Below are 57,671 nucleotides of genomic sequence, written 5' to 3' on the forward strand. Positions count from 1 at the left end.
GCCAGGTGTTTCAGATGGAACGACCTTCAGCGCAGTTTACACGATTAAACAGTCGGATGTAGATGCAGGTAAGGTGACCAACCAGGCAACGGCAACTGGAAAAACACCAAACAACACGCCAGTAACGGTGAGTTCAGATGATCCATTGACACCAGCTCCTGGTGATGGAACTACGACTACATTGAGTGCTGCAGGAAAAATGGTGTTGCAAAAACGTGCGGTATTTAACGATGTGAATGGAAATGGTACTGCCGAGGCGGGTGAGACGATCACTTACAGCTTTACAGTACGTAATACAGGAAGTGTGACCTTAACAGGAATCACGATCAATGATCCATTGGTACCGGTTACAGGCAGCATTGCAAGTCTGGCTCCAGGCGTTTCAGATGGAACGACCTTCAGCGCAGTTTACACGATTAAACAGTCGGATGTAGATGCAGGTAAGGTGACCAACCAGGCAACGGCAACTGGAAAAACGCCAAACAACACGCCAGTAACGGTGAGTTCAGATGATCCATTAACACCAGCTCCTGGTGATGGGACTACGACTACATTGAGTGCTGCAGGAAAAATGGTGTTGCAAAAAAATGCAGTTTTCAATGATGTGAATGGAAATGGTACTGCAGAGGCGGGTGAGACGATCACTTATAGCTTTACAGTACAAAATACAGGAAGTGTGACCTTAACAGGAATCACAATCAATGATCCATTGGTACCGGTTACAGGCAGCATTGCAAGTCTGGCTCCAGGCGTTTCAGATGCAACGACCTTTAGCGCAGTTTACACGATTAAACAGTCGGATGTAGATGCAGGTCAGGTGACCAACCAGGCAACAGGAAGAGGTCAAACTCCATCTGGTACCCCTGTTATTTCGATTTCTGATGATCCTTCTACTTCGGTTCCAAATGATCCTACGAAGACTACACTTCCTAAAGTCGATCCATCTCAGTTGAAGATTTCAATTGATCTCCTAAAAACTTATGTGCTAAATGATGAGAATGGAAATGGAAGAGTGGATGTTGGTGAAACCATCGATTATAAGTTTACAGTTACAAATACCGGGCAGGTGAATTTAATGGATGTGGTGTTAACTGATGACTTCCTGCCGGGAGTTGTAGTTTCAGGAGGTCCAATAAAATTATTGGTGCCCGGACAAAGGGATGTCAATACCTTCAGTGCAAGATATAGAGTTACTCAGGAAGATTTAAATAAGGGTCAAATCCTTAACCAGGCATCTGTTAAAGCACGTGATGGAATAGGAAGGATTGCTCAGGACATGTCTGACGATCCAGGAAATCCAACAAACAAGGATGTAAACGGAGACAACAATCCTGATGATGTAACTGCCATAAATATAAACAATTGTGAAATCAAGGTTTATGACATCATTAGTGCAAATAATGATGGTATAAATGACGAATTAAAGATAGAGGGACTGAATTGTTATCTAAAAAATAGAGTAGACATCTTTAATCGTTGGGGTATCAAAGTATTTGGAACAGAAAACTATGGAAAAAATAACAATACTTTTTCTGGATACTCAGATGGTAGGGTAACCATACAACGTGGTCAAAAGCTGCCAACCGGGACTTATTATTATGTGATTGAATATATTGATTCGACAGGCAAGACAATGAAAAAAGCAGGACCGCTTTATGTGATTACCAAATAAATTGAAAAACTATTAAAAAATAGCTATGAAAAAGTTACTGCTTCTATTTATATATATCGGCTTATCCAGTGGAATGGTTAAAGCCCAGCAAGATGCCCAGTACACGGATTACATGTACAATACGATTAGCTTTAATCCTGGGTATACAGGTACTCGTGAAGCCCTAAGTATTTTAGGGCTATACAGGAATCAATGGGCTGGGCTTAATGGTGCCCCGGAAACCGTTGGACTTTCTGCTCATGCTCCTGTGGGGAAAAAGGTTGGACTTGGAATTAATATTTCTAATGATAAGATTTTTGTGGTGAACGAAATTGCAGTTGATTTCTTTTTTAGTTACCAACTGGATTTGAGCGAGAAGGCTAAGCTATCTCTTGGTTTAAAGGGGGGAATAAACCAGTATAGTGTGGATTTTACTAAGGCAAATACAGGTGGTTATGATCCGGGAGATTACAATTTGAATAATTCAGGTAGTACGCTTTCTCCTCAGACCGGCTTTGGTGCATTTTATTATACTGATAATTTCTATGCGGGTATTAGTATTCCTAATTTATTAAACACCAGTCATTTTAGTGATGTGAATAAGGGGTTGAAAAATGACAGGCTACATCTTTATTATATCATTGGTAAGGTGTTTAATTTTGGACCTGACATCAAATTTAAGCCTTCAGGATTGGTGAAAATGGTTAGTGGTTCGCCACTTCAGGTTGATGTTTCTTCTAATGTTATGTTTGCCGATAAGTTTACCCTGGGTCTGGCTTATAGATGGGATGCTGCATTGAGTTGTCAGACCGGCTTTCAGATTTCAGACAAATACATGATCGGGTACGCATATGATTGGGAAACTACAAAGCTCGCTCAATATAACCACGGTTCTCATGAGATCTTCCTAAGATATGAACTGTTTTCAAAAAGAGGTAAAATCTTATCGCCACGTTTTTTTTAATCACTCAGAACTTATCAGATGAAAACAAGATTAATACTATTTTTTATATGGAGTGCCTTATTCAACAGTGGATGGTTGTTCGCGCAAAGCAACCTTGAAAGAAAAGGAAATAGTGAATATGATAAATATGCATTTATTAATTCCAGGGAATATTACATTCAGGTCGCTAAAAAGGGCAAGGCCTCAGATGAGTTGCTCATTAAATTGGGGAATTCCTATTATTTCAATGCCGATTATGCACAAGGTGCCGAGTGGTATGGTAAGTTGTTACTACAGAATCCTGAACCTTCCCCGGAAATATGGTATCGCTATGCACTTTGTTTGAAAAGTACCGGAGATTATCAACGATCGGATGCCATGATGGAGCAATTCTATAAAAGAAAAGGAGAAGACTATAGGGCAAGGTTGTTCAGTGTCAATAGAGACTATTTAAAGGAAATTGAAATGCAGTCCGGCAGTTTCGAGATTGAAAAGGCCCCCTTCAACTCAACTTCTTCAGATTTTGCCCCAATGTTTTATAAAGACGGTCTCGTTATTTCCAGCAATCGGGAAAAGCCTGGATTGGAGAAGAACATACATGTATGGAACAACAATTACTTTAATGATCTTTATTTGGTAGATCCTGCAGACAAAGGTAAACATCCCAAAGTTCGGGCATTTGACAAGAGAATAAATACAAAATTTCATGAGTCAACGGTAGCCTTTACCAAAGATTTTAACACGATTTATTTTACCAGAAATAATTATTTTAATCAGGTTTATAAAAATGATACTGAAGGTGTCAATCGTTTAAAATTATTCCGCGCAGATCAGGTCTCTGGAAAATGGGTGATTAAAGAATTGCCATTTAACAGTGATGCCTATTCAGTGGCACATCCAAGCTTAAGCCTGGATGAGAAAACTTTATATTTTTCTTCTGATATGCCAGGAGGCTATGGGCAGGCTGATATTTATAAGGTTGCGATTACAGCTGAGGGGTATGGCAAACCAACTAATCTTGGCCCTATGATAAATACGGAAGGTCGGGAAACTTTTCCTTTTATTTCCAAATCAGGTAAACTGTTCTTCTCCTCCGATGGACATGTAGGATTGGGTGGATTGGATGTATTCGTTTCGGAATTCGATAAAGACCTGAATTTTGCTGAGGCCTATAATTTGGGTAAACCTGTAAACAGTAAAGATGATGACCTTAGTTTCATTATAGATGATGAAGAGAAAACAGGCTATTTCGCTTCAAATAGAGACAATGAAGTCTCAGATGATGACATCTATACGGTCAAAAAGATTAAACCGTTTATATCCAAATGTGTCCAGTTTTTAGAGGGGACAGTGAAAGATTCTATTACGAACGAACTCTTAATTGGTGCCAAAATCTCACTTTTTGACGAATCAAATCGGCTTATTGCGACTACCTATACTGATGAAAAGGGTTTTTTTAAAGTAGATGTTGAATTGCCTTGTAAAAAACAATACTCGCTACGTGCTGAAAAAGAAACCTATAATTCGGATGAAAAAACAGTACTTACAAATCAGTTTCCATATCAAAATGTTCGTTCCCAAATTTTGTTGGAAAGGGTAAACCTGATTAAAGGAACAGATTTGGGTAAGCTTCTGGCACTTCATCCTATTCGCTTTAATCTTGGGAAATATGATATTCTTCCGGAAAGTGAGATTGAACTTCAAAAGGTGATTAATGCGATGAAATTGTATCCCAAATTAATTATTGAGGTGAGATCCCATACGGATAGCCGGGCATCCAAGGCTTATAATAAAACTTTATCTGAAAACAGAGCAAAATCAACAGTGGCATATATAATTACAAAGGGAGGGATTGATCCGGCTAGAATTTCCGGTAAAGGATATGGGGAAGAAGAATTGTTAAACCGTTGTGCTGATGGTGTTTCCTGCCCTGAAGGAGATCATGCGATCAATAGGAGAAGTGAGTTTATCATTATGAAATCTAATTAATATAATAACTCAAAGTGGTCAAGTACCATTGTTCATGATTGGTGGAAATGATTTAAAAAAATAATCAAACTATGCTGAAACCTAAAAATAGCCTGTTGTTCGATGTCACCAAAATAATTGTTAGTGAAGGAGCATTAAGATCAATAAGAACATGCACTAATGATAAAGATAATCAATGTAATATGGAGTATAAACTGCTGAACGAAGAGGAGAGCTTTGCTTATTTAAGCTTTAATACTGATGGTCTAACAAATGAGATTGGAACAGAAACAATGGTTGCTGAAACTGAGAATCATTGGTCAAAGTTATTGGAATCAGTTGTTGTAAATACCACTGATGGGATATTAATTACAGATACTAATTTCTCAAATCCTAAAATTATTTACGTGAATAATGCACTTTCAAAAATGTCTGGTTATTCTAAACAGGAATTACTAGGCCAAAGTCCAGGTATCCTTCATGGAAAGAACTTTCAACAAGCAGGGATAAAGATTCTGGAAAAGGCAATTCAGCTGAAGAATTACTGTACGGTGGATTTGATTAATTATAGAAAATCTGGACAAGAATACGATGTAAATGTAAGTGTTTCACCAGTTTTTGATCGCCAGGGTGCTTTAACCCATTGGATTTCTATTCAAAGAGATGTAACCAGTCACAAAAGATATGTTCAAGCAGTAGAAAGTCAGAATGAGAGGTTAAAACAAATTGCCTGGATGCACTCTCATTCATTAAGAAATCCATTGTCGAAAATTATCGCATTGGCCAAATTGATCAAGGTGGAGAATTGTAATGAGGACCAGCAAAGATTGTTAAATTACTTTACTCAATCAGTTTACGATTTAGAAGATGTAATCTGTGAAATTGAAGGCATGGCTTATATTCATGAGCCAAGAGAAGATTAAAGGAGGAATCATTGTGGTATTCACCGAAACGGATGATGTGTCTACGCTGGTAATTTGATTTAGTGATCACGTAATTTATTTAATTAATAGCATGAGGAGTGAATCAGGGGTGTTGAAATTAAGAGCCAGTTTATTGGTTGTAGAGGCTTTAGTACTCATTAGAGAACGGAAAAAAGAACGCTTTCCTGTAATAGAAAATGATCAAATCATCGGGATGATAAATTATGATGACTTAATAAGTTTCTTAAGCAAAAAAAAGGATCTTTTTTATTACCATCAGATGAATTTTGAACTTAAAATTGCCTTATTCAAAATCAGAGAAAAGGAAAATTCAGGTTAAAAGCATAGTATGGTCTAATTTACGAATTGGTAAGGGAAGCTAATTGGCTGATGACCACTTAGCTTCCCTTTACGGTTCATTGTATGGAGAGATTTTATTTCCACCAATTGTAGTAGTTGTGATCCTGGTCTAGTTCAAATCCGCATTTTGGATAAAGCTGGTTTCCGATGTCATTGGTTTTTTCCGTTTCGAGTAAGAGTCCACAGGCATCTGTTTCCTCACAATACTTTTTGCAACGGTCAATTAAGGCAATGGAAAGACCGCGGCCCCGGAACTCTGGATCCACAAACAAATCACTTAGTAACCATTGGCGTTGGAGTGCTTTGTAATGGTACAATGGATAGAGTTGTGCGAATCCCGCAAATTTTTCCTCTACTTTAATCAGGAATGTAACGGTTTCATTATTGCTGATCCTTTCCTTAAGAAAGCTTTTTCCCTTTTCCACATCAGATGCCTGTCGATAAAAGACGCGGTATTGGTCGAATAATTCTGCAAATTCATTTAGATGTTCTAGTGTGGCAATTTCAATTTTAACCATGTTTGATAGATTAGTGTTGTTTAACATGTGGTCAAAATTGGTTGATTTTAGGTTCAGTATAGGCGGCCAGTTTTTATAAATTCATAGGGTCCAGATGGTGTTGATCAGGTCGCTTTTCGGTTTTTTCATGGAACCTTGTTTTTCCAGCAGAAGTTAGTCGCCCATTATCAGCGGGCTTATCTGGTTGCTTTCCTAATAGATTTTGGATAGTTTTGGCATGGTTTTCTTGTTGACCATTTAACCTGGAATCTTTTGAAGCTACTGAAACACTTTTTTTTACTCCTATCCTTTATGAGCTTCATGGTTTTTAGCCCTGCTGCCGCTCAGGATGCAAAACTGGACAGCCTGTTGAGCATATTGGATGATGCCATTCAGCAGCGGCAGATCTATGCGGACAGGAGAGAGGCAGAAATTTACAGACTTAAACAACAACTTAAAACCTCAGACTTATCAAAAGAGAAATCAGGTCTGTTAAAACCTGATCGTTATGCCATTCACACTAAACTTTACCAGGAATACAAACCTTATCAGAGCGATTCTGCGATAAAATACGTCAGTTATAACCTGGAAATTGCGAGGAAGCTAAAAGATCCATTGAAAATTGCGGAATCTAAATTACAACTCGCAGCGCTCTACTCAATTGCTGGAATGTCTATGGATGCCGCCAATTTGTTGAGGAGTTTACGCTCAAATCAATTGACTCTGGAACTGAAAATAGGTTATTATCAGGCTTATAAAGACCTCTATAGCAATTTGGCCGCCTACCATAATGTCAACACTGATGTATATCGTAAATCTAATGCCGCATATAGAGATTCTTTATTGCAGTTATTACCCTCATCTTCCAGAAACTTTAAGGGTGTTTATGCTGAAAAGTTAAGCGCTTCCGGACAATACAAAGCCGCTGAAAAGATTTTACTGGAACTTTTATCAGGTGTGAAAACCAAAAATCATGAGTATGCGATTTGGAGTTCTGCATTGGGAAATGTCTATAAAAATGAAGGCAATACCTTGCTTCAGCAGCAGTATTTTGCTTTATCGGCCATTTCAGATCTACAGAATGCCATCAAGGAGAATACCTCTTTACAAGCATTGGCCATCTCACTTTATGAAAGTGGGGATTTAGAACGTGCTTACCAATACATCAAATGCTCTATGGAAGATGCAATTTTCTGTAATGCGCCTTTAAGAACGATCGTTATTTCAAAGATTTTTCCAATTATTGATCTGGCACATCAGGCCAAAGAAAAAGAGCAGCGATTGCAATTGTTAATATTGCTCGGCTTGATCAGTCTACTTTCAATTGGTTTAATCCTGGCGGTATTTTATGTGATCAAGCAGCTGAGCAGACTGAAAAGGGGTAGGTTGGAACTACAGGAAGTCAATCATCTTTTAAAGACATTAAACCAGGACTTACAACACGTAAACCTGCAATTGAACGAAAGTAATGTCCAGCTGAAAGAAGCAAATCTCATTAAAGAAGAGTACATCGGGAATTTTCTGGACCTTTGTTCCAATTACATTAATAAACTGGAAGATTATAGAAAAGCGCTAAATAAGAAAGCGACAACAGGTAATATAGATGGTTTATTGAAAATGCTCAAATCGACCGAACTGATGAGCAAAGAGCTGAAAGTACTCTACAGGAATTTTGACGATACCTTCCTACATCTGTATCCGGATTTCGTAACTGCATTTAATCAATTACTAGTAGAAGAGGAGCGGTTTGAACTGAAAGCAGGAGAGCTAAATACAGAGTTACGGATTTTCGCATTATTGAGATTAGGCATTGAGGACAGCGCAAAAATTGCCGCCTTTCTCCGCTGTTCTATGAGTACGATATACAATTACCGTACGAAAGTGAGGAATAAGGCGATGGTTCCGAGGGAAGATTTCGAAGATTATGTGAGGAAAATCGGTACCATATCTACATTTTAGGTATCTTGTCATGGTGATATCTGTTTGTTTTTGAGTTGAATAGCTTGATTTTGATTCTACATTTTTGTAAAGCTTCGTTTTTTCAATGGAATTCGCGGTTACTTTTGAAAAGTTAGGAAGGGCCCATGTGGCTTTGCCCGGCAAATTTAAAATAACCAATATTTACAGGTATGAGCCAGTATCAATTTCGCAATGCTATCCGTATAACCAGGATCTATAAGTTCATGATGATGATTTGTTTTTGTTATGCAACAACTTCCAGCGCACATGCACAGGAGTTAAAATCTCCTGACAAGAACCTGACTTTAAAATTCAGTCTTGGCGACGCAGGTACGCCAATATACCAACTTACTTATAAAGGTAAGGAAGTCATCAAGCCTAGTACAATTGGACTACAGCTAAAAAATGCGCCGGATCTTTTAAACGGTTTTGAAATTTCGGATACTAGACAAAGTAATTTTGATGAGACCTGGACCCCGGTTTGGGGAGAGGTAAAAACCATCCGCAATAATTACAATGAGCTTGCAGTAACCCTTAAACAGCCTGCCAGTGATCGGTTCATCCTGCTGCGTTTCCGTCTGTTTAATGATGGTTTGGGTTTCCGTTACGAATTCCCTGAACAAAAAAACCTGAACTACTTCACGATTAAAGAAGAAAAAACTCAATTTGCTTTAGCTGGCGATCACAAGGCCTTTTGGCTTCCCGGCGACTATGATACACAGGAATACAGCACCGTAACTTCCGATCTTTCTGAAGTTCGTGGGAAAATGAAAGCTGCAGTAACACCTAATGTGTCTCAAAAGACTTTTTCAGAAACAGGATTACAAACACCTTTAATGATGAAAAGTAAGGATGGTTTGTACATCAATATCCATGAGGCCGCATTGATCAATTATTCTACCATGTCTTTGGAACTGAATGATAAAGACATGGTTTTGGAATCGGTATTGACTCCGGATGCGATAGGTGATAAAGGCTATATGCAGGCCCCTACACAATCGCCATGGCGTACCATCATTGTGAGTGATAAAGCCGCTGATATTCTGATGTCTAAAACTATTTTAAACCTGAATGAACCTACTAAGTTCAAAGATACTGACTGGATCAAACCAATAAAGTATGTAGGTGTATGGTGGGAAATGATTACCGGAAAAAGTACCTGGGCCTATAATGACCTGGATAATGTGCAGCTTGGAGTTACCGATTACAGCAAAACCAAGCCGAATGGTAAGCATGCAGCCAATACCAAACGCGTAAAAGAGTACATTGATTTTGCAGCAGAAAATGGACTGGACGCCGTACTGGTAGAGGGCTGGAACGAAGGTTGGGAAGATTGGTTTGGAAAAACGAAAGACTATGTGTTTGACTTCGTTACTCCATATCCTGATTTCGACGTAAAAGAACTGCATCGCTATGCGGCAGCTAAAAATGTAAAAATTATTATGCACCATGAAACATCCTCTTCAGTGCGTAATTATGAACGTCATCTGGATACAGCATATAAGTTTATGGTGGATAATGGCTATAATGCTGTTAAAAGCGGTTACGTTGGGAATATTATTCCAAGAGGAGAGCATCATTACGGGCAATGGCTGGTCAATCATTACCAGTATGCCCTGGAGAAAGCGGCAGCGTATAAAATTATGGTGAATGCGCATGAAGCGGTAAGACCTACAGGCTTGAGCCGTACCTTCCCAAATTTATTGGCGAATGAATCTGCAAGAGGAACGGAATATGAAGCTTTTGGTGGGAATAATGCTGATCATACCACAATTTTGCCTTTCACCAGGTTGATGGGAGGTCCGATGGACTATACTCCCGGGATTTTCGAAACTAAAATCAGTGCTTATAATCCGGAGAACAATTCATTTGTGCACAGTACCCTTGCCCGACAGCTGGCCTTGTATGTAACAATGTACAGTCCGCTGCAAATGGCAGCAGATTTACCGGAAACGTATCGTAAGTTTATGGATGCTTTTCAATTTATCAAGGATGTGGCCATTGACTGGGACGATACAAAAGTACTGGAAGCAGAGCCAGGCGATTACATCACTTTTGCCAGAAAGGCCAAAGGTACAAACAACTGGTTTGTTGGCAGTACCTGCGATGAAAATGGTAGAAATTCTAAGGTAAACCTGGATTTTCTGGATGCCAATAAAAAATATATAGCAACGATATATGCAGATGCAAAAGATGCGCATTATGAGAAAAATCCACAGGCTTATGTGATTAAAAAAGTTAAGGTTTCGAAAGGCACCAAATGGACACAGTATTGTGCGCCAGGTGGTGGATATGCGATCAGCATTATTGAACTTAAATAGTTCAGTAGAGGAGCTGTTAACAGGCGCTTTCCTAAAGGGAAGCGCCTGTTTTATTTTTCTGAGCCTTTAGTCCACTTCTGGATTATTTGTTCCTGCAGCTTTGCTTTAAATTCTTTATCCATATAGTGTGGTTCATCCTGTCTGATGTGGAAGCCATGCTGAATCATTTTATTGATCATTACACTTTGCTTTTGGAATATTCTGCAGACAGAGCAAGCCGCCAGATGTAACTTTAATTTAATACTTTCTTTTTGTGTTAATGGACACAGTTCGCCTTTTTCAATCAAGAAGGTGGCCTGGCGACAATCGTAGAGAACTTTTTTAAGTCTATTCATAGCAGTAGATTTAAATCCAGTATTTTTGCAGACATGCTCTTAAACTGAGTTTTGCTCTGTGGATGATGACCCAGAAATTTGATGGCGATACTTTTAGTTGGGTACAAATCACAGTAGTTTCTTCTTCATCAATGTGTTTCATGGAAAAGACAGCAAACCACAAATCGGGCAATTTTTTCATACAGGAATTCAGTACTTTATGAAATTCCTGATGCTGCAGGGGTTCTGGTTGCTGTGCAGGAAATTCTTTAGGCTCATGAGGAGGTTTCCAATGCCCATCATCCTGATTAAAAAAATCTGTTTGTATATTTTCTTCTTCCAGAACCAGATTTTTTGAGATTAATCCAGAGGATTTTTTTCGATAGTGGTCAATGATTTTATATTTTAAAATAGCCGTCAACCAGGTCTTCTCCGTACTCTTTCCCTCAAAATTTTTGGTTTTTTCCAGTGCAGCCAGAAAGGTTTCCTGTACAAGGTCTTGCGCTTCCTCTTTATCATTTACCCTCATGAAGGCATAATTGTACAGATAATCTGCGTAATTGGCAGTCCAGTGTATGGGCTTTATGTTCTGTTGCTCATTAGATATTGTGGTTCGCTTTTCATTTTGCATACATACGGTCTATAAAAATTGAATATTCTGATGTATTGATTTAGTCGAACGAAGCATCTGAACCTTACAGCATTTTCTAAAAAAATAAAATCTTTTGTAAGGTTCCTTCTTTTCCTCCGACAAAGTAGCTAAAAGAACCTCAATTTTATGAAGAAACTACTTGTTTATTTAGGCCTGTTTTTAGGTGTCGTTTCCAGTGTATCAGGACAAAGTTCTGAAGGGACTAAGTCCTTTAACCTGGATAAGTCTGGTCTGGCGCTGGAAGGATTTGATCCTGTGGCGTATTTCAATGTTGGTCGGGCAAAAGAAGGAAAAAAGGAAATCTACACTTCTCTGTTGGGTGCTACCTACCGTTTCAGTTCAATCGCTAACAGAGAACAGTTTAAGGCTAACCCCTCTAAATACTTACCGCAGTATGGAGGCTGGTGTGCCTATGCCATGGGTAAAAATGCCGAAAAGGTTTCTGTTGATCCTGAAACCTTTAAAGTGTTAAACGGAAAACTATACCTTTTTTACAATCGGTTTTTTAACAATACACTTAAAGAATGGAATAAGAATGAAAATGTCCTGAAATCCAAAGCAGATCAGAACTGGTCAAAAATTAATCCTTAGTCAGGAATTAACAATTTAAAAAAAAAATCAAATGAGAATCTTATTGCTTGCAGCATGGTTATGCTGGTTTAATACAACAGAATCAAAGGCACAGCGCTCGGAAATTTTTGCGCCATCGGGAAAGGCCATTAAAGGCTTTGATGCAGTCGCATTTTTTACAGAACATATGCCGGTTAAAGGAAAGGACAGTCTTTCTTTTCAATGGAAAGGTGCACAATGGCTGTTTTCTACACGAAAAAATATGGAACAATTTAAGTCGGATCCAGAACATTTTGTTCCCCAGTATGGAGGCTATTGTGCTTACGGCACTGCAGGTGGATATAAAGCACCAACAAAAACAGAGACCTGGACCATAGTGAACGATAAATTGTACTTCAATTACAACAATGGTGTAAAAGAAAACTGGATCAAGAATCAGGATAAGCTGATAGAGAAAGCAGATGCGTTATGGCCAACAATCAAAGAAAAACCCTGATTCATATGACAGTTCAACAGAAAAATATCGGGTGTTGGGTTTTTCGGCTGATCGCCTCAGTGATTATGTTGCAAACCTTGTTTTTTAAGTTTACTGCGGCGCCGGAATCCGTTTATATTTTCTCAACATTAGGTATGGAGCCATGGGGAAGGATAGGAATAGGGCTGTTGGAGTTGATTGCTGCGGTTTTAATATTGATTCCCAGAACTACAGGGAAAGGTGCCCTTTTAGGACTGGGCTTAATGACTGCTGCAATTTTCTTTCATCTGACCAGGCTGGGGCTGGTCGTTCAGAACGATCATGGAATGTTATTTCTTATGGCGCTGGTAGTTTTCTGTTCCTGTCTGATTTTAATATATGCGTCATATGATCAATTGACTAAATTTTTCAGGACTTAATGTTTATCGTATGCATTTAAAAGAACCAATAAGCAGACTTTTCTATCAGTTGAGGGTACTTCTGGCAGAATTATCCGATAGCCAGTATAGAGAAAAAATTCCTGGAATGTCTGATGCAACAATTGGTCAGCACATCAGACACATCATAGAGCTTTTTGTGGAGCTTGAAAAAGGATATCTCAAAGGGACAGTTAATTATGATTTGCGGAAACGGGATGTCCAACTGGAATCAGACCCTGCATTTGCAGTGTTGACGATGGATGAAATGGAATTAAGATTGGATCTGCCGGATAAACTCATCCTCCATATCGGTAATTATAGTTTAAGAAGTAAAGAAGGGATAGTGGTACAGAGCAGTTACTGGAGAGAACTGATTTACACCATGGAGCATACAGTTCATCATATGGCTTTAATCAGGATTGCAGTAAATCAAATTTCTTCAATTCCTTTACCTGAAGATTTTGGTCTGGCAATTTCTACCTTAAAATATCGGCAATCATGTGTACGGTAACCTATGTACCCACATCGAATGGATTTCATCTTACTTCCAATAGGGATGAGCAGGATAGTCGGGGACTGGCGATATCACCGCAAAAGTATCAAGTGAAAGGTTGTGAGCTGATCTTTCCAAAAGATCCTGATAAAGGAGGGACCTGGTTTGCACAGAAGGTAAATGGAGATGTTGCTGTGCTTTTAAATGGAGCCTTTATAAGCCATTTAAAAGGAGCAGCTTATTTAAAAAGCCGCGGGCTCTTATTGGTAGAAATCCTAAGTCATGATGAACCTGATGTTTGTCTGGCCCAGACGGATTTAAAGGGGATGGAGCCTTTTACATTGATTTTATTTACCAAAGGAATTCTTTTTGAATTTCGTTGGGATGGTTCTGAAAAACATTATACACTTCCGGATCCAGGTATACCACACCTTTGGGCTTCGGTGACCTTGTACACTGAAACCCTCAGGCAGCAACGGGAAGCTAGATTTTTGAAATGGTACGGGACTGTTGATGACTTAACAACTGATAACATTCTGGATTTTCACAGCTGCAGAGGTACAGGTGATTCGGGCCATGATCTGCGAATGAGATGCGAAGATCGGTTGATCGCAACAGTGAGTATGACAAGTGTGTATTGGACAGCCGAACGATCCAGAATGGTTTATGTGGATTTAAAAGATGAAATGGAAAATTCTAAGCAGCCGGCCTCCAGTATCATGCTCCAACATCAATTCGTCCAGGAAGGCTTTCCGACTTTGAAGCTCGCGCAGGAGGAAAAAAACAAGGTTAAGTTCAAACCTGGATTTTTTGGGAAAAGTGCTTTAAAACTGAAATATTCTTTAATTAAAATCCTTAACTGGGAATACTGGCCACTGGAAGTTGTGTATATGCCAGTATTGTTTTATTGGTTCTGGCTCAGCCTGAAAGCCAGATCTTTGTTTTTCTTTAGCGCGGCAAATCCACTAATGAATAATGCTGGTTTTGCCATGTGCAGGAAAAGTAGTATTTACGGGTTGATGCCGGAAGCCTATTATCCAAAAACGATGTTATTTAATGCAACTGTTGGTGTGGAGGAATTGTATGCTGAACTTGAGGCTAAAGGATTTAAATTTCCTCTGATCGCTAAACCAGATATTGGGGAGCGGGGCATAAAAGTTCAGCTATTAAAGAACCTTTTTGAGGTCAAAGTTTATGCAGAAGAAACGAAGGTGGATTTTTTAATCCAGGAGTATATTGATTTTCAACAGGAAGCAGGTATTTTTTACTGTCGGATGCCGGGCGAAGCCAAGGGGCGTATTACAGGGATAGTAGGAAAGGAATTTTTAGGGCTGATCGGAGATGGAATTTCAAGTATGGAGCAGCTTTTGATCCGGGAAGACCGTTATTTCTTGCAATTAAAGCAGTTAAAAGAGATCTATGGGAAGCTGCTCGATCTTGTGCTGCCTGCAGGAACTTATTATCGCCTGCTGCCTTATGGGAATCACAGTAGAGGTGCGAAATTTACTGACCATAGCTGGAAGCTCAATGATGATTTATTGCATACAATTGACAGGCTCTGTCTGGCCATTCCAGAGTTTTATTATGGGAGACTGGATCTAAAATTTAATGATTGGGAAGAACTGTGTCAAGGCAGGAATTTCTCCATTATCGAAGTTAACGGTGCAGCAAGCGAACCAACTCATATTTATGATCCTAAACATTCCATTTTCTTTGCCTGGAAGGAAATTATCCGCCACTGGCGTTTGCTTTATCAGATTAGTCTATTGAATTCGCAAAGCCAGGGCTTAAGTTTGATGGGAACCAGGCAGGGAATGCAAATGATTTCTGCGCATAGGCGTTATTCAAAGCTGTTAACCTGAGCTCATGAGAAATTTAGCCATTGTGCTTGTGGCTATTTCTTATTATATTTAGATAGAGGCTTGTAAATAAATTATCAGCCATTTTATTCCATTCGCCCTTGAATTCGATCCTGAACAATCTCAGCCATATTTATGGCGATGAACTGATTAAAATATTTGTCTCTGTACTCTGCGGTAGCATTCTCGGTTTTGAAAGGGAGATTCGCGGTAAATCTGCCGGATTCCGCACCCTTGCCCTCATTTGTTTTGGTTCTACCATTTTCACCATTTGTTCTTACCTGTTAGGCGTAGATGCTAACCGTGATCGGGTAGCGGCAAATGTGATTACTGGTGTAGGATTTTTAGGTGCTGGTGTAATTTTTAGAAATAACATAGCGGTTTCTGGTATTACTACTGCGGCATCCATATGGATTTCTGCGGCAATTGGTATGCTGGTGGGGATCGGCGCTTATGAATTGGCGGGGGTTTCGATGATCTTATCCTTATTTATCCTGTATGCGATGGATTATATCCAATTCTGGATAGATTTTCGTTTCCAGCATCGGGATTACAAGATCATTTTGGATCTGAGCGCTGAGCAGCTGGAAATTACCGCTCATTTGCAGGACCTGAAACTGCGCTGCATCAATATCAAAGTGCTGCGCTCTGGAAATCAGCTGATCTGGCAGGCCCAGGTTTCGGGGAGAGGGGATCGGCTCGAAACCTTTAACAATTGGCTGCTCAATCAGCGGGCAATCAGCTCTTTTGAATGGTAATGAAAACGGGAAATTTAAGCCTTTAATGAATATGGTAATAGATCGCATCATTAAGTTTAATCATGATTTACTTCCTGATATGGTTCAGTTGAAGTATCAGGCCATGGCGGAAAGCCCTTTTAGGTTTTTCAGGGGAACCTGTCATTTGTTTTATGAAGACCTGGCTAAGGTTAAAAATTTTCCTGAATCTCCATTGGCCTGGATTTGCGGGGACCTTCATCTGGAGAATTTTGGCAGTTTTAAAGGAACGAATCGTCAGGTCTATTTTGATTTAAATGATTTCGACGAGGCGATGCTTGCTCCATTAAACTGGGAACTGGTCAGAATACTGACCAGTATATATGTTGCTTTTGATACTTTAAAATTAAAAAAGAAATGGGCAGAAGCCATGGCTGTTCTTTTTCTGGAGTCGTATACGGAGCGGTTAAGGACAGGAAAGGCCTATTACCTGGATCCCAGGACAGCCGATGGGGTAGTCCGTACTTTTCTCGACAATGCGGCTTTACGGAAGGCAAAAGACCTGGTAAAGAAGAATGCGCATGGAAAAGATCATCATTTGATGATTAAAGTGAATAACCTGACTCATTTTAAACTGGAAAAGAAATTAAGACAGGAGTTGATGCAACATATTGGTAAATGGCTTAAAGAAACCACACTGTTAGCGAATTCCTATGTGGTAAAGGATGCGGTTTTTCGGGTCGCAGGAACCGGAAGTATTGGCTTGAAACGATATATGTTATTGTTGCAAAATAAGAAGGACAGAAGTAAGTTATTATTTTTGGACCTTAAACAGGCAGTGAAATCATCATTGGCACCTTTTAATCCGATACCTCAACCAAAATGGACTTCTGAAGCCGATCGAATCAGTAAGGCGAAATACCACATGCAAAATGTGTCGCCTGCCTTATTGAGTACCAGCCTTTTTAAAGGAGACATATTTGTACTTCAGGAGATGCAACCTGCTGCCGACCGGATAAATCTGGCAGCGCTTTCTGCGCAGATTAAAGAGATTAAAACAGTGATCAAAGATATGGCAGTCCTGACTGCTTCTGCACAATTGAGAAGTTCCGGGATACAGGGTGCTGCAATTAATGATGAATTAACTGATTTTGCTAGTCGGGGGATTAAAAAAGAAGCATTGCTGGATTATGCCAGAAATTACGCCATACAGGTTAAAAAGGATTATAAAGTCTTTATTGCAGGTATGAAGGAGGGATTTGTTATTAAAAATTCAATATAATCTTCCCATTTAAGCCACCTGCAGTAAGCAGGTCCTGCGCCGCCGCGGCCTCTTCAATTTTCATGACTTTGGCAATCTGAACCTTGATTTTATTCGAATCAACCAGTCTTTTTCCAAAATCCAATTTTTTATGATCGCCTGTAGCACTAATAAACTGAGCGCTAATGCCATATTTTTCTGCGAGCTCATCGGAGGTTGGCATCACAATACTTAACAGCTTCCCATTTTTTTTAACCAGTGGGTAAGATTTGATCTGGGTTTCGCCACCAACCAGATCAACCACCATATCGAGGTCTTTTACCATGCTGCTGAAATCCTGAGATTTGTAATCAATGACCTCGTTGGCACCCAAAGACTGAATGAGCTCGAGTCCGCTGCCAGAAGCTGTGGCAATAACATCAGCGCCCAACGCTTTGGCCATCTGTAAAACAATGCTTCCTACACCGCCGGCGGCACCATGAATCAATACCCGCTGATCTGGGTGTAAATTTCCCGCTTCCACTAAGATACTATAGGCGGTATTGAGCGGGACTGCCAATGCAGCAGCTTCATTCATACTCACATGATCAGGAATTAAGGAAACCCTTGATTCTTTAATACTGACATATTCAGCATAGGTTCCATGTGTAGCCGTGGCAAAAACAAGATCACCAACTTTAAGCCTATGGACTTCCGAACCTACCGCCTCTACCATTCCTGAAGCATCAGTTCCGGGAATAAAGGGAAATGTGATCGGCACAAAAGCTTTCATGGCTCCTGAACGGTTCTTGATGTCGAATGGATTAATGGTGGTGGCTACGACTTTGATCAGCACTTCATCCGCTTTTGGAAGCGGTGCTTCTATTTCTTTTAGTTGTAATACGGAAGAGTCTCCATAGGAATTGAACTGAATGGCTTTCATAGCAGTATGATTAAAGAGCCTTCAAAATACGAATTTATTGGCAGATGTGGTCAAATCTTTTGCCTGGATCTTTTGGCAAAAAGCGAATAAATCCTATCTTACCCGCCAGAACCTTTTATGAACCAATCTAAACCTAATTTCGTTACTATGAATAAGAAACTTTTTGTAATGGCGGTAACTGGCTTACTCAGCTTTGGAACAGCTGATGCGCTATTTGCAGCTTCTAAACTCACAAAGATAAGTGCAGTACAGGATATCCCAGGAAAAGACCTGATTGGCCGATGGGACATTACCGTTGATGAAAACGGCAAGTCCTTACCCTCATGGCTAGAAGTTAAATTATCTGGTAACCGTATATTGGTGGGCTATTTTGTAGGATCTTCCGGTAGCGCACGTCCGATTTCAAGAGTGCATTTTGACAATGGTAAGTTCAGCTTTAAAATTCCACCTCAATGGGAAGGTGGAGATGAGGATTTCGTGATAGAAGGGGAGTTAACCAGTTCCGGAATTCAGGGAACCATCCAGACCAGTGAAGGTAAAAAATACAATTGGAAAGGTGTCAAAGCACCTTATCTAAAGAGAACCAGTCCGGTTGTATGGGCTAAACCCATTCAATTATTCAATGGAAAAGACCTGACCGGATGGAAAGCTTTAGGTAAAAACCAATGGGTAGTGAAGGATGGCGTTCTCAGCAGTCCGCATTCAGGTGCCAATTTGATCTCTGATGAGAAGTTCGAAGATTTCAAATTACACGTGGAGTTCAAATACCAGAAAGGCAGCAATAGCGGCGTATATCTACGTGGACGCTATGAGGTGCAAATTGAGGATAGTCCAAAAGAAGCACATCCTTCCAGCGTATATTATAGTGGTGTGTATGGATTTTTACCACCGAGTGAAATCAATGCATTAGGACCAGATCAATGGCAGACCTATGATATTACTTTAGTGGGAAGAATGGTTACTGTAGTTGCAAATGGCAAGACCGTGATCAGTAATCAGGAGATTCCAGGGATCACAGGTGGCGCATTAGACAGTAATGAAGGCGACGCGGGGCCGATCTATTTCCAGGGAGACCATGGGCCTATTGAGTTTAGAAAAATTGTAATTACTCCTGCAAAGAAGTAAGTCCTGCTCAAATATTGGTGCTCAGCATTTAGTTATCAAGGCTTCATTCTGAGCACCGTTTTTCATTTTCCAGGAAGAATTAGCATATTGTATTCATGTACAGATTTACACTTGAACTGCTGTTTCAAATTATAGGGATTGGTTCTGCATCGGGTTTATTGTTGAAAAATAACCAGCTGAACATCATCAGTGATAATGGCACTTATCTGTATGCTTATGAAATGAAATCTGCTCATTTAAATCGTTATCCTTTAAGTGTCCGGCCGGAAGAAAATATCGCAAAGAAGTTAAAACCTGATTTCGAGGCCATCACCAGTTATGGGGAAATAATCTATATTTTTAGTTCAGGTTCAACAGCAGCCAGAAACCAACTGCTGAAGGTCAACGCAGAGAATAAAAAGATCATTTCCAGGATGAACCTTTCCGCTTTGTATCATAAGATGCAAAGCATTGCAGGGATCAATCCCGAAAATTTCAATATTGAAGGTGTGGTTTTTACTGGTGAAGACTGGTATTTCTTTAACCGCGGAAATGGGGACGCTGGTAAGAATGGCCTGTTTAAAATTGAAGGTAAAAGTCTGGATGCAGCTGGGAAAATGAGCTTTAAAGAATTTTTGTTGCCAAAAATAAAATCGGTGCCAACTGGCTTTACAGATGCGATAAAGGTAGGCGGCAAGCTTTATTTTTTAGCTGCTGCGGAAGACAGCAATTCTACTTATCAGGATGGCGCTGTTTTTGGAACATTGATCGGTAGCATCGATCTGGAAAAAATGGAATTGGACTTTAGCCAGCAGATCAGCGATCAGCATAAGTTTGAGGGCCTGACTTTAAAAACCCAAACCGCAGTATCTCTTACCTTCCTTTTGTGCGAAGACAATGATTCTGATAAATTAAAGGCAGATATTTATCAATTGACGCTGAAACGATAAATCATAAACATGGAAAGTATTAAATGGGGAATGATTGGTTGCGGAGATGTAACCGAAGTTAAAAGCGGACCAGCTTTTAATAAAGTACCAAACTCATCATTAGTTGCCGTAATGCGTAGAGACGGAGTCAAAGCCCGGGATTATGCAGCGCGGCATGGTGTGCCAAAATGGTATACCGATGCACAAGCGCTCATCGATGATCCTGAAGTAAATGCAATATATATCGCCACACCTCCAGCCCAGCATGAGGCTTATACGCTCATGGCTTTTGAAGCAGGGAAACCTGTTTACGTGGAAAAACCAATGACATTAAATGCAGCATCAGCCATCAGAATGAATGAGGCAGCTTTAGATAAGGACATGAAACTGAGTATCGCTCATTACAGACGTGCCCAGCCTATGTTTTTAAAGATTAAGGCCCTATTGGAGGATCAGGAGATAGGGGCAATACGATTGGTACAACTTAAAATGTTTCAAACCGCACATGTAAACCCTCTGGCAGATGCATCGGAAAACTGGCGTCTGAATCCATCGATTTCAGGAGGAGGTTTATTTCATGACCTTGCACCGCATCAGCTGGATTTGATGATTTTCTTTTTTGGGGAATGGAAGACTGCTTCCGGTTTATCCAGGAATCAATCGGGGATAGGGATGGCAGATGATCTGGTAACGGGGCAGATTGCTTTCAAAAATGGAATTGTATTTAATGGAAGCTGGTGTTTCAGTGTTGCAGAGCAGGATTGCTCTGATCAGTGTGAAATTTTTGGAAGCCTGGGGAAAATCAGCTTTCAAGTGTTTGGGCACCAAATTAGGGTGACAAAAGGTGGCATCGCTAAAGTCTACGACTTTAGCCCGCTACCGCACGTACAACAGCCAATGATTGAACAGGTGACTGCTTATTTTTTAGGGAAAAGCCCAAATCCATGTTCAGCGGCAGAAGCGATATTATCGATGCAGCTGATGGATCGGTTTACAGAGCAGGATTAACGCTTCTCTGCTTCTGATTGGTCTAAGCCATCTTTCCCATCTTTAAATTCACGGATCCCTTTTCCTAATCCACCCAATAATTCAGGGATTTTTTTACCTCCAAATAGAAGGAGAACTACAACCAGGATAATCAGGATTTCTTGTGTGCCTAAAGCAGCTAATAAAGGTGTGTGTAACATCATTTCTTTGTTTTAGAATTGGATTGACTAATATACTTCTTTAACCTCCTGCTGAGGTGTGTTAACTTTTTCTGCTGCTGATGGATTGTTAATTTCCTCTTCCAGGCCAGCCAGATTGATGTTTTTGTGGATTTCCCTTTTCACACCCTCCGAGGCATCTTTGAATTCACGGATTCCCTTACCAAGGCCTTTGGCCAGCTCAGGAAGCTTTTTGCCTCCAAATAATAAAAGAACAACCACGAGGATGAGCATGATTTCTCCACTACCCATGTTTAAGAATTCCAATAATACCATGTTTAATAATTTAAAGGTTTGAACAAAGTTAATGGGAAGAGATTAAACTGGCATTAAAATGAAATTAAAATGGAGCCATACCCGTACCATAGCTTTAGAAAGGGGATTTTGTAGATTAACTAATCAGTTAGTTCAAATTTAACTAATTAATTAGTGTTATTTGATAAATAATTTTATTTTTGGGTATAAATTATTTTTTAAATAAATCTATTCTTATTTTTCGCTCTCATGAATCATATATTGGAACAGACTATAATGTTTAAGAACTTAGAAATTGCAAATTTATCTATTGGCGACACGCTTGTCAATTTGGGCGAGGTCCTGGAAATCTCTGAAAATGAAGATTGTTTTTCTCTGGTAATCGCCAGAAGGGGACAACGACAGGTGTGGACATTTGGAAAAGAAGAGGAAGTTTTTATTGTTTAAAACCTGCTCAGCTCTGGTGCTTAAATGCAGCAGGCGTAAGTCCGGTATTCTTTTTAAAATAACTATTAAAGTGCGCTGGGTAATCAAATCCCAGACAATACCCTATTTCTGCTACATCCCAGTCTGTTTGTTTCAGTAAGGTTTTTGCCTCTGCTACAACTCTGTTGCTGATCATCTGCGTAGTGGTCTTTCCGGTATGAGATTTAATCACATAATTCAGGTGGTTCACATGGATATTGAGCTGCTCGGCAAACTCCGAAGCGCTCTTGATCTTTAAAGGATTTTCTGGAGAATCTACTGGAAATTGACGTTCCAGTAAATCCATAAATTTAGGCGTAATCCGATCTGAACTGTCTTTTAAAGCAGTGACATGGCCCGCCGACTGGATTTTGATCCCTTCATGAATGATCAGTTTTAAAATGCTTCTGATGACCTCATATTTATACTCATAATCACTTCGTAATTCTTCCATCAACTGTAGGAAATATCCGTTCACACGTTGGTAAGCATCTTTCCCTAAAAAGCACAATGGAGAAATCAATGGGTTAAACAATGGGCACATTCTTTCCAATCCTTTTTTTAATTCCGGAGAAATAAAAGAATCATTGAACAGGCAATAATAACCTTCTTGCTTTTCTGAGGTCGATTCCCAGGAATAAGGTACAGTAGGGTTTGAAAAAACCAATGCCGGACGCTCAATTTCAAAAACCTCATTCGCTACCAGGAGTTTACCCTTCCCGATAGTCAGACATATTTTGTAATAATCCCGTCGGTTATAAGGGCTAACTTTATTGCAATAACTCCGTTCCTTCACATTGAAATGACTGGGATTCCCGGAAGGGTTTAGCAATTCCCTTGGAATGATTTGGTTGGTTCTTTTATAAAACTGATCAATGGTTTCAACATTTTGCATAGGTAATTTGCTGGATCTGATAGAATAATGGATGGTATTAGACCTTTTGCGACTAAATATAGGGTAATTTATGGGCTTAGAGGTAACTTTTACGCGAGAGTGTAGCAACCATTCTTTAAGAATGCCATTTTTGTGCATTGCCCAATAAAAATGAAGCGTCAATTTGACGAAATAATCAATTAATAAACCTAATGAAACAAACCGAAACTTATAAACCCATGACTAAAACCTTGCTCAGTTTACTACTGATGGCAGGATTAAGTACCCAGGGATTTGCTCAGGAAAACCTGACTTATCAATTGCCTCCAAAAAGTATTGTTGACCTGGTAGATGCAGCAGGTAGTCCGACTGTACGATTTAATAAAGACGGGAGCCTGATGTTGCTGCTTTCTGCACCTGGATATGCCTCGATTGAGCAAGTGGCTCAGCCGGTCATTGGACTGGCAGGAATCAGGGTGAATCCCGCAAATAATTCTACTGAAGGTGAAGTTTCAGGCATTTATAATGACCTGAAGATTAAAGACCTGAAAACCGGAAAGGAAAGTAAAGTAGCCGGACTTCCGGAGAAAATGAGAATGACCAATATCAGCTGGAATGCCGATGGGAATTTCTTCGCTTTTAGCAACAATACCTTAAATGGGGTAGAGCTATGGTTGGTAGACGTAAAAAATCTAAATGCTAAAAGGCTGACGAATGGCTTGCTCAACGATGCTTATGGCAATACTTTACAATGGCATCCGGATGGCAAACGCATTCTTGCTCAGTTTATCCTGCCACAACGCGGGGCTAAACCAGTAGAAAATATTGTGCCTACAGGACCGGTAGTACAGGAGAATATGGGGGTGGTTACTCCATCCAGAACCTATCAGAACTTACTTCAAAACACCTATGATCAGCAGTTAATGGCCTATTACCTAAGTTCAGAATTGCAGGAAGTAGGGCTCAACGGAGCGGCAACAAAGATAGCAGGACCAGCCATTTACCGTAAAGTAGCTTATTCACCTGACGGAAATTTTCTAATGGTCCAGACCATTGAAACACCTTATTCTTACCTGGTGCCTATCTCATACTTTCCCTTCCAAACCCGTATTCTGGATGCTCAGGGTAAACTGGTAAAGCAAATGTATCATGCGCCACTTGCGGAGAAATTGCCGACAGGTTTTGATGCGGTAGCAATGGGACCACGTGCTTATGAATGGAGGAGCGATGCTCCGGCAACTATAGTTTGGGCAGAGGCCCAGGATAAGGGTGACCCAAATTTGAAAGCCGAAATCAGGGATGCGATATTTATGCAGAAAGCTCCATTTTCTGCAGCTCCTGTAAAGTTGTTTAGTATGGCTTTAAGATATGGAGGTATAGAATGGGGTAATCAGCAATATGCCATCTTAAAAGAAGAATGGAGAAAAAGCCGTGTTGCAAAAAAGACGCTGATTAATCCAGAGAATGGCAAGGTGGTTAAAGTGATTTCAAGTGGATCTTCCGAAGATACTTATAAAGATCCGGGAGAGTTCCTTTATGGTAAAGGCCCTTTTGCTGCAAAAGTATTGTTGTTTGATAAATCAGGAGCTGTTTTCACTAAAGGTGCTGGTGCTTCTCCTCAGGGCGATCGTCCTTTCCTTTTAAAATGGAATTTAATCTCCAATAAACAGGATACGCTGTTCAAATCTAAAGCGCCATATTATGAGGAACCTGTCTTTTTTGACAATACGGGAAAGGTTTACATTTCCAGAGAATCTACAGAAGAAACACCAAATATATTTGCCCTTAGCCTGAAAAATAAATCAGAGCAGGCCTTAACCAATTTTGCTGATCCATATCCAAGTCTGAAAGGGGTACAAAAGACCTTGCTTTCTTACCCCAGGAAAGATGGAATCAAGCTTTCAGCAACCTTATATGTGCCCAAAGATTTTAAGAAAGAAAACGGCCCTTTGCCAGTGCTCATCTGGGCCTATCCGCGCGAATTTAAAAGTCTGGCTGCTGCAGGACAAGTAAAAGGTTCGCCTTATCGCTTTACCAAACTGGCTTTCCGTTCGCCTGTATTCTGGGTAACCAGGGGTTATGCAGTATTGGATCAGGCAGATATGCCAATTGTTGGTGAAGGAAAAGAAGAACCTAATGATACTTTCTTAACACAGATTGAAGACAATGCAACAGCTTTGATCAATTATGTGGTGGATATGGGCGTAGCAGATCGGGCCAGAATTGCAGTAGGAGGTCACTCTTATGGAGCATTTATGACCGCAAACCTGTTGGCTCATACACAGCTTTTTGCTGCGGGAATTGCCAGGAGTGGTGCCTATAACCGGACTTTAACTCCTTTTGGCTTTCAGGCAGAAGCCCGTACTTATTGGGAGGCAATGGATGTGTACAATAAAATGTCACCTTTCAATTATGCCAATAAAATCAAAACCCCTTTGTTGATGACACATGGTATTGATGATGAGAATTCAGGCACTTTCCCAATCCAGAGTGAGCGTTTGTATAGCGCAATCAAAGGACATGGTGGAACGGTTAGATTGGTGTTATTACCAAAAGAATTCCATGGTTACAGAAGCAGGGAATCGATTCTTCATACATTTTGGGAGCAAGACCAATGGCTCGAGAAATATGTAAAGAATAAGAAATAAGATGATGGATCATCCATTTGCGGATGACCAATGATTGAACAAAAAAGGCTCCTGGTTTTTAAAATCAGGAGCCTTTTTTGATTAAATGAATCAAAGGTTTGGTAGTTAATTTACACCACCTTTACGAGTTGGTTTAACCATTGGAGGCCATACTCCAGGATCTCCGGTTCTTGGATTAACCGGTAAAACACTTTTCTCCCTTGAAGTGGTTTCCGGATCTTCACTAGCCATATAAGCTAAAATAGCCGTCAGGATCGCATTGCTTCTCACATCATCGAAAACTATTTTGTCGTAAGTGTCTCTATTGGTATGCCAGGTATAAGTGCCATAAGACCAGCTATTAGAGCTGAGCGAAAAGGCCGGAGCACCAGCAGCCACAAATGAGGCGAAATCCGAGCCACCAGCACCCGGTGTTCCAGGGAAGGTAGTTGCAATTTGTTTTCTGATGTCTTCTGGTACGGCCGACAACCATTTGCCCAGATAAGCATAAGAATTTAAGAAACCTTGTCCGGCAAGGTTTACTACTCTGCCCGTTCCATTGTCCTGGTTAAATACTACCTGAATGTTTTTAATGATTTCCGGATGATCTTCTACAAATGCCCTGGATCCGTTTAAGCCTTGTTCTTCACTGCCCCAATGCCCCACCAAAATGGTTCTTTTAGGATTTGGATAGATTTTCTTCAATATTCGGATCGCTTCCATCATGGTAATGGTTCCTGTACCATTGTCTGTGGCACCAGTGCCACCATCCCAGGAATCAAAATGTGCGGAAAGGATCACGTATTCATTTGGTTTTTCTGTGCCTTTGATTTCGGCAATGGTATTAAATGCAGGCACCATTCCTAATTCTTTAGAACCAATATTGACACTGATTTTAGGTTTGTTGCCGGATTCAGTAAGGCGGTATAAGAGACCATAATCCTCTAAGGAGATATCTATAGAAGGGATTTTAGTGGTATTTGCACCAAATATTTTGTTTACCCCAAAACCTGAAGACCAGTTGCTGGTCAGGACCCCTAAAGCCCCGGCACTTTCAAAGGCCAGTGCCAATGCTTTCAGGTTAAGTCCGGTTTTACTGATTCTGGAACGCCAGGCATTGGTTTGTGCTGTTCTTTCCGTTTTCATTTTCTCAAAGGATTCAGGCCTTGCAAATTCCTGCCAGTTGTAATCTGGTCGGCCAGTAGGCTGATTCATAGAAAACATCACAAATTTCCCTTTCACATTTGGTAACCAGCTTTTAAAAGAAACAGAATCAGGTAGGTCAGGGTAGATGATCATCTCTCCAACCACTGCTTTTCCTTTGGTGCCCGGACTCCAGGCCAATTGCATCCCTTCAAGAGATTTAACACGGGGATAGACCATGTCAATATGAGAAATGCCGCGTTCCCAGCCACGCCATTCTCCCCATTGTTCGTTTTTAGCAGGAATGCCCCAGCTTGTATATTTCGCCACTGCCCAATCATTGGCCTGTTTCATTTGAGGGGAGCCTACCAATCTTGGACCCACCATATCCAACAGCTCATGGGCCAGTTTTTCCAGTTGGGAGTTTTCTGTTGCTTCCTTGACAATGAGGTCAATGGTTTCCTTTTTAGTTTGGGCATAGCTGACATTTCCGGCGATCAGCATCGCCATAAAAAAGGCTGCTGTCGCCTTCTTTAATCCATTAACAGGAGGGGTTGTTGGTTTGGTTTTCATGATTTCCCAATTTAGGTATAAATGCTTCTATCCTGTCAAAAAGGAACAAATTTGATACAATCAGCCAGTTTTAAAAATTCAAAAGGTTATCTTCGCCAAAAAAAAACTAAATGCTGGAAATTGTATATCAGGATGATTATCTGATTGCCATCAATAAACCTCATGGTTTATTGGTACATCGTTCTTCTATTGCGAGTGATGCCACAGAGTTTGCACTGCAAATGCTAAGGGATCAGATTGATAAGTATGTGAGCCCTGTGCATCGTTTGGATCGTAAAACCAGTGGTTTGCTGCTTTTTGCTTTTGATAAAGAAACAGAGATCGCCATGCATCAGCAGTTTCAGCAGGCGAAGGTAGAGAAGAAATACCTGGCAATTCTGAGGGGTTTTGCTCCTGATAGTGCTGAGATTGATTATCCTCTGGCCAAAGAAAATGGCAATATGCAGGAGGCTTTTACAGCTTTTGTGACCTTACAACGTGCAGAGCTGGAAATGGCTTTAGGTAAGCATCCAACTTCGAGGTATTCCTTGGTTGAAGCCACACCAACTACCGGAAGAATGCACCAGTTGCGCAGACATTTTGCGCATATTTTTTATCCGATTATTGGCGACCGTAAGCATGGTTGCAATAAGCAAAACCGGTTTTTCAAAGCGGAATGGGACATGACCACCATGTTGTTACATGCTTCAGAATTGAAGTTTGAACACCCGGTTACCAAAGAAACCATTCATCTGAAAGCAAAGGTTCAGGATGAGTTTAAAAGAGTGATGGACCTGATGAACTTTACGCTGTAGCCATTAATTAAGCATTATTTTAAATTTAAAACCCTTAGCATGTTTTCAAAAGATCAGGCTGCCCAGTTAAAACAGTCGTTCTGGACTACTTTCGGACAATACATTGCCCCTCATCAATCCGCAGAAGGGATGAGGATCAATTGGGTAAACTATAAAACGGGAATCAAATACCTGAATTTCAAGATGCAGGTAGATAAGAAATCGGCCTTTATCGCAATAGAAATGTCCCATCCGGATCCAGGAATGCAGGAATTGATTTTTGAGGAATTTCTTTCCTTTAAAACTATGTTGACCAATAGCCTGGGAGAAGAATGGGATTGGGAATTACATACAACCGATGAGCATTATAAGACCGTCAGCAGGATCATTAAAACCCTTCCTGATGTGAGTATTTTTAAAGAAGCAGACTGGCCAGCGCTGATCTCTTTTCTGAAACCCAGATTGATTGCACTGGATGAGTTCTGGTGTGAGGTAAAAGATGGTTTTGATACCTTTAAATAGCAAGTCTGGAATGTCTATCTTTGTGTTAAACCGGAGCCGGGTCTCCTAAATTATTCAGGTGTGAAGAATATCCAACCAGAACTTAGAACGGTTAATGTAACCAGATATGTTACTCCTTTACGTGAAGGGGGATCAATGCCTGCGATTGCAGAAGCAGATGATGATTTTTTATACGTACTTAAATTTCGTGGTGCCGGTCAGGGGCTTCGCGCACTCATCGCTGAATTAATTGGCGGAGAAATTGCCCGTGCGCTTGGTTTACGGATGCCGGAACTGGTATTTGCACAATTGGAGAAAGACTTTGGACGAATAGAACCGGACGAAGAAATTCAGGATTTATTGCGGACCAGTGTTGGGCTGAATCTGGCCTTACACTATCTTTCCGGGGCAATTACCTTTGATCCATTGGTGAATCAGGTGGATGAAAGAACGGCCTCCGAGATTGTCTGGATGGATGCCTTGTTGACCAATATGGACCGCACTGCCCGTAATACCAATATGCTGATCTGGCATAAGGAATTATGGCTGATCGATCATGGTGCGGCATTGTATTTTCACCATGCAATGGACAATTGGGAAGAACAGGCCTTAAGACCTTTTAGTTTAATTAAGGATCATGTTTTATTGAGTCAGGCCTCACAATTGGAAGAAGTGGACGCTCGGTTCAGGGCTATACTCACACCTGAAAGCATCCGCGCTATTGTTTCCCTGATTCCAGACGACTGGTTGATGAGGGACAATAATTTTGAATCTATTGAAGCACATCGGGAAGTATATTCCAATTTTCTGGAATTACGCCTCGCAAATACAGGGATTTTTGTAAAAGAAGCACAGAATGCAAGAGAAGCACTTATTTGAGTATGCCGTGATCCGCGTCGTACCAAGGGTAGAACGGGAAGAATTTCTTAATGTCGGGATCATCCTTTATTGTTCCAAACAACAATTTTTACAAACCTCATTTGAATTGAATGAAGCACGTCTTGCTGCATTTTCCTGTAAACTGGATCCTCAGGAGCTGGAAGATCATTTACGGTCTTTTGAACTGATCAGTAAAGGAGGGAAATCAGGCGGGACGATTGGTCTGTTGGACATGGCTTCACGTTTTCGCTGGTTGACAGCCACAAGGAGTACGGTGGTACAGACTTCTAAAACGCATCCTGGATTGTGTCTGGATGCCGCAGAGACTTTAAAAAAACTATACGAACAGCTGGTGTTATAACTAGCTGTTGATGCCCATGGCGTAAAGAATGATGTTTACGCCAAATTTGGTATTGTCTTCCGCCAGGAAGCGTTTGTTCCTAAAATCATAATCCCATTCACAACCATAGTCTTTGTTACTGTACAACACGCCAATGCGGTTGTTCACTGTAATCGCTTTTAAATAATCGTGTACCAGATCATCTCCCCATCCATTCAATTCAAAAGAAGTGGTAGGGGGGCCATTCTCAAAATTGAAAAAGGAATGGTAAATTTTATGTTGATTTGGAATTTTCTTCAGCGCTGTAGCGCCAAAAAGATTGCTCATTTGTGTTTCAAATGATTTGGCGAATAAGCCATCAATGTCATGATTGCAGTCGTCTACAAAAACAAAACCACCATTGTTTACATACTTCTTGAAATTTGTCGCCTCCTGCTGGTCAAATTGTACCAATTTATGACCACTTAAATAGCAAAAGGGATAATTGAAAAGATCATGACTACTCAATTCTACAATCTTCTCTTCCGGATCTAATGGGATAGTCGTGTACTCCAACAGAGAGTTGAGCAAATTAGAAGGCATTCGCTGGTCGGTATCCCAGTTTCCGGATTTATACTTAATTCTCGCAAATGTGAACTTTGATCTTTGCATCGTTCTAAAATAACGTCAATTTTCATTAGAATCCAGGTTTTAGCCAGAGATATCTTGTAATTTTTTTGATATTCTGATCATGGAATAAAAAAAAATACCCGGAGAGCACTATATTGAATTACAATCTATACCATATTAAACCACAATGCTTTGGAAATTTCAGAAAATAACCTAAAAACCCTGATCCATAAAATTACCCTTTTAAAGGAAGAAATTCAGAAGGTGATCGTCGGACAAGACCTCATCATCGAGGAAATGCTGGTTGCTTTACTGGCCGGCGGCCATTGTCTGCTGGAAGGTGTACCCGGACTGGCGAAAACATTAATGGTACGCACCATGTCTCAGGCCCTGGACCTTTCCTTTAGAAGAATTCAGTTTACACCGGATTTAATGCCTACTGATATTGTGGGCACAGAAATATTGGAAGAAGATCATGTCAGCGGAAAAAGATTTTTTAAATTTAATAAAGGTCCTTTGTTTGCTAATATTGTTTTGGCAGATGAAATCAACCGTACCCCTCCGAAAACGCAATCTGCTTTATTGGAAGCCATGCAGGAGTTTGAAGTTACCTATGCTGGACAGACTTACCCATTAGATCGACCTTTTTTTATCCTCGCTACACAAAATCCTATTGAACAGGCAGGGACTTATCCATTACCTGAGGCACAATTGGATCGTTTTCTATTGTACATTAAAATTGGTTACCCTACTGCAGCAGAAGAAACGAGAATTCTGAGTAGTACGACTGGATCTGTTAAAAATAAGGTGCAATCTGTGATTGGTGCAGCAGAAATCCAGCAATTGCAATCGCTGACCAGAGAAGTGAGCATCAGTGAAGACCTGATTGCTTATGTGGCCGAGCTGATCAGGGCAACCCGTCCGGATACGAGTACTGTTGCTTATGTAAAGGAATGGGTGCGATGGGGGGCGGGACCAAGAGCCGGACAAGCACTCATTCTGACCGCAAAAGCAAGGGCTTTGATCCATGGCCGATATGCGGTGGTGATGGAGGATTTGCATACGATGGCCTTTCCGGTATTGAGACACCGTATACTGATGAATTTTAAAGCTGATGCAGAACAGGTGTCGGCAGACATGGTCGCTGAAGAACTACTGAAAGCCATTTCAAGACCGAAAATTAACATTTAATGAGCAAATTGCTGGATCCGAAGGTGATGATGGCCATTAAGGAGCTGTCATTGTCTGCGAAAATGACGATAGATGGTTTTATGAGTGGTATTCATAAAAGCACAGTGAAGGGCCCCGGACTGGAGTTTAGCCAGTATCGGAGTTACCAGCCTGGAGACGATTTACGGTCTCTGGACTGGAAAATGTTTGCCCGCTCAGACCGCTATTATATCCGGGAATCAGAGGTGGAAACCAACATTAGCATCCGTCTTTTGATTGATGCCAGTGCCTCCATGAACCACCAGGATGCAGGATTTTTTAAAATAGATTACGCACGTTACCTGGCTGCTTCACTGGCTTACCTGGGTAATTTGCAGGGTGATGCCATTGGATTGTACGTATTTAAAGATGCCGGGATCTTTTCTATGGTAGCCAAGCAGGATTTTCAGCACCTCGCCAGGTTGTTTTATCAATTGGAACAACTGAAGCCAGAGGGTACCTTTACGAAGCCTGTAAACTATAAAGAACTCTATGCCGGCGCTCAAAAACGGGAATTGCTCATCTTTATCACAGATCTGTATCAGCTGAATCAGGAAATATTTGATTTGCTGGATACGTTGAACACCCTGAAACATGAAATTCTGGTTTTTCATCTGATGTCTCCAAATGAAATGACCCTGGATTTTAAAGGATACAGCACTTTTGAAGATCTGGAAACGGGTAAAACTGTTCAGATTGATCAGGAATCAGCACGTACCAGCTATCAGGCAAATTTGAAGCAATACCTGGAGCAGCTAAGGGCCAGGATGCTGGATCGCAGGATTTCGTACCGGATGCTCCAGACAGACCAGCCACTCGATCAGGCATTGAGAGACTTTTTGAACCAAAGAAACAAATTAAAGATATAAAGATATCATTGTGCATTTACTTTATCCCATAGGTCTAATCGCATTAGCAGGAATGTTGATTCCGCTGATCATCCACTTGTGGAAATTAAAACAGGGGAAGACCCTTCGTATTGGAAGTATTGCGCTTTTGGGTACAAGCTCTCCGTTTACTTCCAGAAGTTACCAGATCACCGATTGGTTACTTTTGTTTTTAAGGATGCTGCTGATTGCTTTACTGGCCTTCCTGATAGCAGCACCTTATCTGAAAAATGGGAATGTAGAGCAGAGGCAAAAAGGTTGGATCTTATTTAAAAAGGAAAAACTTCCTGAGGTATACCAGGCACACAAAAAAAGTATTGATTCCTTGATTCTTGCAGGCTATGTACTGCATGATTTCGGATTGAAATTTCAAAGGATCAATCTGAAAGATACGCTAAATCCTGTCATAAAGGATTCCTTAAATGGGAAAGGTCAGGCAAAGGACGTGTTAAGTTATTATGCTTTATTGCGGCAATTGAATACACAAATTCCTCCGGGTTTTCCGGTTCAGCTTTATGCAGACCGTAGATTGAAACACCTGCAAGGCGCAATGCCTGTTTTAGATTACAGGTTAAGCTGGAAGGCAACTGCAGAAACCGACAGTCTGAGTACCTGGACGAACAACTTTGCGCATAAAACCTTCGAGGCGAATTCGAGTCCGGAGATCACCAGTTTTAAAAGACTGGATGAGGCTCAGGATGATTCCAGGATCAGGGTGTTGGTTTATGCAGCCAGATATTCAGATGATCTAAATTACCTCAAAGCAGCAATACGGGCGATTGCTGAAGAAAGCAAACGAAATGTAGATATAGAGGTGTTTAATGGTCAGATTAGTAGTGACTTAAAATTTGATGTTGCCTTTTGGATGTCTGCTGAACCCATGCCTTCAGATTTCTTATCCGGCATCATCGCCGGCGGGCGTTTATTTAGTTATGCTGGAAATAAAGCAGCTGGCATTAATTCCTGGCTGGTGTTGGAACCTGCAGGAAAGGGAAATATGGAACCCATTGCCGTTTATCAGCGGAGGATGGCCGATGGCTATCCTGGAGCTGTGCTATGGACTGATGGATTTGGAATGCCTTTATTGACCCTGGCAAAAGAAAAAAATATTGATCATTATCGTTTTTATACGCGCATCCATCCATCGTCTACAGACCTGGTTTGGAAGGGTCAATTTGTAGCATTAATGATGCCTATACTATTGGGTAATGAGGTGCATTCCACTGGTTTTGGTTTTGAAAACAATCCTGCGGATCAGCGAAAGACGGATGTCATTTTTGCGCAGTCCTCAGAAGATAAAACGGCAACAGGATCTTCAGCCCTGTTCCAAAATAAAACACCAATTCAGAACGACACTCCAATCCAAAAAGTATTCTGGGTACTGGCCATCGTCGTTTTTACCATGGAGCGAATCCTTACTTTCCGTCATAAAAATAAAGAAAATCATGGTTAAGCAGGAGGGCAGACATCGCATCGCAAAGATTCAGAAACAATGGATGTTGTGGCTGATGCTCCAGCATCTGGCCTTAAGTCTGGGACTCGCCCTGATTTTTGCTGCCTTAGCCATTTATTTATTTGATTGGCCGGCCTGGGTGTTTCCCATATTTTTTCTAGTCCTCTTTTCTTTCCTGAGTATATTGAAACCTTTTTGGAAATTAAGGGATTTGCAGATATGCAGATATTTGAATGAGAAGTATCCGGAACTGGAAGAGAGTGCCGCATTGTTGTTGAAACCAATAGAAGCATGTAGCCCCCTGGAAGGCCTGCAGCAACATAAAATTAACGAGGTCATCATTCATATGCCTGCTCCGGAATTGCCCTTTCATCAGCTAAAATGGGCGGGTTTGGTCTTGTTCGCCGGCATAGTGATGAGTTTTGGGATTTCATTTTTAAAGCCATTAGCGGATTTGCAGGCTCCAGTGCCAAAAGAGAATATCCGAATTGCAAAAGAAAAAGTACTGCCAGAGATCGCTTCTTTTTCATTGCTGATCAAAGCACCTGCCTACACAGGTGTTCCAGAGCGAAAACAATCGCAATTTGCCATTCGTGCAGAAGAGGGGGCCTTGTTGAAATGGAATATCCGAACGACCATACCAGTGAAAGTCATGAAACTAATTTTTAATGATCAGGAACTGGCCGTTTTAAAGCCACAGGATAAAGAAGGAAAAGTATGGACGTATTTCAGAACCATCAGAAAGCCTGGATTCTACCAGGTAGAACTTGATGGTAAAAAATCGGAACTTTACCTGATGTCAGTGATTCCTGACCTTCCTGCTCTGATCAGAATTAGTCATCCTAAACCGCATACCAACATTGATTACGGACAGGCGCAACAAGTTCGTTTAAACTTAACAATAAGCGATGATTATGGATTGAGGTCGGCTCATATCGCGGCGACGATGGCTAGTGGTAAAGGAGAAGGAGTAAGTTTCACAGAAAGAAAGCTGGACTTCAAAGAGGCTGTTGATCAGCTGAAATCTGTTTCATTGAGCAAGTTGATCGACCTTAAAGCTTTGGGTATGAAGCCGGGTGATGAACTTTATTTCTACGTAAAAGCTTTTGATAACCATGGACAGATGAGCCGGTCTGATGTTTATTTCGTATCCATTGTAGATACTGCAGAACTGATGAGCATGGCCGGGATGACCAATGGCGTAAATCTGGTTCCGGAGTATTTTAGGAGTCAGCGGCAAATTATTATAGATACGGAAAAACTCCTGGCTGAAAAGGCGACACTCACAGAGGATGCTTTTAAAAACAGGAGCAATGACCTGGGAATGGACCAAAAACTGTTGCGACTTCGCTATGGTAAATTCCTGGGTGAAGAGTCTGAAACGGAGATCGGCGCTGATCATGATCATAAAGAAGGCGATCAACACGATCATGATGAGCATGAAGTACCCGAAAAAAAATTCGGGGATGTACAGGCGATCATGGACAGTTATGCGCATAAACATGATATTGCAGAAGATGCGACATTCTTTGAGCCTGAGCTAAAAGCACAGTTGAAGGCAGTGCTGACCGAAATGTGGAAGTCCGAATTGCAATTGAGAACTTATAAAACGCGTGATGCATTGCCTTTCGAGTACAAGGCTTTGCGATTACTTAAGGACCTTCAGCAAAAATCGAGGGCTTATGTGGCCAAGACGACCGTAAAAGTAAGTCAGCTGAAGGAAGATAAACGACTATCCGGAGAACTGGATAAAATAGGAACTCCAGTACAGAATAACAGTTTTGAGCCACAGGAAAAGCAACAAAAGGTTTTAAAAGAGATGCTTGGACTGTTAGAAAACAGAAAAGCTGGTATGGGAGAAATGACGGCTAAGCGGGTAAATAAAATGGAAGGTTTAGCGCATGAAGAGCGCCAGTTGATGCAGGAAACTGAGCAATATATGATCCTTAGTGCTTCAGATCATCCTGAACTGTTTTTACCAGCCCTGGCTGTAAGTCGTAAACTAATGTCTGGCAACAATAGTTCCACAAAAGACATCGCCTTGTTGCAAAAAGCAATATTGAAAATGTTAGGGGCAGTAAACGTGATTCCGCAATTGCCAAACTCAGCCCCGGCATCTACATTGGCTGAGAAGTATTTTAATCAGCTTAAAAAAGGAGTACAATAGAATGGATTTTAAATACCTGGCAATTGGAATTTGCGTAGCATTGGGCGTTTTTCTCCTGATCAATGAGGCAAGCAGAAAGCGAAAAGCACATCTGCCATGGAGATTGGCTGCGAGCACGATGGTGCTGGTATGTTTTTATTTTTTGTTGTATCCACCGGTTTACAACACTAAAACTGCTGGAGGAACTCAGGAGTTTAATTTATTGACTAAAGGTGCAAATCTGGATCATGATTTAAAAGGAATCTCTTATTCCCTGGATGAACAGGTATTGAAGTCCCCTAAGAAATCAGCGCTTCGCTTTATTGCAGATCTTGAATATTTTCTGAAATCAAATCCTGCTCTGCAAGTAGTTCATATTTATGGCAATGGATTGGATCATTCGCAATTGGAATTGTTAAAAGGGAAGCAGCTTAGCTTTCATCCTGGATCCCTGGAGGAAGGATTGACGGCATTGAACTGGAATCCGCAGTTAAAAGCAACTGAAAAATTGACCTTGCAGGGAAGCTACCAGAATAATGGAACTGAAAAACTAAAATTTTTATTGGAAGGACTGGGGACAAACCTGGATTCCGTGACGATTGCGGGGCAGGGATCGCAATCTTTTACTTTAAATGCCCGTCCACAACAAGCTGGTAAGGCAGTTTTTCGTTTGATCGCACTAAAAGGGAGGGATACCTTGTTTACGGAGCCTATTCCTATAGAAATCAAAACTTCAGCTCCTGTTAAAGTGTTAATGCTGGCTTCCAATCCCGATTTTGAGTATAAATTTTTGAAGAACTGGTTATTTGAAAAGCAATATCCGCTGGTTTTCAGAACCCGCATTAGTAAAGACAAGTATAGCACTGACTTCCTGAATACGGATCTGAAAGAGATCAATACCCTTACCGGGGCATTATTAAAGAAAATGGACTTATTGATTCTGGATGAGGAAGAGTTGATGCAGTTGTCGGGCGCAGAGTTGGCCAATGTTAAACGAGCTGTGAATGAAGGCTTAGGTCTGTTTATCAGAATCGATCAGGTTAAACCTGATTTCCATAGGGGTCTGGGGATTGAACCTGGTCGCTATGAAGTAGCATCAGAGAAACATAAAGGCTTAAATGGCATTTTAACGAAACAACAGGCGAAGCTAAGTACTTTGCCGATAGCGCAGACATTGTTTTTAAAATCCGGTAATAACGATCAAATTCTATTTCAGGAATCATCGGGAAAAGATCTGGTGAGCACCAGTATGTACGGTATGGGCAGGCAGACGCTTTCTGCGCTGTCTGCAACTTATCAATGGGTACTCAATGGTTCGGATAATGATTATGCAGATTTCTGGGCAGAGATGCTGAACAGAACAGGAAGAGCCAGCGAAGTAACTCAAACCTGGTCAATGAGCCCTGCATTACCTCAAACAGGAGAAAGCGTAAATGTATCTATTGATTTAGCCAATGGAGGAGCTGTTCCCAAGTTTAGGATGGAAAATCTGGTGATGAGTCCTTTGCAGAACAGGGAAATCCCAACACAATGGCAATTGAATAGCTGGGCAACAAAACCAGGCTGGAATACACTTAGTTTTGGGGATGCCCAGGATTCATTTTATGTGTATGGGGAGGCCGACTGGCAACAATTGAAGGATCATCAAAAACGTCTCGCTACCAGTCAGTTTGTTCAGGATCACCCTATTTCTGCCGCTGTCCAGAAATCTTCTGTTTTATTGGAAGAAAAGCTTTCATTGTGGTGGTTTCTACTTCCTCTTTTGATTTCTGTCAGTTTTTTATGGTATGAAACTAAAATGTTATAATATATCTTGAATTTTCCTTTCTTAATTTAGTTAAATTGGAAATATTATTAACCTAACTAACTGAACCACTTGAAAAGAAAAGACTTTCTCTACCTATCCGGACTCGGAATGGGAGCCTTGCTGCTTCCTGACCTTTCCGCTTTCGGAAATCCAATAGATCCCTTGCAAGCATTAGAGGGCCTGGATGTAAAAATAAAAAAAGAGCTTGCCGATGTTGCCTTAAATGCGGCAAAATCTAAAGGCGCCAGTTATGCGGACATCCGGATTGGCCGTTACCTCAATCAATTTGTAGCGACCAGAGAGAAAAGGGTACAAGGTGTAGCCAATACCGAATCTTATGGAATTGGGGTACGTGTGCTTGTCAATGGTTGCTGGGGATTCGCTGCAACCAATAATGTGAGCAAGGAGGCGGTTGCAAAAGCTGCTGAACAGGCAGTGGCTGTGGCTAAAGCAAATGCAAAGATTCAGGGCGAACCGGTACAGCTGGCAGCACAGAAAGGTTTTGGTGAGGTAAGCTGGAAAACCCCTATAGAAATCAATGCCTTTGAAGTTCCTGTTAAGGATAAAGTTGACCTGCTGCTGAATGTAAATGACATCGCGATGCAGAATGGCGCCAGCTATGTCAATTCGGTTATTTTTGCAGTCAACGAACAGAAATACTTTGCTTCAACCGATGGTTCTTACATCGATCAGGACATCCACCGCATTTATCCTTCCTTTAATGTGACCAGGATTGATCGCGAATCTGGAAAGTTCCAGACCAGGACTGCTTTAAGTTCTCCGATGGGGATGGGCTATGAGTATATGAATGCCCGCCCGCAGGATAAAGTCTCCGGGGTGGTTACCCGTTACAAAGACCGGTATGATATGCTGGAGGATGTAAAATCGGCAGCACTCAACGCCGCCGAAAAGGTGAAAGCAAAATCTGTAGAGCCTGGAAAATATGATTTGGTACTAGATCCTTCACATTTATGGTTAACGATTCATGAATCCGTAGGCCATCCAACAGAATTGGATCGTGTACTAGGTTACGAAGCAAATTACGCAGGAACCAGCTTCCTGACCCTGGATAAATGGAAGTCTAAAAACTTTAAGTTTGGCAGCGATCGCGTAAATGTGGTGGCCGATAAAACACAGCCAGGTTCTCTTGGTGCGGTTGGTTACGACGATGAAGGGGTGAAATGTAAGAAATGGGACATCATAAAAGATGGAGTTCTGGTTAATTATCAGGCCATTCGTGATCAGGCGCACATCATCGGTTTGGATGAATCACAAGGTTGCTGCTATGCTCAGGGATGGGATGATGTACAGTTTCAGCGCATGCCGAATATCTCTTTACAAGCTGGAAAAGAGAAATTAAGTGTTGATGATATGATCAAAAACGTAGAAAAGGGGATCTATATCATTGGAAATGGCTCTTTCTCTATTGACCAGCAGCGTTATAATTTCCAGTTCGGCGGACAAACTTTTTACGAGATCAAAAACGGAAAGATTGCAGGCATGCTGAATGATGTAGCCTACCAATCCAATACACAGGAGTTTTGGAATTCCTGTTCTGCCATTTGCGACCAAAGTGATTACCGCCTGGGTGGTTCATTTAACGATGGTAAAGGACAACCTTCTCAAAGCAGCGCAGTTTCCCATGGTAGCGCAACCACAAGATTTAACGGAGTTAATGTGATTAATACAGCAAGAAAGATTTAATTATGGCCATATTAAGTAAAGAAGAAGCCCAGGCAATACTAAAAAAGGTACTCAGCTATTCCACAGCAGATTCCTGTGAATTAAGTTTAAACGGTTCTGATGGTGGAAATATCCGCTATGCAAGAAATGCAGTGTCTACAGCCGGACAAATCAATGTAATGAACCTGGCCGTAAGTTCCACTTTCGGTAAGAAAACAGGAGTGGCTACCATCAATGAGTTTGATGATGCTTCCTTAAAGAAAGTAGTAAAAAGAGCAGAAGAACTGGCGATGCTGGCACCGGAAAACCCTGAATTTATGCCATTGTTAGGGCCACAGGATTTCCCGGAATCGGCTACTTATAATGCAAAAACAGCTGCGATTACTCCCGACACCAGGGCTGAAATGGTGGCAAAGAGTCTTCAGGTCTCAAAAGCGGCTAATCTGGAGGCTGCAGGCTTTTTAGAGAACGCCACACGATTCAATGCCATTATGAACTCAAAGGGACTTTTCGCTTATAACAAAGGGACCGATGTTTCTTTTTCTGTAACGCTGAGAAATCAGGCAGGAACAGGCTCTGGTTATATCGAGCAGGGTTTCAACGACCTGGATAAAATGGATACTTTAACATTGAGTAAAATTGCAGCAGCTAAAGCCACAGGCTCTGCAGGTGCAAAAGCCATTGAACCAGGTAAATACACCGTGATTCTGGAGCCATTGGCGGCCAGTGATATGCTGGGAAATATGTTCAGAGGTTTTGACGCAAGAAGTGCAGATGAGGGCCGAAGTTTTATGAGTAAAAAAGGCGGTGGAACCCGATTAGGAGAACAGCTGTTCTCGGAAAACGTGAACATTTATTCCGACCCAATGAACCCGGAAATTCCTTCTGCTACCTGGAGCGGGGATGGTTTGCCTGTGAAAAGAACACAATGGGTAGAAAACGGTGTGGTGAAGAATCTTTCCTATTCCAGGTATTGGGCAGGTCAAAAAGGGGTAGAACCAGTGCCTTTTAGTCGAAGTATGGTGCTGGAAGGCGGTACACAATCTCTGGAAGACCTGATTAAGAGTACAGAAAAGGGAATATTGGTGACCAGGTTCTGGTACATCAGGTCTGTAGATCCTCAGACTTTATTGTTAACAGGGCTTACCAGGGATGGTACTTTCTATATTGAAAATGGAGAGATTAAATTCCCGGTAAAGAACTTCAGGTTCAATGAAAGTCCGGTGATCATGTTAAACAATGTGGAAGCCTTAGGAAAACCGGTAAGAACTGGAAGTGGAATGATCCCAGCGATGAAAATCAGGGACTTTACATTTACCTCTTTATCGGATGCAGTTTAAAATTTTAAAAATGAGGAGGTAAATTCAAAAAGCATTGGAATTTAGCTCCTCATGTTTTTGTTTATGGGCTAGGCGAAGCGCTTAAAGATTGAATACTTAAATAAGGATATAAAGACGATATACATTGAGAAGAAGAGATTTTCTATATATGACTGGACTTGGCCTGGGAGCCTCGATGGTTTCCAGTATGCCGGTTTTTGGCCGGGAGATTACTGTAGAGGAGGCTTTAACTCCCGTTGATGTGGCTTTGAAGAAAAGGATGTCTGATGTGGCACTCAATGCGGCGAGGGCAAAAGGAGCAACTTATGCGGATGTCCGCATTGGCCGGTATTTAAACCAGGTGATTGCAACCAGGGAAAAACAGGTGCAGAATATTGCCAATTCCGAGTCTTACGGGATGGGAGTTAGGGTGATTGCCCATGGCAGCTGGGGTTTTGCCGCAACCAATAATCTGGATAATGATAGCATTGCTAAAGCGGCAGAAATGGCAGTAGCCATAGCCAAAGGAAATGCGAAGTTGCTAACGGAACCTGTGCAGTTGGCACCTCAGAAAGGTTTCGGTGAGGTGAGTTGGAAAACTCCGGTGGAAATCAATGCATTTGAAGTTTCGATTCCGGATAAAGTAGAGTTGTTGCTCAACGTAAATAATGAGGCTTTAAAGGCTGGAGCCAGGTATGTAAATTCAAACCTTTTTATGGTGAATGAGCAAAAGTATTTTGCTTCAACGGATGGTTCTTATATCGATCAGGACATCCATAGGATCTGGCCAACCTTTACTGTAACCAGAATTGATCCGGCAGGAGGAAAATTTGAAACCAGAAATGCACTTTCTGCACCGATGGGTATGGGATTTGAATATTTAAGTCCTAAAGATTCAGAGCAGATCAAAGGCGGACCGGTTACGATGTATAAAAAGCGTTACGATATGCTGGAAGATGTACAGGAGGCTACAGTTCATGTGGCAGAGAAGCTGAAGGCAAAACCTGTGGAGCCGGGTAAATACGACCTGGTTTTGGATCCTTCTCATTTATTTCTCACCATTCATGAATCCGTAGGGCATCCCACCGAACTGGATCGGGTATTGGGTTATGAGGCGAATTATGCAGGAACGAGTTTTTTGACTTTAGATAAATGGGAGAGTAAGCAATTCAATTTTGGAAGTAAACTGGTGAATGTCATTGCGGATAAAACAGAACCAGGTTCTTTAGCTGCTGTAGGATATGACGATGAGGGGGTGAAATGCGGCAACTGGGACATCATCAAAGACGGGATTCTTGTGAATTATCAGACCATCAGAGATCAGGCACATATTTTAGGCTTAAAAGCTTCACAGGCCTGCTGTTATGCGGATAGCTGGGATAGTATTCAGTTTCAGCGCATGCCGAATGTTTCTCTGGCAGCTGGAAAATCCCCGCTTACTGCAGCTGATATGGTGAAAAATGTTGAAAAGGGAATATATATGTTTGGCAGGAATTCCTATTCTATCGACCAGCAGCGCTATAATTTTCAATTCAGTGCACAGCTGGCCTATGAGATTAAGGATGGTAAGCTCGGAGGAATGCTGAAAGATGCTTCCTATCAATCCAATACACAGGAGTTCTGGAATTCTTGTACACAGTTATGTGACCAAACAGACTACCGCCTGGGCGGGACATTTGCGGATGGCAAAGGACAACCAGGGCAGGTAAGTGCCGTTTCGCATGGCAGTGCAACCAGCAGATTTGATGGCGTGAACGTGATCAATACCGGACGTAAGCTAGGATAATATTTTTTGTAACTTTTTCTGGGTAATCATCGTCTGACAATTACTAATTAACCTTAAACCACCTTACTTTGAAACGTAGAAATTTTATTTATTTAACAGGAGTTGGAGCGGCTGCGGCTATGCTTCCGGCGATTCCTGTATGGGGGAACGAAATTTCCCCGGAACGAGCCCTGGAATACATCGATCCTGCGGCAAAGAAGCTGCTTTCTGATGTGGCATTAAATGCTGCACGTGCTAAAGGGGCTACTTATACAGATGTTCGTGTAGGTCGATATCTGAACCAGTTTGTGGTCACCAGAGAGGATAAAGTACAAAATATTGTCAATACGGAATCCTATGGTGTAGGTATTCGTGTTTTGGCGAACGGATGCTGGGGTTTTGCCGCCACAGATCAAATGGACAAAGATAGCATTGCCAAAGCAGCGGAGCTGGCTGTAGCGATTGCAAAAGAAAACTCCAGGTTACAATCTGAACCGGTACAGCTGGCTCCTCAAAAGGGCTATGGTGAAGTGAGCTGGAAATCTCCAATCGAAAAGAATGCCTTTGAAGTACCTATTAAGGAAAAGGTAGATTTATTACTTTCTGTAAATGATGCTGCCATGAAAGGCGGTGCGGATTACATCAATTCGATCTTGTTTATGGTGAACGAGCAAAAGTACTTTGCTTCTTCGGAGGGTTCTTATATTGATCAGGATGTTCATCGCATCTGGCCTACTTTTTTTATCACCAAAATCAATAAGGAAACCGGTAAGTTTGAAACCAGGAATGCCTTAAGTGCGCCTACAGGTAAAGGATATGAGTATCTGGATGCCAGACCTCAGGATAAAATTAAAACTGCTTCAGGCACCTTGTATAAAGGTCGTTATGACATGCTGGAAGATGCGAAACAGGCCTCCACTCAGGTGGCTGAAAAACTCAAGGCAAAATCGGTAGAACCTGGTAAATACGATTTGGTACTCGATCCTTCTCACCTTTGGTTAACCATCCATGAATCTTCAGGTCACCCTACAGAACTGGATCGGGTACTGGGATACGAAGCAAATTTTGCAGGAACCAGCTTCCTCACCTTAGACAAATGGAAGAGTAAGAATTTTAAATATGGCAGTAAAGAAGTAAACATTACCGCCGATAAAACAGAACCAGGTTCATTAGGTGCAGTGGGTTATGACGATGAAGGTGTGAAATGTGGTAAATGGGACGTGATCAAAGATGGCGTTCTGGTGAATTATCAGGCCATCAGAGACCAGGCGCATAGTGTTGGTTTGGATCATTCTCAGGGATGTTGTTATGCCGACAACTGGAGTAGTGTGCAGTTTCAGCGCATGGCCAATATTTCCCTGCAGCCAGGTAAAAAGCCTTTGTCTATTGCTGACCAGATTAAAAATGTGGAGAAAGGGATTTATATCGTTGGGGATGGCTCGTTTTCTATTGACCAGCAGCGTTATAACTTCCAGTTTGGCGGACAATTGTATTATGAAATTAAAGCAGGTAAGATTGTCGGGATGCTGAAAGATGTCGCCTATCAGGCAAATACGCAGGAGTTTTGGAATTCTTGTGCAGCAATCTGCGATGAGAGCGATTACCGCTTAGGAGGTTCATTCTTTGATGGGAAGGGCCAGCCTATGCAGACGAGTGCAGTGTCTCATGGTTCTGCTACCGCACGTTTTAATGGAGTTAATGTGATCAATACAGCTAGAAAAATCGGATAGAAATCATGGCAATACTAACTAAAGAACAAGCCAAAGCACTTTTAACGAAAGTGTTGAGCTACTCAAAAGCAGATGAATGCGAAGTGAATCTGAGTGGATCTGATTCAGGAAATGTACGATATGCCAGAAGTTCTGTTTCCACCAGCGGTGGTTCAAGTACACAGAGTCTTGTGGTCAGCTCCGCCTTTGGAAAAAAACTGGGCGTGGCTACCATTAATGAGTTCGATGATGCCTCATTGGAAAAAGTGGTGCGCAGGGCAGAAGAACTTGCAAAGCTGGCACCGGAAAATCCAGAGTTCATGTCTTTTTTAGGACCTCAGGAATACGGTCCGGATTCTCCAACGTTTTCTGAAATTACAGCTGCTGTTGGTCCTAAAGAAAGGGCTGATGCAGTAGCAGCAAGTCTCGAGCAGGCGAAGCTAAATAAACTCAATGCTGCAGGTTTCCTTTCCAATCAGTCGGGGTTTTCGGCGATGATGAACACTAAAGGACTGTTTGCCTATAATAAAAGTTCAGATGTAGCCTTCAATATCACCATCCGTACCGAAGATGGAAAGGGTTCAGGTTATGCGACAAGAGGTTATAATGACTTTAGTAAGCTGGACACGAAAACGGATACTGCTGTAGCCGCAAAAAAAGCCATGGCTTCGGTAACTGCAAAGGCGATAGAGCCTGGTAAATATACTGTGATTCTGGAGCCAACTGCAGTTGCAGTGATGCTGGAGAATTTGTTTTTCGATCTGGACGCCCGTAGAGCCGACGAGGGAAGAAGTTCCATGAGTAAACCAGGAGGGAAGACTAAAGTAGGGGAACAACTATTGGATGAACGTGTAAACGTGTATTCTGATCCATGGGATAAAGAATTGCCAGGAGCGACATGGGCTGGTGACGGCAGAGCTCAGCAGAAAGTCAACTGGATAGAAAAAGGAGTAGTTAAAAACCTGTATTCTTCCAGATATTGGGCGGAGAAAACCGGAATTAAAGCGCTTCCTTCACCAGATGGTGTGATCATGCCGGGTGGGAATAAATCTTTGGAAGAGCTGATTAAAGGCACGGAAAAAGGAATTCTGGTAACCAGGTTATGGTATATTCGCTCTGTTGACCCTCAAACTTTACTCTTAACCGGCCTCACCAGGGATGGTACATTCTATATTGAGAATGGAGAAATCAAGTTTCCGGTAAAGAACTTCAGGTTTAATGAAAGTCCGATTATCATGTTGAACAACCTCGAAGAAATGGGGAAAACGGAAAGAACAGTGAGTGCAGAATCAAATTCAAATTATTTATTGCCTCCATTGAAGATCAGAGATTTTACTTTTACCTCTTTATCTGACGCGGTTTAGTGATAAACCTATAGCAAAGCAAAATAACAAAGGGCTGTCCGAATTTATCGGAACAGCCCTTTTTCATATATAGGATACCTGTAGGGTGCTGTCTTTTTTATTTATTGATGTTAGGGTTTGCATTTAATTCCGATTGTGGAATAGGAATCAGATAATAAGGACTGTTAGGCACAAAATCCGTACTATTCGGGAACCTAAGCGTCGTATGTTGTTTTGCCAATACCTCTTTAGGACCTGTAGGCGTGATGACTGTTACCTTTAATGGTTGTCCGTCTGAACCTAAAGCTGGTTTTCTAACCACTGCTGATTGTGTTCTTAAAATATCAGAAAGGGCAAAACCTTCACCCCAAAGTTCTTTTCTTCTTTCAATCAGGATGTCGGCAATCAGCTGATCTTTAGTTTTTGAGCCCAGAACGTAAACGTTCGCTTTTCTGGCGCTTAACAGCTCATTTAAAGTTTCTACTGCTTTAGACAGGTTTTCTGCTCTTGCATAACCTTCTGCGGCAATTAAAGTCATTTCTGCAGAACGCATCATCACGATATCCGCCGTTACATCCGGACGGAATCTGAACTTCTGGTACCTTAAATAACCCTCTCTGCTAGGCAGTCCATCCCATAAGAAAAGCTTTGACCTGATGTCATTATCGTCAAACAGTTTTTTGAAGTTTGGATCAGCCATGAAGCTGTAGTAATAGGAAGAAGTACTGCTGACATCGATGTAGTGGAAGGAGTAGCTGGCATTACTTTGATCAGGCTGTTGTCCTTGTCCCCAAATCCATTCGCTATTTTTTAAATCATTGAAACCATTCGCATATTCATCAGCAGCCATGTAAGGATAGTTTTTCTTTGCTGCTAAAGCCTGTTCTGTAGCCAGATCCCATTTACCAATGTTCAGGTAAGTTCTTGCTAAAAGTCCATGAACCACATCAATGTTGATCTTATATTTAGTGGTGCCAGGGCGGTTATAAGTAGGCAATAAGCGCTCAGCCTCCGTTAAATCGGCGATGATGACCTTATAAATTTCTTCCAACGTTGCTTTTGGCTGTGCTACCGAAGCAGGGTTTGTTGGCTTGGTGTATAAAGGAACTGCCTTGGCATTTGGATTTAACTGATAATTGAACTGGTAATAAGTCACCAGGTTTAAGTAACTATTGGCTCTTAAGGCTAAGGCCTGACCTTTAATCCTGGCTTTCTTCTCTGCTGTACCTTCCGAAGCGTCAATTTTGGTGATGACGTTGTTCATGTTGTCGATCACTTTGTATAAAAGCGTCCAGATTCCATTCAGTCTGCTCTGGTTGTTCGCAATGGTAAAGTTGTAAGAATCACTATAACCATACTTATTTTGAATGATGGCCACATCATTGCCCATGGCATCACTGTTTCTAAAAATGGTAGAATATCCTGGATTGGCATAGGTGAAAAAAGTTTCCTGCATATAAGCCCAGGATCCGTTTAAAACCGTCTCGATATTGTCAGCATTCGCATAAACCAAGCCCTCATCTACCGCAGTAGTCGGACTGGTGGTCAGCTCTTTTTTGCAACCTAGAAAAGGAAGCAAAAATGCTGTAACCGCGATATAGGTGATATTTTTGATTTTCATTGTCGTAGAATTTAAATTAGAAAGTAAGGTTTAAACCAGCAGATAAAGTGCGCATTGATGGGTAGCGGAAATAAGTTGTTCCTTCAATGGTTTGTTCAGGATCCATTCCTTTATGGCCATAAAACGTCAATAGATTTTCTCCGGTTAGGGTAAGTTTCAGATTGGCCAATCCCCATCTGTTGGCTAAGGCTTTCGGCAGACTGTATCCCAGGCTAAGGTTTTTCAATCTCGCATAGGTACCACTGTACAAGAAGCGGGTTGAAGCCTGAGTCCATCCTTTGTTGTCAGTAGTTAGCTTAGGGACATCTGTATTAGGGTTTTCCGGTGTCCAGTGATTCAGGATCTCTGTAGACCATGGACGCCCTATAGAGCTACCAGTGTGCATTAAACCTACATAATCATTGTCCAGGATTTTACCACCTATGCTATAGTTAAATAAAGCAGTGAGTTCAAATTCTTTGTAATTGAAGGTATTGGAGAAGCCACCTGTTAGTTTAGGCAATGAGCTGCCCTGGTAATACTGTGTCGCTTTGCTGTAGTCATTTGTGGTGACTTTATTGTTGTTTTCGTCGGTTCTGTACCAAAGTGGATCACCGTTAGCCGGGTTTACACCAGCCCATTCTTTAAGGTAGAAGTCGGAAATCGTTCCACCCACACGCATAATTTTAGTGGTGGTGATGATGGGATCCGAGGGCTTGGTTGGGTCTTTCTGTGGCAATGCAGTAATGGTGTTTTTGTAATGAGTGGCATTTAAGCTAACCGTCCATCTGAAATCTGTAGTTCTTATTGGAACAGCATTGATCTGTACTTCGATACCAGTGTTTTTCAAGGCACCAATGTTTTCATCAATAGATCCGAATCCCAGAGAAGGCGCTATTGGGCGACTAAACAACAGGTCTTTTGATCTTCTGTCGAAGTATTCAACCGTTCCACTGATTCGGTCGTTTAAGATTCCAAAATCAACACCCAGATTCATGTTTAAATTGGTTTCCCACTTCAGGTTTGGTGTAGAAAGCCTTGAGGTGACCAATCCATTTTCACCTAAGTTATTCCTGATGCTGTACAGTCCTTTATAGGCATAATATATACCGATATTGTCATTACCCTGTGCACCATAGCTTGACCTTAGGGTTAAAGTACTCAACCATGGGGTATCTTTCAGGAAATCCTCTTCTGAGATCTTCCAGGAAGCACCCAGTGACCAGAATGTACCCCAACGCTCTGCTGCCGAGAATCTTGAAGTTCCATCACTTCTTAGGGAAGCAGATAAAAGATATTTCTTTTTATAGTCGTACTCCGCTCTTCCAAAGAAACTGATTAAGGTATAATCTATTGAACTACCACTAAAGCCAGTTGGCAGCGCCGCAGCATCTGGTTCATACAAATCAGGAAGTACGAAGCCCTGACGGGAGCCGGAAATAACGCGGTAATTGTATTTGTAAATTTCTTGTCCTGCTAAAAGGTTGAGGTGATGATCGCCGAAAGCTTTATCGTAAGTTGCCACATTGTTCCAGGTCCAGGAGTAAGTTCTGCTATTTGATTTGGATACGGAACCTCCAATGGCTTTTCCATCACCCAATAATGGGTTGCTGTAGTAATGAGCGTTATTGTTTACAAAATCACCACTATAGGTACTTTTTAACTTTAGTTCAGGTAGGATAGTGGCTTCCAGGAATGTTCTTGCCGAAACATTATCCTTCAGGATTTCTGATTTATCCAGGCCTACAGTAGCAGGAAGGTTACTTCTTGGAATCGCAGAACTTGGACGGTAAGCTCCAAAATCATAGATTTTTTGATTGTTGCCATCCAATTTAAAAGAACCATCCGGATTGCGTTCAAAAATAGGGTAAAAGCTTGGAATCGCTCTTGAATATTGAATCACATTGGCCGTATTGCTGTCTTCTGAAGTTGGATAATCCTGTGTACTGTTTGCCGCAGAGATATTTAATCCGGCAGTCAGCCATTTTTTGGCTTGTGTAGTCAGGTTAATTCTGGCATTGTAGCGTTTAAATCCTGAACCTAATGCAATACCTTTATCATTCAGGTAGCCACCGGAAATGAAATATTGGCTTTTTTCTCCACCACCACTAAAACTTAAATCAGCCTGAGTTCTTCTGGCTGTTTGTTCAGTGGCATCGCCCCAGTTGTCGTTCCATAAAGGTGTAGCTCCGGGAACGATTTTACCATCTAATCCGACAGGATTAGGGTAATTGATGCCATAAGGGTTAATGCCTAAATCACCAATGATTTGTCGGCTGGCTGCTTCTCCAGCCTGTTGGTCTGTGAAAGTTGGGTTAGAAGTAATTTGTTTGTTTTTTACCGCGAGCCAATAGTTTTCAAAGTATTGGTTCGTAGTTACCTGTGCATAATCTTTTACGGCACGGTCAGAGATTCCCTGACTAAAACTTGCGTTGATTTGGGTTTCAGTATTTTTCTTACCTGATTTAGTGGTAATGATGATCACTCCATTCGCTCCTCTGGAACCATATAAGGCACTGGAGGCCGCATCTTTTAATACCGAAACAGATTCCACATCAGCAGGATTGATGGAACTCAGGTCGCCGGAAAAAGGGTTCCCATCTACTACGTATAATGGAGAACTGGAGGCATTAATAGAGCCAATACCACGAATACGGATGGTGGCAGAGGTTCCCGGCTGTCCGCTGGAAGAAACCGCCTGTACACCCGGCGCCAGTCCTTGTAAGGCTTTCGTGATGTTGGATACTTGTCGGTTTTGAAGCTGATCTCCATTGATACGGGATACTGCTCCGGTGATGTCTCTCTTTTTCGAGGTACCGTAAGCAACTACCACCACTTCATCCAGATCATTTGATGCATCAGCAAGGGAAACCTTTAAATTGGCTCCTGAATTTGCCACAATTTCCTGTGTATGGAAACCCAGAAAGGAAAAAATGAGTGTTTCCTGCGCTTTAGGCAATTGCAGGCTGAACTTTCCTGCATTATCGGTCGTAGTACCTACTTTTGAACCTTTGATGAGTACACTTACTCCAGGTAGCGGAAGTTGTGTTCCTTTTTCAATTACCGTTCCGCTCACTTTGTAAAGCTCCTGGGCATGGGCAAATGGAATGAAGAACAACAGAAATAAAATTGATAATCTTGTTTTCATTTGAATAGTTTTTTCTTTGATAATAGGATTTAGCTCCGCTGGTTCCCTAAATTTTAAAAAGGGTGACTGGGGCAATAAAAGCATGTTTTAGGGCAGAAATTTTAGGCAATAGTTTTCCATCACCGGGATGCGGTGTTTTCGTCAACTAAGAAATATTTCTACTGAATTAGGCCGGGCAACAACACATTCGCTGTGTTGCAGAAGCTTTTGAAATTAAACAGGCGAAGGATGGTGCCTGAGGAGAATTTTGAAGTAGAATTTGATACATAACCGTGTCTTTACTTGAACATATAAACGTTTCGGCTGCAAATGTAATTAAAAACACTACTAAATCCCTAGACTTTGAGTAATTTCTATCAAATTATTGTCATAATAGATTTGAAACCTCGTTTAAAGGCTTTTTAGATGGGATTTGTAGGAGTTGAAATCGCGTGGAAAATTTAGCGACCCTTGCCGTTAGGATCTTTGGTGTATTTGGTTGGGCTTTAGTAAAATAAGGTAACGATTGCGTAGTTATTTTCTGCGCTTTTGTTTTATTCTTTTCTAAAACTATGTAGCATTGTATGCCTGTTGCTGAAAAAGCAGAGGTTTTATCCATTCAACACAGATTCCTCAACATCAGAAATTAAATGAAAATAAACAGTATAAATACGGCCGCAGCATTGCTGATTTTACAACTATGCTGCTTTTCTGTAGCCAATGGACAGTCGAATAAGCCGCTCTCAGCGCTTGTTGCAGCAAAACTGATGGGAATGGAGGATGACTCCTTGTACCTCCATCCTGAGCAGCCTAAATCAGCGAAATGGACATTTGACCTGGGACTGATGTTTGAAGGGATAGATGGACTTTGGGAAAGAACTGGAAAGGGGGAGTATTTCAAATTCATGCAGAGAAGTATGGACTACTTTGTGACGAATGATGGGCGCTTCCAGCACAATGAACTGCAGGATGATCGTATGGAGGACATGAAAATTGGCCGTTCGCTATTGACGCTCTATAAAGTAACCGGACAAATCAGGTATTTTAAAGCCGCTACTGCATTGAGCGCAGAACTGAAGCGGCGGACAGGAACCAAAGATGGTTTGTTTATGGGACAGCCTTTTTATGCAGAGTATGCTGCACTGGTCAATGATCAGGCCGCTTTTGAGGATATTGCCAATCAATTTATTCTAATGGAAAAGTACAGTAAGGATTTCAGAACTGGCTCACTGAACCATGGTTGGGATGAATATAAATATGCAAGGGCGATGGGCTGGTATGCCATGGCACTTGTAGATGTATTGGAGTATTTCCCCGAAAACCATCCAAAAAGAAAAACACTACAAAGCCTCCTCAAGCAAACCGCTTTTTCTATCAAAAATTACCTGGCTCAACCTGATGCTAAAGGGAACTATATGGAAGGCGCTACTGCTGCTATGTTTGCATATAGTCTGGCTAAAGGACATAGGAATGGTGATTTGCCTGTTTCATATCTGGCTATAGCAGAGCAGGCTTATATGCTTGTTAGGAAAGTTTTTGTTGAAGAATCCCCGGAAGGAACAATAAAACTTAATGATCGTTTTGGGCTAGCGACATTTCTATTGGCATCAAATGAATTAGAATGGGCAGGATTTCCGAAAGCTGGAAAGGGGAAGAGGGTGGTACTCGACAATTACTTTAACCATGAAATCAAGAAGGATCAAAGTGGAAATGACGTATCCTGGCACTACAAATGGGCAGAGCGCGCAAATGGAGGCTTTTCTATGTGGGCAGGAATTTTTCAAAGAAATGGCTTTAAAACTGAGGAACTTGGAGAAGGTCCTGACCTCAAAAACTTAAGCCATGCTGCAGTATATATTATCGTAGATCCGGATACGGAAAAAGAAAGTCCCAGGCCAAATTATATCCAGCAGCATCACATCAAAGACCTGAAGTCCTGGGTCAGGGCAGGGGGGATCCTGGTGTTGATGGCTAATGATACCGGCAATACGGAATTGGATCATTTCAATCAACTCGCAATGCCTTTTGGTTTGCAATTCAATAAGGATAGTAAAGGGAGGGTGAATAAAAATGAATATGAAACGGCCAGGATCGATGTACCTGCAAGAAATTCTATCTTCTCAAATTCAAAACAGTTGTTTGTGAAAGAATTTAGTAGCTTGACCTTAAGTGATCCTGCAGTATCTATCCTGAAAGATAAGTCAGGAAATCAGGTGATGGCCCTTTCAAAATTCGGTAAAGGAAAGGTCTTTGTAATCGGTGATCCATGGTTGTATAATGAATATGTGGACGGCAGGAAATTACCCCTTGCTTATGATAATTTTACAGCAGCAGAGGACCTGGTACAATGGCTGAGTCAGCAAATCGCTTCTATACACAAAAAATGAAAATATCCTTTAAAATGGCCTTTCTAGCAGAATGGGGCAATTTTATCATACGATAACGTTCCCGATAACGATTGCGCAAATTATTTCCGGCTTAGCCAACCATTCCTAATAATTATTCAGTAGAATTGTTTCTAACCGAATGTAATTTAACAAATGATACTATCCAAAAACACCTTAAATGATTTGGGTTCAGCGGAATTAATTGTTCCTGAACAAGGCCATTTTAACCTTCCTGAAAGGGTTTTACAGTTTGGAACCGGCGTATTATTGCGTGGTCTTCCTGATTACTTTATCCATAAGGCAAACCAGATGGGGGTTTTTAATGGCAGAATTGCTGTCGTTAAATCCACCAGCCAGGGAAATACAAATGCTTTTACCAAGCAGGATAATTTATATACCATTTGTGTTCGCGGTGTAGCGCAAGGGGAGCAGGTAAAAGAAAACATTGTTTCTTCAGCAATCAGTCGGGTGTTAACTGCTGATGATGACTGGGATCGTATTTTGGCTATTGCCTGCAGCAGGGATCTAAAACTCATTGTTTCCAATACCACTGAAGTAGGCATACAATTGGTTAAGGAAGCGATTCAGACAGCTGCGCCACGCTCATTCCCTGCAAAATTACTGGCAGTATTGTATGCCCGGTTTAAATTTTTTGAATCTGATACTGATGAAGGAGAATTGGTGGTCATTGCTACAGAATTGATTCCTGATAATGGAAAAACACTGGAAGCTATAGTTTATGAGCTGGCCGGTTATCAGGGGTTGGAAGCTGAGTTTATGACCTGGCTGAAAGGGCAGGTTTATTTTTGCAATTCATTGGTAGACCGTATTGTTCCGGGGAAACCCGACAGCGCAAGGCTGAACAGATTGGAAGAAGAACTTGGATATACTGATGAGTTGTTGATCATGGCAGAGCCTTATCGCCTATGGGCAATTGAAGCTGGTCAGGAGGTAGCAGATTTACTTGGATTAAATGGAGTGGATGAGGGCATTTTGATTAAGCCTGATATTGAAATCTACAGGGAGCTGAAAGTTCGGCTTTTAAATGGTTCTCATACGCTTACAGCTGGAATTGCTTTTCTTTCTGGAATCCAGACAGTTGCCGAAGCAATGGCTGAAGGGCATTTAAAGCAATATGTTTCTACGGTAATGCATAAAGAGATTGCTCCGGCAATACCTTATGAAGTGGCAATTACCTTGTCTAAAAATTTTGCAGACACCGTAATTGACCGTTTCTCCAATCCTTTTATTGCACATTCCTGGATCAATATTACCTTTCAATACAGCATGAAAATGAAGGTGAGGGTAATTCCGGTGTTGCTCAACTATTATAAGAAATACCATCAGGTTCCGCCACATATTGCCCTTGGTTTTGCCGCTTATCTTGTATTTATGCGTGTAAGTCGGGTTTCGGCCAATGGACAGTTTTTTGGGGTATATCAAGGGAAGGAATATCAGATTACAGATGATCAGGCAGGTTATTTCCGATCGAAAAGCGATTTAACGGCAGCACAATATGTACAGGAAGTTTTGGGAGATACCTCATTATGGGATGCCGATTTGGGCTGCTTGACTGGTCTGGCGGAAAAGGTAAAAGAACAATATACACTGATTTTAAAGTCAGGGATGCAGGAAACCTTGCGCCAAGCCTTTCAACCATCAGAAAAGCATTTACAGCACAATTAAGAAAACGTTTGCAGTTTTGATACAGGGTAATAAAAATAAGTCTCAGGTGTATCCTTGAAATACGATGTCGGGAAGCCTATAAATGAGCTGATTTTATTCTCTGGAAAAGCCACGTTTCTTTATAAAAATTTATACATTTAGAAATATTATTGTGAAAAACTTTTTAGATAGCAATTTCTTACTACACACAAAAACAGCACAAACACTGTATCATAATTTTGCAAAACAGATGCCGATTATTGATTATCACAATCATTTAATGCCGGATCAGATTGCAAACGATTTCATGTTTGAAAATATAACCCAGGTTTGGTTATACGGAGACCATTATAAATGGCGCGCAATGCGGGCTAATGGGATTGATGAACATTACATCACCGGAGGAGCTTCAGACCTTGAAAAGTTTAAGAAATGGGCGGAAACAGTGCCTTATACCCTACGAAATCCTTTATACCACTGGACACATCTGGAATTACAACGTTATTTCGATATTCATGAAGTGCTTTCTCCAGAAAATGCAGAACGCATTTATGAGGAGTGTACGGCCAAATTACAAACACGGGAATATTCTGTGCAAAACCTCTTGCGTAAAATGAATGTAAAGGCCCTTTGCACTACGGATGATCCATTAGACTCATTAGAACACCATCAAAAGATCAAAAGAGATCAGCTGGATATTAAAGTTCTGCCTGCTTTCCGTCCGGATAAAGCAATGAATGCAGATGATATCCCAGCTCTGAATAAATACATAGATCAGCTTTCTGTCTTAACGGGGACTGATTTAAATGACCTGGATGCTTATCTGACCGCGCTAAAATCAAGACATGATTATTTCGCGGAAAATGGTTGTTCTGTGTCTGATCATGGTTTAGAGCAAATCTTCGCTGATGATTATACGGATGATGAAATCAAAGCAATTTACCTTAAAATCAGAAAGCAATCTTCTTTAACACCTCAGGAAAGCGGAAAATTTAAATCGGCTTTGCTTTTCCAGTTCGCTTTATGGGATCATGAAAAGGGCTGGGTTCAACAGTATCATTTAGGTGCTTTAAGAAACAATAACGACCGTTTGCTGAGCCAGCTGGGCCCGGATACCGGTTTTGATTCTATTGGGGATTTTAGTCAGGGGAAAGCCTTAGCTAAGTTCTTAAATAGGCTGGACAGTAAAAATTGCCTGACTAAAACCATTCTGTACAATTTAAATCCAGCCGATAATGAATTGATGGCCACCATGATTGGGAATTACAACGATGGTACCGTTGCAGGAAAAGTGCAATGGGGTTCAGGTTGGTGGTTTCTGGATCAGAAAGATGGCATGATCAAACAGTTGAATACTTTGTCAAATATGGGCTTATTGAGTCGTTTCGTGGGCATGTTAACCGACAGCAGAAGTTTCTTGTCGTACCCCCGTCATGAGTATTTCAGAAGGATCCTATGTCAACTTTTTGGAGAGGATGTAGAGAATGGGGAACTGCCGGATGATCAGGAGTGGCTGGGGAAAATTATCCAGGATATCTGCTATAATAACGCAAAACAATATTTTAATTTTTAGATAAATATGGGAAAGGTTTTAAACTTTGGTGAACTGTTATTGAGAATCTCTCCGGATTTGGATGGGAACTGGCTCAAAGAAAACAACCTGTCCTTTTATGTAGGGGGTGCTGAAGCCAACGTGGCAGCTGCATTGGCACTATGGGGTGTTCCGTCGTCCTACCTTTCGGCAGTGCCAGATAACTTTATGAGTAAACAGGTGGTGGGCTACCTGGAGAAACTGAATATTGATACTAGTCCGATCCAATATATGGGCGAACGCATTGGTTTGTATTACCTGCCTAATGGCAAGGATCTGAAAAATGCAGGCGTCATTTATGACCGGAATCATTCTTCTTTCTCTACCTTAAAAACAGGTACTATTGATTGGGATAAAGTCTTACAGGATGTGTCCTGGTTGCATTTTAGCGCAATTTGTCCGGCATTAAATCAGGATGTGGTAGCCCTTTGTGAAGAGGCTTTAGTCGCTGCTTCTGAGCGAAATATCCAGATTTCACTAGACCTTAACTTTAGGAGTAAGTTATGGAAATACGGAAAAAGCCCAATTGAAGTGATGCCTGCATTGGCCAAATATTGCAATCTGATCATGGGCAATGTATGGGCTGCTGAAAATATGCTGGGTATTCCGGTAGCTGAAGGACTGGCAGAAGAAAACAACAAAACTGCCTATCTGGAACAGGCGAAGAAAAGTGCTGAAGCCATCATGCAGGCTTTTCCTAAATGTACAGCTGTTGCCAACACCTTTAGATTTGATTTTAAAGAGAGTGGGGTGAAGTATTACTGCACTTTACATACCGCAACTGAACATCTGGTTTCTAAAGAATATCGTGCTGAACGCATTATTGGGAAAATTGGCAGTGGGGATTGTTTCATGGCGGGATTAATTTATGGTTTTTACCATGAACATAGTCAGGAAGAAATCCTTGGTTTTGCGACCAGAGCGGCTTTTTCTAAGTTGTTTACCCATACCGATTTTACCACCACCACACTGGAGGATATTCCTAAAGTAGCCAGGATGTACGAAGTAGCAGGCTAGGAATTACAACTTTAAGCGGCACAGCACAAACAAACCAAATACGAACTGTCAAAAAACGAGATAAGAATGAAAACGAAAGAAAACGCTTTAAAGGCCATTACAGATCAGGGAATGCTTCCTTTGTTCTACTTTGAAGATGCGCAGGTGAGCCTGGAAATCATCAGGACTTTATACAGATCAGGAATCAGAGTATTAGAGTATACGAATCGTGGACCGGCAGCATTGGCTAACTTCCAACTGCTTATTGAAGCATTAAAAACGGAAATGCAGGATCTGTACCTGGGAATAGGAACAATTAAGACCCTGGAGGAAGCAAGCGCATTTATCAATGCAGGTGCGCATTTTATTGTTTCTCCAATTGTAAATGAAGAAGTAGGAAATTT

49 protein-coding genes (1 of these 49 running past the window's edge) are annotated in these 57,671 nt (G+C 41.3%); 38 read left to right on the plus strand and 11 right to left on the minus strand.

Annotation, left to right across the window (positions count from 1 at the left end):
* The 5 genes from R2Q94_RS12135 to R2Q94_RS12155 all read left to right on the plus strand — a co-directional run.
* The coding region (locus R2Q94_RS12135; protein ID WP_316821728.1) for a gliding motility-associated C-terminal domain-containing protein at window positions 1–1,672 on the plus strand (1,672 nt) is incomplete at its 5' end.
* Between the two features lie 25 nt (window positions 1,673–1,697).
* Entirely contained in the window at window positions 1,698–2,615 is a 918-nt protein-coding gene (locus R2Q94_RS12140) for a type IX secretion system membrane protein PorP/SprF (RefSeq protein ID WP_316821729.1), read from the plus strand.
* Between the two features lie 18 nt (window positions 2,616–2,633).
* Window positions 2,634–4,583 (plus strand): OmpA family protein, encoded by a 1,950-nt coding sequence (locus R2Q94_RS12145; protein WP_316821730.1) that lies wholly within the window; start codon window positions 2,634–2,636, stop codon window positions 4,581–4,583.
* A gap of 182 nt (window positions 4,584–4,765) precedes the next feature.
* Window positions 4,766–5,485 carry a PAS domain-containing protein gene (locus R2Q94_RS12150; protein ID WP_316821731.1) on the plus strand — a complete coding sequence of 240 codons (720 nt, stop codon included), beginning with the start codon at window positions 4,766–4,768 and terminating at the stop codon, window positions 5,483–5,485.
* A 91-nt stretch (window positions 5,486–5,576) separates the two neighbouring features.
* Entirely contained in the window at window positions 5,577–5,825 is a 249-nt protein-coding gene (locus R2Q94_RS12155; protein WP_316821732.1) for a CBS domain-containing protein, read from the plus strand.
* A 94-nt stretch (window positions 5,826–5,919) separates the two neighbouring features.
* Here R2Q94_RS12155 and R2Q94_RS12160 read toward each other — a convergent pair whose 3' ends face one another.
* Window positions 5,920–6,363 carry a GNAT family N-acetyltransferase gene (locus tag R2Q94_RS12160; RefSeq protein WP_316821733.1) on the minus strand — a complete coding sequence of 148 codons (444 nt, stop codon included), beginning with the start codon at window positions 6,361–6,363 and terminating at the stop codon, window positions 5,920–5,922.
* Window positions 6,364–6,654: 291 nt separating this feature from the next.
* On the opposite strand from R2Q94_RS12160, the gene R2Q94_RS12165 reads away from it, so the two are divergent.
* Together R2Q94_RS12165 and R2Q94_RS12170 are read left to right on the plus strand one after the other, a co-directional pair.
* Window positions 6,655–8,301: a DUF6377 domain-containing protein gene (locus R2Q94_RS12165; protein ID WP_316821734.1), complete on the plus strand. Its 1,647-nt coding sequence runs from the start codon at window positions 6,655–6,657 to the stop codon at window positions 8,299–8,301.
* Between the two features lie 170 nt (window positions 8,302–8,471).
* Entirely contained in the window at window positions 8,472–10,622 is a 2,151-nt protein-coding gene (locus tag R2Q94_RS12170) for a glycoside hydrolase family 97 protein (RefSeq protein ID WP_316821735.1), read from the plus strand.
* A gap of 50 nt (window positions 10,623–10,672) precedes the next feature.
* On the opposite strand, the gene R2Q94_RS12175 is transcribed toward R2Q94_RS12170, so the two are convergent.
* Both R2Q94_RS12175 and R2Q94_RS12180 read right to left on the minus strand, forming a co-directional pair.
* Complete coding sequence (locus tag R2Q94_RS12175) at window positions 10,673–10,957, minus strand: hypothetical protein (RefSeq protein ID WP_316821736.1); 285 nt, start codon at window positions 10,955–10,957, stop codon at window positions 10,673–10,675.
* A gap of 10 nt (window positions 10,958–10,967) precedes the next feature.
* Window positions 10,968–11,567 (minus strand): sigma-70 family RNA polymerase sigma factor, encoded by a 600-nt coding sequence (locus R2Q94_RS12180; protein ID WP_316821737.1) that lies wholly within the window; start codon window positions 11,565–11,567, stop codon window positions 10,968–10,970.
* Between the two features lie 147 nt (window positions 11,568–11,714).
* On the opposite strand from R2Q94_RS12180, the gene R2Q94_RS12185 reads away from it, so the two are divergent.
* From R2Q94_RS12185 to R2Q94_RS12215, 7 genes are all read left to right on the plus strand, one after another.
* A complete protein-coding gene (locus tag R2Q94_RS12185; RefSeq protein WP_316821738.1) occupies window positions 11,715–12,179 on the plus strand; it encodes a YHS domain-containing (seleno)protein in 465 nt (154 codons plus the stop codon).
* A gap of 31 nt (window positions 12,180–12,210) precedes the next feature.
* Complete coding sequence (locus tag R2Q94_RS12190) at window positions 12,211–12,654, plus strand: YHS domain-containing (seleno)protein (protein WP_316821739.1); 444 nt, start codon at window positions 12,211–12,213, stop codon at window positions 12,652–12,654.
* Window positions 12,655–12,659: 5 nt separating this feature from the next.
* Entirely contained in the window at window positions 12,660–13,052 is a 393-nt protein-coding gene (locus R2Q94_RS12195; protein WP_316821740.1) for a DoxX family protein, read from the plus strand.
* A gap of 10 nt (window positions 13,053–13,062) precedes the next feature.
* Window positions 13,063–13,563 (plus strand): hypothetical protein, encoded by a 501-nt coding sequence (locus tag R2Q94_RS12200; protein WP_316821741.1) that lies wholly within the window; start codon window positions 13,063–13,065, stop codon window positions 13,561–13,563.
* Window positions 13,551–15,407 (plus strand): NRDE family protein, encoded by a 1,857-nt coding sequence (locus R2Q94_RS12205; RefSeq protein ID WP_316821742.1) that lies wholly within the window; start codon window positions 13,551–13,553, stop codon window positions 15,405–15,407. The genes R2Q94_RS12200 and R2Q94_RS12205 overlap by 13 nt, the downstream gene beginning before the upstream one ends.
* Window positions 15,408–15,505: 98 nt before the next feature.
* On the plus strand, window positions 15,506–16,162 hold the full coding sequence (locus R2Q94_RS12210) for an MgtC/SapB family protein (protein WP_316821743.1): 657 nt from the start codon (window positions 15,506–15,508) through the stop codon (window positions 16,160–16,162).
* A 25-nt stretch (window positions 16,163–16,187) separates the two neighbouring features.
* Window positions 16,188–17,402 (plus strand): DUF2252 domain-containing protein, encoded by a 1,215-nt coding sequence (locus R2Q94_RS12215; protein ID WP_316821744.1) that lies wholly within the window; start codon window positions 16,188–16,190, stop codon window positions 17,400–17,402.
* Here the strand turns inward: R2Q94_RS12215 and R2Q94_RS12220 are convergent.
* Window positions 17,386–18,303, minus strand: coding sequence for an NADP-dependent oxidoreductase (locus R2Q94_RS12220; RefSeq protein ID WP_316821745.1), 918 nt, complete (start codon window positions 18,301–18,303; stop codon window positions 17,386–17,388). The genes R2Q94_RS12215 and R2Q94_RS12220 overlap by 17 nt on opposite strands.
* A 147-nt stretch (window positions 18,304–18,450) precedes the next feature.
* Here R2Q94_RS12220 and R2Q94_RS12225 point away from each other — a divergent pair, with 147 nt between their 5' ends.
* The 3 genes from R2Q94_RS12225 to R2Q94_RS12235 all read left to right on the plus strand — a co-directional run bounded on the left by R2Q94_RS12225 (window position 18,451) and on the right by R2Q94_RS12235 (window position 21,344).
* Window positions 18,451–19,428: a DUF1080 domain-containing protein gene (locus R2Q94_RS12225; RefSeq protein ID WP_316821746.1), complete on the plus strand. Its 978-nt coding sequence runs from the start codon at window positions 18,451–18,453 to the stop codon at window positions 19,426–19,428.
* Window positions 19,429–19,523: 95 nt separating this feature from the next.
* Complete coding sequence (locus tag R2Q94_RS12230) at window positions 19,524–20,357, plus strand: DUF6929 family protein (RefSeq protein WP_316821747.1); 834 nt, start codon at window positions 19,524–19,526, stop codon at window positions 20,355–20,357.
* A 9-nt stretch (window positions 20,358–20,366) separates the two neighbouring features.
* Entirely contained in the window at window positions 20,367–21,344 is a 978-nt protein-coding gene (locus tag R2Q94_RS12235) for a Gfo/Idh/MocA family oxidoreductase (protein WP_316821748.1), read from the plus strand.
* Here the strand turns inward: R2Q94_RS12235 and tatA are convergent.
* Together tatA and R2Q94_RS12245 are read right to left on the minus strand one after the other, a co-directional pair.
* Window positions 21,341–21,523 carry a twin-arginine translocase TatA/TatE family subunit gene (tatA, locus tag R2Q94_RS12240; protein ID WP_316822042.1) on the minus strand — a complete coding sequence of 61 codons (183 nt, stop codon included), beginning with the start codon at window positions 21,521–21,523 and terminating at the stop codon, window positions 21,341–21,343. The genes R2Q94_RS12235 and tatA overlap by 4 nt on opposite strands.
* Window positions 21,524–21,550: 27 nt before the next feature.
* On the minus strand, window positions 21,551–21,817 hold the full coding sequence (locus R2Q94_RS12245) for a twin-arginine translocase TatA/TatE family subunit (protein ID WP_316821749.1): 267 nt from the start codon (window positions 21,815–21,817) through the stop codon (window positions 21,551–21,553).
* A gap of 255 nt (window positions 21,818–22,072) precedes the next feature.
* On the opposite strand from R2Q94_RS12245, the gene R2Q94_RS12250 reads away from it, so the two are divergent.
* Window positions 22,073–22,243, plus strand: coding sequence for a hypothetical protein (locus R2Q94_RS12250; protein WP_316821750.1), 171 nt, complete (start codon window positions 22,073–22,075; stop codon window positions 22,241–22,243).
* 7 nt (window positions 22,244–22,250) lie between these two features.
* Here R2Q94_RS12250 and R2Q94_RS12255 read toward each other — a convergent pair whose 3' ends face one another.
* On the minus strand, window positions 22,251–23,156 hold the full coding sequence (locus R2Q94_RS12255) for an AraC family transcriptional regulator (protein WP_316821751.1): 906 nt from the start codon (window positions 23,154–23,156) through the stop codon (window positions 22,251–22,253).
* 191 nt (window positions 23,157–23,347) lie between these two features.
* Between R2Q94_RS12255 and R2Q94_RS12260 the strand changes: the two genes are divergently transcribed.
* On the plus strand, window positions 23,348–25,783 hold the full coding sequence (locus R2Q94_RS12260; RefSeq protein ID WP_316821752.1) for a S9 family peptidase: 2,436 nt from the start codon (window positions 23,348–23,350) through the stop codon (window positions 25,781–25,783).
* Window positions 25,784–25,888: 105 nt separating this feature from the next.
* Here R2Q94_RS12260 and R2Q94_RS12265 read toward each other — a convergent pair whose 3' ends face one another.
* On the minus strand, window positions 25,889–27,478 hold the full coding sequence (locus R2Q94_RS12265; protein ID WP_316821753.1) for a M20/M25/M40 family metallo-hydrolase: 1,590 nt from the start codon (window positions 27,476–27,478) through the stop codon (window positions 25,889–25,891).
* A gap of 110 nt (window positions 27,479–27,588) precedes the next feature.
* Between R2Q94_RS12265 and R2Q94_RS12270 the strand changes: the two genes are divergently transcribed.
* Genes R2Q94_RS12270 through R2Q94_RS12285 form a run of 4 tightly spaced genes read left to right on the plus strand, consistent with a single transcriptional unit; the run spans window position 27,589 to window position 29,992 of the window.
* Window positions 27,589–28,272: a pseudouridine synthase gene (locus R2Q94_RS12270; RefSeq protein ID WP_316821754.1), complete on the plus strand. Its 684-nt coding sequence runs from the start codon at window positions 27,589–27,591 to the stop codon at window positions 28,270–28,272.
* 39 nt (window positions 28,273–28,311) lie between these two features.
* Window positions 28,312–28,773 carry a DUF4268 domain-containing protein gene (locus R2Q94_RS12275; RefSeq protein WP_316821755.1) on the plus strand — a complete coding sequence of 154 codons (462 nt, stop codon included), beginning with the start codon at window positions 28,312–28,314 and terminating at the stop codon, window positions 28,771–28,773.
* 60 nt (window positions 28,774–28,833) lie between these two features.
* Window positions 28,834–29,631 carry a HipA family kinase gene (locus tag R2Q94_RS12280; RefSeq protein WP_316821756.1) on the plus strand — a complete coding sequence of 266 codons (798 nt, stop codon included), beginning with the start codon at window positions 28,834–28,836 and terminating at the stop codon, window positions 29,629–29,631.
* The gene (locus R2Q94_RS12285) at window positions 29,609–29,992 is read left to right on the plus strand and encodes a DUF3037 domain-containing protein (protein WP_316821757.1); all 384 of its coding nucleotides are present in this window, start codon (window positions 29,609–29,611) and stop codon (window positions 29,990–29,992) included. The genes R2Q94_RS12280 and R2Q94_RS12285 overlap by 23 nt, the downstream gene beginning before the upstream one ends.
* Here the strand turns inward: R2Q94_RS12285 and R2Q94_RS12290 are convergent, their stop codons facing one another.
* Window positions 29,993–30,622 carry a DUF4159 domain-containing protein gene (locus R2Q94_RS12290; protein WP_316821758.1) on the minus strand — a complete coding sequence of 210 codons (630 nt, stop codon included), beginning with the start codon at window positions 30,620–30,622 and terminating at the stop codon, window positions 29,993–29,995. It abuts the gene before it with no gap.
* A 150-nt stretch (window positions 30,623–30,772) separates the two neighbouring features.
* Between R2Q94_RS12290 and R2Q94_RS12295 the strand changes: the two genes are divergently transcribed.
* The 10 genes from R2Q94_RS12295 to R2Q94_RS12340 all read left to right on the plus strand — a co-directional run bounded on the left by R2Q94_RS12295 (window position 30,773) and on the right by R2Q94_RS12340 (window position 45,922).
* Window positions 30,773–31,771, plus strand: coding sequence for a MoxR family ATPase (locus tag R2Q94_RS12295; protein ID WP_316821759.1), 999 nt, complete (start codon window positions 30,773–30,775; stop codon window positions 31,769–31,771).
* Window positions 31,771–32,658: a DUF58 domain-containing protein gene (locus R2Q94_RS12300; protein WP_316821760.1), complete on the plus strand. Its 888-nt coding sequence runs from the start codon at window positions 31,771–31,773 to the stop codon at window positions 32,656–32,658. The genes R2Q94_RS12295 and R2Q94_RS12300 overlap by 1 nt, the downstream gene beginning before the upstream one ends.
* A gap of 10 nt (window positions 32,659–32,668) precedes the next feature.
* Complete coding sequence (locus R2Q94_RS12305; protein ID WP_316821761.1) at window positions 32,669–34,129, plus strand: BatA domain-containing protein; 1,461 nt, start codon at window positions 32,669–32,671, stop codon at window positions 34,127–34,129.
* Window positions 34,122–36,296: a hypothetical protein gene (locus R2Q94_RS12310; RefSeq protein WP_316821762.1), complete on the plus strand. Its 2,175-nt coding sequence runs from the start codon at window positions 34,122–34,124 to the stop codon at window positions 36,294–36,296. Before R2Q94_RS12305 ends, R2Q94_RS12310 begins: the two co-directional genes overlap by 8 nt.
* A gap of 1 nt (window position 36,297) precedes the next feature.
* A complete protein-coding gene (locus tag R2Q94_RS12315; RefSeq protein ID WP_316821763.1) occupies window positions 36,298–38,082 on the plus strand; it encodes a hypothetical protein in 1,785 nt (594 codons plus the stop codon).
* Window positions 38,083–38,151: 69 nt separating this feature from the next.
* Window positions 38,152–39,786, plus strand: a complete 1,635-nt coding sequence (locus R2Q94_RS12320) for a TldD/PmbA family protein (RefSeq protein WP_316821764.1) — start codon at window positions 38,152–38,154, stop codon at window positions 39,784–39,786.
* Window positions 39,787–39,788: 2 nt separating this feature from the next.
* Window positions 39,789–41,105 (plus strand): TldD/PmbA family protein, encoded by a 1,317-nt coding sequence (locus R2Q94_RS12325; RefSeq protein ID WP_316821765.1) that lies wholly within the window; start codon window positions 39,789–39,791, stop codon window positions 41,103–41,105.
* Window positions 41,106–41,229: 124 nt separating this feature from the next.
* Window positions 41,230–42,870 carry a TldD/PmbA family protein gene (locus R2Q94_RS12330; protein WP_316821766.1) on the plus strand — a complete coding sequence of 547 codons (1,641 nt, stop codon included), beginning with the start codon at window positions 41,230–41,232 and terminating at the stop codon, window positions 42,868–42,870.
* A 68-nt stretch (window positions 42,871–42,938) separates the two neighbouring features.
* Window positions 42,939–44,579: a TldD/PmbA family protein gene (locus R2Q94_RS12335; protein ID WP_316821767.1), complete on the plus strand. Its 1,641-nt coding sequence runs from the start codon at window positions 42,939–42,941 to the stop codon at window positions 44,577–44,579.
* 5 nt (window positions 44,580–44,584) lie between these two features.
* Window positions 44,585–45,922 (plus strand): TldD/PmbA family protein, encoded by a 1,338-nt coding sequence (locus tag R2Q94_RS12340; RefSeq protein WP_316821768.1) that lies wholly within the window; start codon window positions 44,585–44,587, stop codon window positions 45,920–45,922.
* 97 nt (window positions 45,923–46,019) lie between these two features.
* Here the strand turns inward: R2Q94_RS12340 and R2Q94_RS12345 are convergent, their stop codons facing one another.
* Window positions 46,020–47,522, minus strand: coding sequence for a RagB/SusD family nutrient uptake outer membrane protein (locus R2Q94_RS12345; protein WP_316821769.1), 1,503 nt, complete (start codon window positions 47,520–47,522; stop codon window positions 46,020–46,022).
* Between the two features lie 16 nt (window positions 47,523–47,538).
* Entirely contained in the window at window positions 47,539–50,649 is a 3,111-nt protein-coding gene (locus tag R2Q94_RS12350; protein ID WP_316821770.1) for a TonB-dependent receptor, read from the minus strand.
* Window positions 50,650–51,278: 629 nt separating this feature from the next.
* Here R2Q94_RS12350 and R2Q94_RS12355 point away from each other — a divergent pair.
* The 5 genes from R2Q94_RS12355 to R2Q94_RS12375 form a co-directional block, all read left to right on the plus strand.
* The gene (locus R2Q94_RS12355) at window positions 51,279–53,015 is read left to right on the plus strand and encodes a glycoside hydrolase family 88 protein (RefSeq protein ID WP_316821771.1); all 1,737 of its coding nucleotides are present in this window, start codon (window positions 51,279–51,281) and stop codon (window positions 53,013–53,015) included.
* Window positions 53,016–53,168: 153 nt separating this feature from the next.
* Window positions 53,169–54,701, plus strand: coding sequence for a tagaturonate reductase (locus R2Q94_RS12360; RefSeq protein ID WP_316821772.1), 1,533 nt, complete (start codon window positions 53,169–53,171; stop codon window positions 54,699–54,701).
* Between the two features lie 151 nt (window positions 54,702–54,852).
* Entirely contained in the window at window positions 54,853–56,253 is a 1,401-nt protein-coding gene (uxaC, locus tag R2Q94_RS12365) for a glucuronate isomerase (RefSeq protein ID WP_316821773.1), read from the plus strand.
* A gap of 6 nt (window positions 56,254–56,259) precedes the next feature.
* Entirely contained in the window at window positions 56,260–57,288 is a 1,029-nt protein-coding gene (locus R2Q94_RS12370) for a PfkB family carbohydrate kinase (protein ID WP_316821774.1), read from the plus strand.
* Window positions 57,289–57,354: 66 nt separating this feature from the next.
* Window positions 57,355–57,671 carry the 5' end (the start) of a bifunctional 4-hydroxy-2-oxoglutarate aldolase/2-dehydro-3-deoxy-phosphogluconate aldolase gene (locus tag R2Q94_RS12375; RefSeq protein ID WP_316821775.1) on the plus strand. 343 nt of this gene lie beyond the right edge of the window, so only the first 317 of its 660 coding nucleotides appear in the window; its start codon is at window positions 57,355–57,357; the stop codon falls past the right edge of the window.

Source organism: Pedobacter gandavensis, assembly GCF_032678465.1.
In the GTDB taxonomy this organism is placed as follows: domain Bacteria; phylum Bacteroidota; class Bacteroidia; order Sphingobacteriales; family Sphingobacteriaceae; genus Pedobacter; species Pedobacter gandavensis_B.

Bases quoted from the DNA above. Each gene is read 5' to 3' on its own strand.
- R2Q94_RS12140 (WP_316821729.1), top strand. From the start codon at position 1,698: ATGAAAAAGTTACTGCTTCTATTTATATATATCGGCTTATCCAGTGGA.
- R2Q94_RS12145 (WP_316821730.1), top strand. From the start codon at position 2,634: ATGAAAACAAGATTAATACTATTTTTTATATGGAGTGCCTTATTCAAC.
- R2Q94_RS12150 (WP_316821731.1), top strand. From the start codon at position 4,766: ATGGAGTATAAACTGCTGAACGAAGAGGAGAGCTTTGCTTATTTAAGC.
- R2Q94_RS12155 (WP_316821732.1), top strand. From the start codon at position 5,577: ATGAGGAGTGAATCAGGGGTGTTGAAATTAAGAGCCAGTTTATTGGTT.
- R2Q94_RS12160 (WP_316821733.1), bottom strand. From the start codon at position 6,363: ATGGTTAAAATTGAAATTGCCACACTAGAACATCTAAATGAATTTGCA.
- R2Q94_RS12165 (WP_316821734.1), top strand. From the start codon at position 6,655: ATGAGCTTCATGGTTTTTAGCCCTGCTGCCGCTCAGGATGCAAAACTG.
- R2Q94_RS12170 (WP_316821735.1), top strand. From the start codon at position 8,472: ATGAGCCAGTATCAATTTCGCAATGCTATCCGTATAACCAGGATCTAT.
- R2Q94_RS12175 (WP_316821736.1), bottom strand. From the start codon at position 10,957: ATGAATAGACTTAAAAAAGTTCTCTACGATTGTCGCCAGGCCACCTTC.
- R2Q94_RS12180 (WP_316821737.1), bottom strand. From the start codon at position 11,567: ATGCAAAATGAAAAGCGAACCACAATATCTAATGAGCAACAGAACATA.
- R2Q94_RS12185 (WP_316821738.1), top strand. From the start codon at position 11,715: ATGAAGAAACTACTTGTTTATTTAGGCCTGTTTTTAGGTGTCGTTTCC.
- R2Q94_RS12190 (WP_316821739.1), top strand. From the start codon at position 12,211: ATGAGAATCTTATTGCTTGCAGCATGGTTATGCTGGTTTAATACAACA.
- R2Q94_RS12195 (WP_316821740.1), top strand. From the start codon at position 12,660: ATGACAGTTCAACAGAAAAATATCGGGTGTTGGGTTTTTCGGCTGATC.
- R2Q94_RS12200 (WP_316821741.1), top strand. From the start codon at position 13,063: ATGCATTTAAAAGAACCAATAAGCAGACTTTTCTATCAGTTGAGGGTA.
- R2Q94_RS12205 (WP_316821742.1), top strand. From the start codon at position 13,551: ATGTGTACGGTAACCTATGTACCCACATCGAATGGATTTCATCTTACT.
- R2Q94_RS12215 (WP_316821744.1), top strand. From the start codon at position 16,188: ATGAATATGGTAATAGATCGCATCATTAAGTTTAATCATGATTTACTT.
- R2Q94_RS12220 (WP_316821745.1), bottom strand. From the start codon at position 18,303: ATGAAAGCCATTCAGTTCAATTCCTATGGAGACTCTTCCGTATTACAA.
- R2Q94_RS12225 (WP_316821746.1), top strand. From the start codon at position 18,451: ATGAATAAGAAACTTTTTGTAATGGCGGTAACTGGCTTACTCAGCTTT.
- R2Q94_RS12230 (WP_316821747.1), top strand. From the start codon at position 19,524: ATGTACAGATTTACACTTGAACTGCTGTTTCAAATTATAGGGATTGGT.
- R2Q94_RS12235 (WP_316821748.1), top strand. From the start codon at position 20,367: ATGGAAAGTATTAAATGGGGAATGATTGGTTGCGGAGATGTAACCGAA.
- tatA (WP_316822042.1), bottom strand. From the start codon at position 21,523: ATGTTACACACACCTTTATTAGCTGCTTTAGGCACACAAGAAATCCTG.
- R2Q94_RS12245 (WP_316821749.1), bottom strand. From the start codon at position 21,817: ATGGTATTATTGGAATTCTTAAACATGGGTAGTGGAGAAATCATGCTC.
- R2Q94_RS12250 (WP_316821750.1), top strand. From the start codon at position 22,073: ATGTTTAAGAACTTAGAAATTGCAAATTTATCTATTGGCGACACGCTT.
- R2Q94_RS12255 (WP_316821751.1), bottom strand. From the start codon at position 23,156: ATGCAAAATGTTGAAACCATTGATCAGTTTTATAAAAGAACCAACCAA.
- R2Q94_RS12260 (WP_316821752.1), top strand. From the start codon at position 23,348: ATGAAACAAACCGAAACTTATAAACCCATGACTAAAACCTTGCTCAGT.
- R2Q94_RS12265 (WP_316821753.1), bottom strand. From the start codon at position 27,478: ATGAAAACCAAACCAACAACCCCTCCTGTTAATGGATTAAAGAAGGCG.
- R2Q94_RS12270 (WP_316821754.1), top strand. From the start codon at position 27,589: ATGCTGGAAATTGTATATCAGGATGATTATCTGATTGCCATCAATAAA.
- R2Q94_RS12275 (WP_316821755.1), top strand. From the start codon at position 28,312: ATGTTTTCAAAAGATCAGGCTGCCCAGTTAAAACAGTCGTTCTGGACT.
- R2Q94_RS12285 (WP_316821757.1), top strand. From the start codon at position 29,609: ATGCAAGAGAAGCACTTATTTGAGTATGCCGTGATCCGCGTCGTACCA.
- R2Q94_RS12290 (WP_316821758.1), bottom strand. From the start codon at position 30,622: ATGCAAAGATCAAAGTTCACATTTGCGAGAATTAAGTATAAATCCGGA.
- R2Q94_RS12300 (WP_316821760.1), top strand. From the start codon at position 31,771: ATGAGCAAATTGCTGGATCCGAAGGTGATGATGGCCATTAAGGAGCTG.
- R2Q94_RS12310 (WP_316821762.1), top strand. From the start codon at position 34,122: ATGGTTAAGCAGGAGGGCAGACATCGCATCGCAAAGATTCAGAAACAA.
- R2Q94_RS12315 (WP_316821763.1), top strand. From the start codon at position 36,298: ATGGATTTTAAATACCTGGCAATTGGAATTTGCGTAGCATTGGGCGTT.
- R2Q94_RS12325 (WP_316821765.1), top strand. From the start codon at position 39,789: ATGGCCATATTAAGTAAAGAAGAAGCCCAGGCAATACTAAAAAAGGTA.
- R2Q94_RS12340 (WP_316821768.1), top strand. From the start codon at position 44,585: ATGGCAATACTAACTAAAGAACAAGCCAAAGCACTTTTAACGAAAGTG.
- R2Q94_RS12345 (WP_316821769.1), bottom strand. From the start codon at position 47,522: ATGAAAATCAAAAATATCACCTATATCGCGGTTACAGCATTTTTGCTT.
- R2Q94_RS12350 (WP_316821770.1), bottom strand. From the start codon at position 50,649: ATGAAAACAAGATTATCAATTTTATTTCTGTTGTTCTTCATTCCATTT.
- R2Q94_RS12355 (WP_316821771.1), top strand. From the start codon at position 51,279: ATGAAAATAAACAGTATAAATACGGCCGCAGCATTGCTGATTTTACAA.
- R2Q94_RS12360 (WP_316821772.1), top strand. From the start codon at position 53,169: ATGATACTATCCAAAAACACCTTAAATGATTTGGGTTCAGCGGAATTA.
- R2Q94_RS12370 (WP_316821774.1), top strand. From the start codon at position 56,260: ATGGGAAAGGTTTTAAACTTTGGTGAACTGTTATTGAGAATCTCTCCG.